The following is a 57671-nucleotide window of genomic DNA, read 5'->3' as shown; positions in this document are numbered from 1 at the left end:
CCGAACGACTCTATGCCGCGGCGTAGTTGACCGCTTCCGCTCCCGCTCTCACCGGCTCTAACAAAAGCGGTTGATCATGCGACCGTCGGCTTGATCGGTTGCTGATCTGGAGCTAAACGACAGTCGATTTCAGGATGTGGTTCCCGGGGCGGGCTGAGGCTCAGTCACCGGATCGTTCCAGGAAGCCGGCGAGGCTGCGGTTCGCCCCAGGCGGGAGGGCGTGCGGAAGCGCGTGATGGGAGACATTCGGCAGCACGGTCGTTGTGACGTGCGGCAGCAGCGCCTCGGCGCGGGCCGCCACCTTGGAGGGGTCATGGGTCCTGCTGCTTCCGGCGAGGAGCAGCAGGACCGGCAGGTTCAGGCCGCGGAGCGCGGCCGGCGCCGGGCGCGGCCCGGTTACGGGTCGGAGAGAGGGGAAACCGGCGGCTGCCTCTTGGAGGGCGAGCCAGTCGGGATCGAGGGCGGAGCCTTTGGTCTCCCACTCCAGGAAGGCGCGGACTCGGCGTGGGGTGTTCCGCAGCAGTATGGGCAGTGCGTGCAGCAGGTAGGCCGGGCTGAACCCGGCGAAGCACTGGGTCGGGTCCAGAAGGGTCAGGCGGCGTATCCGCTCGGGCGCGTGCATGGCGTGATGCAGCGCGATCCAGGCGCCGTACGAGTGTCCGCCCAGGTCGGTCTCAGCGACTCCGAGGCCGTCGAGGAGCGCGTCCAGCCAGGCCGACAGGTCGGCGACCGTACGGGGGCGGCGGTCGACGTCGGGAGTGCTGCGTCCGGGGGCGCCGATCAAGTCGACGGCGAACACCCGGTGAGTGCGGGACAGTTCGGCGGCCTGTGCGTACCAGGACGCGGAGGTTGCGCCCCCTCCGCCGGGCAGGAGGACGAGCGAGGGCCTGTCGGCCGGGCCGCATACGTTGACGTGCGTCGTGCCGAAGGGCGTGGGAACGGTCGCCGTCTCGCGAGCGGCAGGCCACTTGGCCATGACCTTGTCGTAGGCGATGAGGAAGGTGTCGGCGTCGTACGTATCGCGAGCGTTCATGAACGGCGACTCCTCTATTATCTCGCTCAGCAAGATACTTGTTGGGCGAGATACTACGTGGAGGTGGTCCGTGCCCGATCAGGAGGGTGAGGAAATCGTCGAACGAGCCGAGCCGGGGCCCGAGATGGAGATCGTCCACCTGCTGCGCGCGGTGGCCGTCGACCTGGGCAGGCACAGTGCCCGGTTCGCACAGCGCAACGGCATGCACCCCACCGACGTGCGTGCGCTGATCGCCCTGATGGACGCAGCCCGCGCCGGCGAGGAGACCACCGCAGGGCACCTCGGCGCCGCTCTCGGGCTCAACTCGGCAGGAACGACAGCACTGGTGGACCGCCTCGAACGGGCCGGGCATGTGCGGCGGGTGCGCGATGCGCGGGACCGGCGCAAGGTCACCATCGAAGTGGACGAGCGGGCGGTCGCCCTCGGGTGGTCCCACTTCGGGCCGCTCATCGACCGGGCGGTGGACCTGTTGCGGGGATACGACGAGCGGGAACTGGCTGCGGTCAGGGGCTTTCTGACGGGGATGCGGGAGGCAGCGGTTTAGGGCGACCTCGAATGTGCTGGTCACAGGCGCTCGTTGATGGCCGCGACTAGAGCGGTTGCCCCGTGACGAACCGTAAGTCTGTCGCATCTCGTGGCCGGTGCACCTGGCCGGGCACCCGGCTCCAGCCGTGGACCCACTACGGCGGCAGCAACCAGCAGGGGCAGCTGGTCAAGGCCGGCTGACGAGTCCTGGTGCACGAGCCAGGTCTCTGGGGTGGTGGCTACGGTGGGCCGTCGCCCGTGCCGGACGTCTTCATGACGTCTTTCAACTCGCGGCGGCCCGACAGGCCGAGCTTGCGGTACACCGAGGTCAGGTGTACTTCCACGGTCCGCTGGGTCACGAACAAGGTCTCGGCGATCAGAGCGTTCTTCTTGCCGTCCGCGGCGAGACGCGCGACCTGTGCCTCGCTCTGGGTGAGTGCGCCCAGCCCGTGGGAGACCGGGCGGCGAGGTCGTGCGCCGGTGGCGAGCAGAGCGCGGTGGGCGATGCCGTGCAGGGGCCAGGCGCCGATGGCGTAGGCCTCCTCCCAGCCCTGTCGGAGTACCTCGCGCGCGGCTTTCTGGTGGCCGAGCCGCTGGAGCATCTTTCCCCGGGCGACCCGCACCCGGGCGCGGACCAGGGCCGCCTGGGTGCCCATGAGGATCTGCTCGGCCTCTTCGAGGAGTGCCGGTCGCTCGTCGTTCTCCAACGCGTCGGCCCACAGGTCGAGTGCGGAACCCAGGGCGCACGGCAGGTCCGAGGCGCGGGCGCGTTCGGCGGCCTCCTCGGCCAGGGCGCGAGCGGCGTGGCGGTCACCCAGTGCGAGATGGGCGCGGCCGGTCCAGTACCACCACGGCGAGACGGCCGGGCTGATGCGCTGCCACTCCGCCTGCCGGCGGCCGCTCTCCTCAAGATGTTCGAGGGCGAGCTTAGGATCCCCCTTGGCCAGGTGCAGCCGCCCTCGGGCACACAGCACCTCGTTCCACTGCCAGGCGTAGTCCGCCACGGGGTCGGCAATCTCCGCCTCGAGCAGAGACGCTTCGGCCAGCTCGCCGCTGTCGAGGAGGGCGTGAATGCGTACCGCCAGGGGCACCGCTTCCTCCGGAGTGGCGCGCGAGACGACAACGTTTTCCAGAGCGGTGGCGGTGGTGTCGAGCGCCTCGCCGAGAGCTCCGAGGCGCTGATGGGCCTCGCCCTGGAGTCCGAGCAGGCTCGGAAACGCCTGGTCGAGCAACGCATCGGTGCCGTCGAGGAGTTGGCGGTAGACGCGTTCGGCCTCGTGCGGACGGTCCGAGTACAGGAGGGCCGAGCCGGCGATGGCGAGGAAGACCCCGTCGGTGGCCACCGCACCGCGGCTGACGACGGTACGGACGGCCGCGACCGCCTGGGCGACACGGTCCAGGCGGGCGACCGAGATGACGCTGCGGGCGGTCAGCAGCGCGCGTTCGTCCGGGGTGTCGCCGGGCAGCATGAGATCAAATGTGACGTTCTTGAGCAGTTCGGTGTACGCGGTCCGGTCGCACGTGGCCGCCATGAGCACCTGCGCCTCCATCAGCTGAGGGCGCGCGATGGCGGAGAAGGGGGCGGTGGTGTCGGAGTAGATCCGGCCCAGGAGGCCCACGGCGCTGACGACCTGCCCGTGCCGGGCGAGCGCCTCGGCCAGGACGCTCAGGGCCTGCAGGCGCAACTCGGGGTCGATCGGACGCTCCAGAGCGGTCGTCAGATGGCGGATGCTGGCCTCCGCGTCCACCCACCGTTCCGCCACGCCGAGTTCGACGAGCAGACTCGGCTCGCAGTCCTCCTCCGCGCCTTGGGGCACGCACGGTCGCAGCAGTTCCACCGCACGTCTCGGGGAGGCGCGCAGCATCGCTTCCCTGGCCGCCTCCCGCAGCACGGTCCGGGCCCAGGGCTGGGCCGCCGTTGCCGGAGAGCGGCAGAGGTGATCGGCCACGTCCGCGGCGCTCGCACCGCCGTCGTGCAGCAACCGGGCCGCCCGGCCGTGCGCGGTCGAGCGCTGTTCCTCGGACATGTCGCCGAGCACGGCGGCGCGCAGCAGGGAGTGGGCGAACGACCAGGTTCCGTCCTTGTCCGACGCGACCAGTCCGCCCGAGACCAGCGCGAGTATCGAGCGGGCGAAGACGGTGCCGTCCAGATGGGCCAGGCGGGCACACGTCTCCGAGGTGGCTCCGTCGCCGAGCACGGCCAGAGCCCGGGCGACCTCGACGGTGACCTTCTGCTGCCGGCGCAGCAGGCTCGTCGCCGGTGACCGGAAGGCCGCTCCATCGTGTCCGGAGACGGGAGAGGCGTGCGTGATGGTGTGGGGGAGGCCCTTCTCGTGCAACTCGGTGAGCAGGCGGGTCACCAGCAGGGGATTGCCATTGGTGGCGGCGAGACAGCACTCCTGGACGCTTGCGTCGCACTCGGTGCCTATGAGCCCTTGGATGAGCAGGTCGATCCCGGCCCGGGTCAGCGGCCGAGGCCGTAGGACCTGGCACAGGGGGAGGGCGGCCACCTCGTTCAGGGCCGGTGCGTGAGCGCCACTGCGGCGGGCGAGTGCCAGGAGCAGGGGCAGTCCTCCCATACGGCGCGCGGTGTGGGCGAAGAAGTGCAGCGACGCTTCGTCGGCTTCCTCCGCGTTGTCGACGACGATCATCAGCGGGCCGTTCGCGGTGGCGGACCGGACGACCTCCAGGAGTTCGGTGACCATGCAGAAGGAAATGCTTCCGTCATCGGTCTCGTGGAGGGGCAGCCCCTGTGGGCGCGTGGTGGTTCCGCCGTCCCAGGAGGCGTCCCGCCAGGCGGCCAGGGGGAGCCGGAGGGAGCCGTCGTCGAGATCGGCCAACAGGGCGTGCGCGGTGCCGAACGGGAGCCGCGGCCCCTGCTGCCCGGCACGGGTGTGCAGCACGCGCAGGTCGCGTGCCCGCCCCCGGGAGACCAGGGCCTCCAACAGCGTTGACTTGCCTATGCCGTCGGGGCCTTCGAGCATGACGAGGGCCGGTCGGCCCGCCGCGGTGCGTCGGGTCAGGTCGTCGAGGAGGGCGAGTTCGTACTCACGCTCCACCGGGTCCGGTCCGTCGGCTAGTCGGTCCACGTGACTGGCCCGGTGCGCAGAGGTCATCCTGTCCCTCTCTCCCGGAGAGCCACCAGAGCACCGGGGCGTGTGTACGCGCCCGAGGGCAGCCGACCGTACGGACCGCCCCCGTGGACGCGGAATCTCTTTCTGTGAATCATCTTTGCCTATTCGGTGCGGGGACAAGCACAAGATTGCCTTCCTCGCAGCCGCGAATTCACCGGCCCTCCTATATGTGGAGATTCTCCCCGCGGAGCCCGGCCCGTTCGCCTGAACAGGAAGAGTGGCGGGGCGTCAGGAGCCGACACGCGTGCTGCTCCGGGAGTGCAGGCGTTCCCGCCACGGCGGGGTGTCGGCGAGGACCGCGTCGGCCACGGGTAGGCAGAGGTAGACGTCCCGGCCGCCGTCCTCCTCGGGGGTGGGGGCGATGTGCACGGTCGGGACCGGCAGGTCGGGGAACTCGTACCAGAAGGGGCGTCCCGCGCCCAGGTCGATGCGGTACATCGGGAACCGCGACCAGTTGTTGACCGACAGGGACGTCGTCGACACGTCGGGTGCTCGCACCGACATCACGTGCCGGGAGACCCCTTTGCGGCGGTAGGAGTTGAGGAAGGCGATCTCGTCACGGATCTTGTCCTCGGTGTTGCTCTCCAGGCAGCGGCGCACCACGTGTGCCACGGACCCGAGAGGCGCCTCGCGCAGCTCGGCCGCGGCCAGGGACGTCCAGCTGTTGCTGACGCAGTTGCCCCAGTAGGTCGCCGGCAGTGAGTCGCCCAGCCCGTTCCGGGCGCCGGCGATCAGCCCGAGCCACTCCGGCGCTTCGGCCGGCCGGCCCCGCAACTGGCCCAGCGTTTGCCACAGATGGGCGGTCAGCGCGTCGTTCGTCGACACCCAGTCGTCGGGTGAGGTCAGGGTTCCCTGCGCCTCTGCCTTGAGGGCCGCGAGTTCCGACGGGCCGAACCGGGTCGTGACGGTGGCCAGTTTCTTGACGCCCACGCGAAGCGTGGTGGTCAGATGGCGGACCCGGCCCACGCCGATGAACGCGCGCGCGTCCCGCCGGGCGGGGTCCACGGCAGGCCGGCCGAGCGCGTCCAGGATCTCGCGGGCGTGACTGGGCGGCTCCCACTCCAGCCCGAGGTGCTCGCGCGACCAGCTCTCCAGGAAGGACAGGCTGCTGGCGCCGTCCGCGACGCTGTGGTTGATGAGCACGCCGAGGATCGATCCGCCGCCCCGCATCCGGGTCAGCCGGACCTTCAGCAGCGGGGTGTCCCGGCCCACGACACCGAAGGCGCTCACCTCGCGCAGCAGTTCCCCGATGACCGGCTCGGCCCGCAGACCGTGACCGTAATCGCGCATGGGCTCGGGGCAGGACGCCTCAGTGAACCTGACTCCGGCGTCGTTGCAGAGCACGCTCAGACCGCCGTCCGCGTCCCGCTCCAGTCGTCCGGCCAGCAGCGGGTAGCCGCGCAGTGTGCGCGCCAGGGAGTCGCGCAGGGCCGCGCCGTCGAGGGTCTCGCGGTAGAAGAAGGTGAGCGGCGTGTACCACGGACCGGTCAGCAGGTCGTAGCCCGTGAGCCGGATCCGGCGGCCGTCCGCCGTTCCGGCGCGGACGGTGTGCACCTGCTCGACGCGGCTGTCGACGACCGTGCGAAACGCGCGGACATCCTTCTTCGCCGCACGCCGCGTGGAGTTCTTGCTCGCCATGGCCGCCTCAGTCCCAGGCCACGAGCAGCTGATCCACGCCGTAGTGCACGGCGCGGTCGCGCAGCGGTACGTCCGCGGCCGGCGTCGCCAGCCGGAGCGTGGGGTAGTGGTCGAACAGGCGGCGCAGCCCGATCCGCATGCTGGCCCGGGCCAGGTGCTGGCCCAGGCACTGGTGCGCGCCGAAACCCAGCGCGAGGTGCTTGCGGGGGACCCGGGTGACGTCGAGCCGGTCGGGGTCGTCGAAGACCTCGGGGTCGCGGTTGGCCGCGGGCAGCGCCAGTACCACCGTCTGGCCGGCCTTGATCGTGACACCGCCGATCTCCACGTCCTCCAACGCGCAGCGGCTGGAACCCATCTGAGAGATCGTCAGGTAGCGCAGCAGCTCGTCCACCGCGCCTTCCTCGTACAACTCCGGGCGCTCACGCAGCAGCGCCAGCTGATCCGGGTGCTCCAGCAGGGCGAAAGCGCTCAGGGCCAGCATGTTCGGCGTGGTGTCGAGCGAGCCGCCGAGGGTGAGGACCGCCAGGTTGACCAGTTCGTCCTCGGTCAGCCGGCCGGTCGCGGAGAGACGTCCGAAGAAGTCCTCGCCCTGCTGCGCCATGCGCTCGCGCACCATCGGCCGGATGAGGGCGTCCATCGACTCCACGTGGTGGATGAACTCCTCCATCGTGTACAGGAGGGTCATGAGAACGGAGAAGTGCTCCTGGATGCCGTCCATCAGCTCCGGGGAGACATCCATCATCGAGCACACGGACCGCAGACTGACCTTCTCCGCGAAGTCCTTCACCAGGTCGGCGGGAGAGCCCTTGGCGGTCATCTCCGCCAGCGCCTCGTCGACGACCCGGGTCAGCTGAGGTTCGTACTGCTGGACCCGGCGCAGAGTGAAGTGGCCCGCCAGCAGCCGCCGGTACTTGGTGTGGTCGGGGGCGTCCATCTTCGCGAACGAGCCGGGCGGGGCGGGCTGCGGCGCGTACTCGGTCATGGGGAACGGCGGCGCGACCACGGCCGCCAGCAACTCGTTGCGGTGGCTGAAGCGGTCGTCGGCGAGGATCTGCCGGACCAGGTCGTGGCGGGTCACCAGCCAGCCCTCGGTGTCCTTGGGCGCCAGCTCGAAGGTGATGGGGCTGACCGGTTGCTCCGCGCGCAGCCGGGCGAACTCGGCGGGCGGGTCGAACGGGCACGTGCCCCGGTTCGAGGGGATCACGGGCGGCTCGGGCCTGGTCTTCATGGGATCACTCCGGCGAGAGGGGCAGGGTTCGGGAATGCGGTCGGGGACGAAGCCGAAGGGGCCTCACGCGCGCTGTACGCGCAGGGGCAGGTGCCGTGCTCCGAAGACGTTGGTGCCGTGCCAGCTGAGCCGCGCTGCGGGGTCGACGCCGATGCGCCCGTACCGGTCCAGCAGGGCCTCCAGTGCGATCCGGCCCTCCAGCCGGGCCAGCGGGGCCCCGATGCAGTAGTGGATGCCGTGGCCGAACGCGGCCTGCCGGGAGTTGGAGCGGTCCGGGCGGAACGTGTCCGGGTCCTCGAAGACCCGCTCGTCGCGGTTGGCCGACAGCAGCCACAGGTGGACGAGGGTGTCGGGGCCGATCTCCGTTCCGGCGAGCGTGGCCGTGGTCGTGGTGACCCGCTCGATCCGGGTGAACGGCGGGCGCAGGCGGAGCGTCTCCTCCAGCACCGCGGGCACCAGCGAGAGGTCGGCGCGGACCCGGTCCAGGAGTTTCGGATCGCCGTCCAGGCAGAGCAGCGCGTTGCCCACGAGCACCGAGGTGGTGATGTGGCCGGCGAGCAGCAGCAGGGTCGCGAAACTCGCGATGTCCTCGTCCTCCAGGCGCTCACCGTCGAGTTCGGCGTCGACCAGGGTGCTCAGCAGATCACCGGTGGGTTCCTTGCGCCGGGCCTCGATGAAGCCCTGGAGGTAGACGGTGATGGCGACCGCGGTCTCCTCCATCCTGCGCACGCTCTCGGGGTCCTCCGGGTCCGTGGACAGAAGCTGGTCCGCCCAGCCCTGGAACCGGTCGCGATCCTCGGTCGGGACGCCCAGCATGCGCGCGATGACCGTCACCGGCAGCGGGTTGGCCAGGGCGTCCACCAGGTCGAAGGACTCCTCCGGGGCGGCATCCAGCAACTGCCCGGTCAGTTCGGTGATCCACGGTTCGAGACCGGAGATCAGGCCCGGTGTGAACGCCCGGCTGACCAGACGGCGCATCTTGCCGTGCAGCGGCGGGTCCAGGAGCAGCAGCGTGCCGCGGGGACTCTGCTTCTCCCCGCCCGACAGCCGTCCCACCGTGTCCGAGGAGAACGTCGCCGGATCGGCGAGGATCTGCTGCACGTCCGCGTGCCGGAACACGTGCACGTTGCCGCTGCCGTCCCGCCACACCGGCCGCTCCTCCCGCATCCGCGCCAGCCAGGCCAGCAACGTGACGCCGCCGTCCGGCTCCACGGCCGGCGCGCGGTCGGACGGGAAGTCCGCCTCGGGTGTCGGGTCGAGCACGTCCGAAGTGCCTTGCTGCGCCACCCGGATTCCCCTTTCACAGCTGTCGTTCCTACGGCGGTCCCGGTCGAGTCGTTTCTTCGCCGGCGCGACCGCCGATGGTCCGGACACTCCAGCACGCCGTTCGCGAGCCGGGCCAGCGCGGGCGGCGCAGTCTAGGGATTCACCGCGTACTGGGCCGGATGATCAACCGCGCACCGGTTCCCTCGGCGCGTCCGGTGGCCGAAGTTCTGGAGGAAACCCCAGACAGAGGTCCGAGCGCGGCCGTTCTCCGGCACCGGCACCGCAGGATGGGCTCGCTCCGGTGTCCCACCGGGCGGCGGCGAGCGCACAGGAGACCCGCATGGACATCGCGATCGACCACGACAACTGCATCGGCTCCGGTCAGTGCGTCCTCAGCGCACCCGACGTCTTCGACCAGGACGACGACGGCTTCGTCCTGTTGCTGGTCGACCGACCCGGCGACGGCCACGCCGTCGCCCTACGCGAAGCCGCCGAATCCTGCCCGATGAGGGCCATCACCGTGACGGAGGACCGGGGACTCACGGCCTGAGCGCCGCCCTGTGCCACCGCACGGATCCGACGAGGAGAGGAACCCATGCGCGTCCTGTTCGCCGGCCTGCCGGAGAAGTCGCACGTCTTCACGATGGTGCCGCTGGCCTGGGCCCTGACGGCCGCCGGGCACGAGGTGCTGATGGCCAACGCGCCCTCACTGAACGAGGCCGTCACCGGCGCCGGACTGGTGGCGGCGCCGGTCGGCTCCGATCACGACGACGTCCACCGCGACATGTCCGCCGCACGCGACTCGCAGGACGCCGACGTGGCCAACTGGAGCCGCCTCGGCTACGGCGACGTCGATCACGCCAGCATGGTCGAGCGCTACCGGATCAGCGTGCCGTACGGGTTCGCCCGCTACAACGACCCCCTCCTCGACGACCTCGTCGCCCTCGCCCGCGACTGGAAGCCCGACCTCGTCGTCCGCGACCCGATCGCCTACGCGGGCGGCATCGCGGCGCGTGCCTGCGGCGCCGCGCATGCCCGACTGCTGTGGTGCGCGGACGTGTACGGCCAGGCCCGCGGCACGTTCGTCGAACTCGCCCACGACGTGTCCGACGAGCAGCGGGTGGATCCGCTCGCCGACTGGATCAGCGAGCGCGGACAGGCCTACGGTGTGCGCTGCGACGAGGAGCTGCTCAACGGGCAGTTCACCCTCGACACCCTGCCGCCGAGCCTGCGTCCGCCCAGCGACCTCCACCAGCTGTCGATGCGGTACGTGCCCTACAACGGCACCGCCGTGCAGTGGGACTGGCTGCGCGAGGAGCCCAAGCGGCCCCGCGTCTGCGTCACCCTGGGCCGCACCAACACCGAGGCGTACGGCGGCGATTACGTCGACGTCGCCGGTCTGCTGCGGAGCCTGTCCCGGCTCGACGCCGACATCGTCGCCGCCCTCACGCCCGAGCAGGCCGAACAGCTGGACAACCTGCCGGCCAACGTCCTCGCCGTCAGCGGAGTGGCGCTCGGCACCCTGCTGCCGAGCTGTTCCGCCGTGATTCACCACGGTGGCTGGGGCTCGTTCTCCACAGCCCTGGTCAACGCCGTGCCGCAACTCGCCGTGTCCACCTTCGTCGCCGACCAGGAACTGCGCGGCCGGTCCCTGGAGGACAGCGGCGCCGGACACTTCCTGCACCACACCGACGCCGACCCCGACCGCGTCCTGGACCTCACCCGGCAACTCCTGGAGGACGGCTCCTACCGCGCCGCCGCCCGCCGGCTGCGCGACGAGTCCGCCGCCATGCCGACCCCGCACGCCCTCGTCCCCGAACTCGAACGCCTCGTCGCGGACCGCTGAAACCCGGCCTCCCCGCGACGTACATCCATGAAAGGAGGACGGCGCGTCACCCGGCCCGCCCGGTGACGCGCCGCACTCAGATGAGCCAGACGCGCATCCTGGTGACCGGCGGAGCCGGCTTCATCGGCTCCCACTACGTCCGGACCATGCTCGGACCCCTCGGCCCCGACGACGTCACCGTCACCGTCCTCGACGCCTTCACCTACGCCGCGAACCTGTCCAACCTCGCCCCGGTGGCGGACTCCGACCGCTACCGGCTCGTCGTCGGCGACATCTGCGACCCAGAGCTGGTCGACGGCCTGATGGCGGAACACGACCACGTGGTGCACTTCGCCGCCGAGTCCCACGTGGACCGCTCCCTGGCGAGCGCCACCGAGTTCGTGCGCTCCAACATCCTCGGCACCCAGAACCTCATGGACGCCGCCCTGCGACGCGGCATCGACCGGTTCGTGCACATCTCCACGGACGAGGTCTACGGCTCCATCGCCACGGGCTCCTGCTCCGAGGAGCAGCCGCTCCACTCCAACTCGCCCTACGCCGCGTCCAAAGCATCCAGTGACCTGATCGCCCTGGCCTACCACCGCTCCCACGGACTGGACGTGAGCGTGACGCGGTGCTCCAACAACTACGGGCCCTACCAGTTCCCCGAGAAGATCATCCCGCTCTTCATCACGCGGCTGCTCGCCGGCGAGAAGGTCCCGCTCTACGGCGACGGACTGAACGTGCGCGACTGGCTGCACGTCGACGACCACATCCGCGCGGTCGAACTCGTCCGTACCCGGGGCCGGGCCGGTGAGGTCTACAACATCGGCGGCGGCACCGAACTGGACAACCGCAGCCTGACCGGGCTCCTCCTCGACGCCTGTGGCGCCGACTGGGACAGCGTGGACTACGTCACCGACCGCAAGGGCCACGACCGCCGCTACTCCGTGAACTGGCGGAAGGTCCATGTCGAACTCGGCTACAAGCCGCAGAAGGACTTCACCGACGGCCTCGCCGAGACCGTCGCCTGGTACCGCGACAACCCCGACCTGTGGGGCCGGGTCACCCGCCCCGAGGGGACGTCGGGAACCGGGTCGTGCTGACCTGGCACACTCTCGGCCCCCTGCGGGTCACGGCCGACGGCCGGGATGTCACCCCCACGCCGGCGAAGGTCCGCCAGGTGCTGGCGCTGCTGCTCGCCCGCCGCAACACGGTCGTCCCGCTGGAGGCGCTGACGAACGAGTTGTGGGCGGGGCATCCACCGCGCAGCGCCACCGCCACCGTGCGGACGTACGCCTATCAGCTGCGCAAGGCGCTGAACGGGGACCGGGATCCCGGTCCCGCCGAGTCCGGCCCGCTCGTCACCCACGCCCACGGCTACCTGCTGCGGGTCGGGACCGGAGCGTGTGACGCGGAGGATTTCGCACGGCTCACCGGCCGGGCCCGGACGGCACTCGCCGACGGTGACCCGGCCGGCGCCGTCGGACTGCTCGAACAGGCCATGCGGCTGTGGGACGGCCCGCCGTTCGCGGACGTCGCGCCGGGGCCCGCGCTGCACGGACACGCCCTGCGCCTGAACGAACTCCACCTCCAGGCCGAGGAGTTGCGGATCACCGCCACGCTACGGCTGGGCCTGCACCGCGATCTCGTCGGCGAGCTGAAGGAACTCGCCTGCGCGCACCCGCTGCACGAGTGGTTCCAGGGCGCCCTCATCATCGCCCTGGAACGGTGCGGCAGACGCAGCGAGGCACTGGAGGTCTACCAGCGGCTGAGCGCGCTGCTGCGGGACGAACTCGGCCTCGACCCCTCGCCGGGCCTGCAGCGGCTGCGCCAGCACGTGCTGACCGATCGTGTCGGCACGGCCGACCTCGATCTCCTGCCCAGCTGACCCCGCGGGCGGCCGAGGCCGTCGCTCACGCGTCGTCGGCGCTGTCCCGCTGCTCGGCCGCGGCACGCCACAAGTCCTCCACCATGTCCCGTGGCGTCCGTCGCGGCACCCACCCGAGGATCGAGCGGGCGGCCGACACGTCCACGGCCATCCAGTCCGTGTCCGCCAGCGAACGCGACGGCGTGGCGGGTCGCTCCACCAGCCGGGTGGAGCGACCGCTGACCGAGATCAGCAGATCCACCATGTCGCGTACCGGCTGCCAGGCACCGCTCGCGACGTTGATCACGTGCCCGCGGGCACCGGGGGAGCGCAGGGCCGCGACGACGGCTCGTGACACGTCCTGCGCGTCGACGAAGTCGCGGCTGCTGCGCAGCGGCGACACCCGCACCTCGGCGATCCGCCCCGGGACGGCCTCGTCGAGGAGCTGCGCGGCCACCTGGCCCAGCAGGCTCCCTCGCGGGGTACCGGCGCCGATCACGTTCGACAGCCGCAGCACCACCGCGTCCGTCGCGTCGTTCTCGACGGCCCGCAGGACCGCCCGCGTGCCGTGCAGCTTCGTCCGTCCGTAGTCGGTGGCCGGTTCCTCCGGGGAGGACTCGGTGAGCCACACCCCGTGCGGCTGCGGCGTGTATTCGTGCACCGAGCCCAGCTGCACCAGCCGGGGCCGGGAGTCGGCCGCCGACAGGGCCGCGAGGAGACGCTCCACCAGCAACTGGTTGCTGCTGCGCATCCGTTCGGCGGTCGGCGACCACACCTCTCCCGCGGCGTTCACGACGCCGACGGGCCTGGTCTCGTCGATCAGCTGGACCAGCGCACGAGGGTCGGCCTCGACGAGGTCCATCGGGTGGAAACGCCAGGACGCCGGCGTCTTGCGCGGGTGCCGGGCGACCGCGAGAACCTCGTAACCCGCCTGCTCCAGCTCGGCCCCCACATGGCGGCCGACGAATCCGGTCGCCCCAAGAACCAGCACACGGCCGGACCCCCTGTCCGGACCACTGGGCCGTCGCAGCGCACCGACATCCGGCATTCCGTCTCTCCTCCCGGGTCCGCGCGGTGCGCGCCCGTTCGCCTTCGCCGCCCCGCTCGATCGCGGGCCGGGCGGCACCACTGAAGCAGCCGCAGATGGAGAATCGCTCCAGTCCTCATCGACTGGAGCCGTCCACCGCCGTTCCTCGATCGATCCTTGATCGGGACGCCCTACGGTGTGGACACCATGAAGGTTCGAGAGATGGCTGTGCCGGACGCCTACCACATCACGCCGCACCTGCACCGCGACGAACGCGGCAGCTTCCACGAGTCGTTCCGACACGACAGGCTCGCCGAGGAGATCGGCCGCCCCGTGCCCGTGGCGCAGGTGAACTACTCGGTGTCGCGCCGCCGTACGCTGCGCGGGCTGCACGGCACGCTGCTGCCACCCGGGCAGGCCAAGGTGGTGTCCGTGGTGCGCGGCGCGGTCCTCGACATCGTCGTGGACCTCAGGGTCGGCTCCCCGACCTGGGGGGTGCACGAGGTGAACTGGCTGTCCGCCGAGTCCGGCGAGACCCTGTTCGTCGCCGAGGGCCTGGTGCACGGCTTCCTCGCCCTCACCGACGACACCTGCGTGTCGTACCTGTGCTCCACCGAGTTCGTGCCCGGCACACAGGTGGACATCGACCCCTTCGACCCTGATCTCGCCCTGCCCTGGGACCTGTCCGAGGCGCCCCTGATGTCGGAGAAGGACTCGTCGGCGGTCTCCGTCGCCACGGCCAGGGACTCAGGTCTCCTGGCCCGCTACGAGGACTGCCTCGCACACTACGAGGCGCTCCGGGCAGGCGCCCGCTGACCTGTTGGCCGCCCCGGCCCTTCCGGCCGCCGGACACCCCTCGGAGAGCCGATGCCGCCTGGCACCCGCACACCCAGAACCACCCGCCACTACGCCCTGATGCTGTTCGCCGACTTCGGCCACATCGCCCCCACGCTGGGAGTGGCCCGCGAACTCCTCGCACGCGGCCACCGGGTCACCTACGTCGTCGACGAGCGGTTCGCGTCCGTCGTCGAGGAGTGCGGCGCCCGGGCCGTGACCTACACCTCCGCGCGCGGCGACTTCTACCGTGCCGCCGACCCGAATCCGGACCGGCTCGCCCGTGACGGCTACGACCTGCTCGTCGACACCGTGCGGACCGTCTACCCCGCCGCCATGGCCGCACTGTCCGCCGATCCGCCGGACGTCGTGCTCTACGACTTCGAGACGGTCGCCGCCGGCCGCGTCTCCGCCCGCGTCCTCGGCGCGGTCCCGGTGCAGCTCTGCCCCAGCCACGCCGCCAACGAGACGTTCTCGATGCGGGCCCAGATGTGGGACGCCACGCATCCGCTCATGGCCGAGGGAGCCAAGGTGCTCATCGACTTCATGGGCGAACACGGAATAGGCCTGGACGAGATGGGCCGCTACGGCACCGAGTGGGACCTCCACAACCTGGTCTTCCTGCCCCGCGCCTTCCAGATCCAGGGGGACACCTTCGACGACCGGTTCGCCTTCGTGGGCCCCACCTTCAGCGAACCGGAGCCCGGCCTCTGGACACCGCCCGGCGACGGACGGCGGGTCGCCCTGATCTCCCTGGGCACCGAGTCGGGGGACCGCGGGGACTTCTTCCGGCTGTGCGCCGAGGCGTTCCCGGCGGCCGACTGGCATGTCGTCATGACACTCGGCCGGGGCAGCGATCCCGCACGCCTCGGCTCGCTGCCGGCACACGTCGAGGCACACCCCTGGCTCCCGCATCCCGCGGTCCTGCCGCACGCCGACGTGTTCGTGTGTCACGCGGGCATGGGCAGCCTGATGGAGTCCCTCTCCTACGGCACACCCGTGGTCGCCCTGCCGAGCACCCACGAACTGGAGCTGAGCGCACGGCGGTTGGAGGAATGCGGCGTCGGCCGCGCACTGCCCAGAGCCGGCCTCACCGCGCAGCGCCTCGCGGAGACGGTGAACGGGCTGCTCGCCGACCCCGACGGGAAAGAGGCTCTCGGCAGGATGCGGGACGCCATCCACGCGGCGGGCGGCGCCACCCGCGGTGCGGACCTGCTGGAGACATGGGCCGAGCGGGTCCCGGCGGCGGCCACCGGCTGAGCGACCGCCGACAGCGCACGAAACGGGGTGGGGCCCGGCACCACATGGTGCCGGGCCCCACCCCGTCGGCGCTCTCCCCGATCAGTGAGGCAGGGTCACGTACTCGGTCACCGTGTTGATGCTGTGGTCGATCATCTCGTCGGTCAGCCCCGGGTACACACCGATCCAGAACGTCCGCTCGGTGGTGATGTCACTGTTGGTGAGCGGCCCGCTGACCCGGAACTCCCGTCCCTCGTATGCCGGATGCCGGGTCAGGTTGCCCGCGAAGAAGCGGCGGGTGGCGACCATGCTGGACTCCAGGTGGTCGATGAGGGCACCCGTGGCGAACGGCGCTCCCGGCTGCACGGTGATGGCGAAACCGAACCAACTCGGGTCGGCACCCGGCGTCGCCTTCGGAAGCACCAGGTGCGGCAGTCCGTCCAGACCCTCCCGCAGCCGGTTCCAGTTGTGCCGACGGGCGGCACCGAACTCGTCGATCCGGCTGAGCTGTTGCAGTCCGAGAGCCGCGGAGACGTCCGTCGACTTCAGGTTGTAGCCCACGTGGGAGAAGATGTACTTGTGGTCGTACCCCTCAGGCAGCGACCCCATCTGGATCTCGAAGCGCTTGAAGCAGCGGTTGTCCTCGCCTGGCTCGCACCAGCAGTCCCGGCCCCAGTCGCGCATCGACTCGACTATCCGCGCGAGGATCATGTTGTCCGTCAGTACGCAGCCTCCCTCGCCCATGGTGATGTGGTGGGCGGGGTAGAAGCTCTCGGTGGCCAGGTCGCCGAAGGTGCCGGTCAACTGCCCCTGATAGGTGCTGCCGAAGGCGTCGCAGTTGTCCTCGATGAGGAACATGTCGCGTTCCTGTGCCAGTTGGGCGATCTCCGCCACCTCGAAGGGATTGCCCAGCGCGTGCGCCATCATGATCGCCCGGGTGCGCGGACCGATCGCCTGCTTCACCTTCTCGAACGACGCGTTGTACGTGCCCAGTTCGACGTCCACGAAGACCGGCACCATACCGGTCTGCAGGATCGGGTTGACCGTCGTGGGGAACCCCGCCGCGACCGTGATCACCTCGTCGCCGGGTTTCAGCCGGTCCTCGCCCAGCTGCGGTGAGGTGAGGCTGCTGAGGGCCAGCAGGTTGGCCGACGAGCCGGAGTTGGTCAGATGCGCCTTGCGCAGCTTGAAGTACTTGGCCAGTGCCCGTTCCAGCTTGCGCGAACTGGGACCGGCGGCGATGCGCATGTCGAGTGCCGCCTCCACCAGCGCCACCCGGTCGTCCTCGGTGAGCACCGCACCCGAGGCCTGCACCGGCGTGGTGCCCGCTACGAATCCCGATGAGACGGTGGAGCGGTGGTATTCCCGAACCAGGTCGAGGATCTCGCTCTTGTCGTTCCCCACGGCTGATGGCCTCCTGTATGTGCCGGTGGGGACGAGACGTACGGCCGGCTCGCAGTCGAAGCGGGTCCCCACGCCCGTATCGTTCGATCGGGGGAGCACCAGAGCAGCACGAGAGCCCGCTCGCGGGCCAGGTGTGCCGGTGGATTCTAGGGATCCACCAAAACCATCGGGCACTTATGAGCCCGTCTCTGACGGTCTAGGGATTTCATCACCCAGGGCACGGCACCCTGAAGTGCCGAGTCCCGAACCCCCGGCGGGCCCATCGCCTAACCCTGGAGACGCTCCCATGAAGTTCGGCCGCCCAGCGGGCGATTCCCAGCGCACTGTCGTCCTGCACGGGGGAGGGGCGTCCGGCGAACGGGTCCGGCTCAGCGTCTACGACCTGATGAACGGCACCTTCGCCACGCCGCGCGTCTTCTTCTACCGGCAGACGCTGGACACCGATGCCGTGATGGACTCCCTGCGCCGCACGCTGGCCCACTATCCGCTGCTCACCGGACGCCTCGAACGCGACGCGGACGGCGGCCTCAGCGTGCTGTGCAACGACGCCGGCGCGGCCTTCACGGTCGTCCACTCCGACCGGGCCATGCCCGACTACGGGCCCGACCACAGCGCCAAGGGCGACCTGCGCCGCTACATCTCCTGGGTCAACGCCTTCCGCGTCGTCGGCCACGACACTCCGCTGCTCTCGGTCAAGCTGACCCACATGAACGGCGGTGGATCCGTACTCGGCGTTTCCATCAGCCACAGTGTCGTCGACGGCGGCGGCTACCTCGACTTCCTCCAGCACTGGTCCCGAACACATGCGGGGCAGGACATCCCCGCCCCGCCGTACGATCGCGCACTCCTCGACGGTCTCGGCGACGACGTGCGTCCCGAGCCGGACGACCCGCAGTACAGCGTCGTCACCGGCCGGCAGAAGTTCGGGTTCATCTGGCGGGTCAACGCGCGCTCCCGGAAGGTCCGTACCGTCACCCTCCGGTTCAGCGCCGCGGAGGTGCTCGCCCTGCGGGAGGCCGCGCGCGTCGACGAGGACTGCCACCGGCCCCCCGTCTCCAGCGGCGACGCGCTCAGCGCGCACCTGTGGCGAATCCTCGGCGCGCTGCGCGACCGGGAACCCGGCGCCGAGGAGCGCCTGGGCATCGTGGTCGGACTGCGTACCGCCCTCAAGTCCCGTCTGCCGGAGGGCTACTCGGGCAACGCCGTCTCCAACACCACGGCAGTCGTGTCGGCCCGTGAGCTGCGCGAGGAGCCGCTCTCCCACACCGTCTCGGCGGTACGCGCCGCACTGGACCGGGTGACCTTCGAGCGAGTGCAGCGGGAAGCCGCCTTTCTTGAGGCCCAGCGGAGCGCGGGATCCTCGGGCCGTGTCCTCAGCCGTATGTCGCTGGACGCCTTCGACGGCACGGTCGCGCTGAACAACGTCAGCCGACTCCCCGTCTACGAAGTGGAGTTCGGAGCCGGCCGGCCGTTCTGGTTCGAGTACCCGGCGAGCCCCATCCCGTGGACGGTACTCATCACCCCCACCCCCGACGACGACCACAGCCGTGACGTCCACCTGAGCGTCCCCACAGAGGCCGCCGACGCGCTGCGCACTCCCCGGTGGACCTCGCGTCTGTACAGCTCCGTTTGACTCCAGGGCACCCCTTGGCACGTGAAGGGCCCGCTGAAACCGGCCGATGGGTTTCAGCGGGCCCTTCACGTACAACGGACCTACGCCTCAACCGCCTTGCGCAGGGCGTCCACGCGGTCGGTGCGCTCCCACGTGAAGTCGGGGATCTCACGGCCGAAGTGGCCGTAGGCGGCGGTCTGGGCGTAGATGGGGCGCAGCAGGTCGAGGTCGCGGATGATGGCGGCCGGGCGGAGGTCGAAGACCTCGTCGATGGCCTTCTCGATCCGGTCGATGTCGACCGTGTGGGTGCCGAAGGTCTCGACGAACAGGCCCACCGGCTCGGCCTTGCCGATCGCGTAGGCGACCTGCACCTCGCAGCGCGAGGCGAGGCCGGCGGCGACGACGTTCTTGGCAACCCAGCGCATCGCGTACGCCGCCGAACGGTCCACCTTCGAGGGGTCCTTGCCGGAGAACGCGCCGCCGCCGTGGCGGGCCATCCCGCCGTACGTGTCGATGATGATCTTCCGGCCGGTCAGGCCCGCGTCCCCCATCGGCCCGCCGATCTCGAACCGGCCGGTCGGATTCACCAGGAGCCGGTAGCCGTCGGTGTCGAGCTTGATGCCCTCCTCCACCAGCGCCTTCAGCTCGGCCTCCACCACGAACTCCCGGATGTCGGGGGCCAGCAGCGACTCCAGGTCGATGTCGGAGGCATGCTGCGAGGACACCACGACCGTGTCCAGACGGACCGCCTTGTCACCGTCGTACTCGATGGTGACCTGGGTCTTGCCGTCCGGACGCAGGTAGGGGATGGTCCCGTTCTTGCGGACCTCGGACAGCCGCTTCGACAGACGGTGCGCCAGGAAGATCGGCAGCGGCATCAGGGTGGGCGTCTCGTCGGTCGCGTAGCCGAACATCAGGCCCTGGTCGCCCGCACCCTGCTTGTCGAGCTCGTCCTCATCGCCCTCGACACGCTTCTCGTACGCCGTGTCGACACCCTGCGCGATGTCCGGGGACTGCGCGCCGATCGACACCGACACCCCGCAGGAGGCGCCGTCGAAGCCCTTCTCGGAGGAGTCGTAGCCGATCTCCAGGATCTTGTCGCGGACGAGCTGCGCGATGGGCGCGTAGGTCTTGGTGGTGACCTCGCCGGCCACGTGCACCTGGCCGGTGGTGATGAGGGTCTCGACGGCGACCCGGGAGGTCGGGTCCTCCCGCAGAAGCGCGTCGAGAATGGTGTCACTGATCTGGTCAGCGATCTTGTCGGGATGGCCCTCGGTCACGGACTCCGAGGTGAACAGGCGACGGGACATGATTCTCCAGTGGTTGCCGCGGTCCCGGGAGGGGGCACCGCGCTGACGGACACGTTCGGGTTCTGGAGCCGGCCGGCACGGTGCCTCAGACCAGGTGGCGGCCGATCCAGTCGGCCAGCACGCCCGAAGCCGTCGCGGCGGCTTCGGGCCAGGCCGTAGCGGCGGACTCGTCGGCCTGGTCGCTGACGTACTTCACGATCCGGACCGGGATCCCGAACCGCTGGGCCACGGAGGCGATCGCGTAGCCCTCCATGTCGACGAGGTCGGCCCGCTCGGCCAGCAGCGTGCGCGTGCGGCTGTCGGCGATGAAGGAGTCACCGGTGGCCAGCGTGAGGCCCGGCCCGGGACGCACGGTCAGCGGACTGCCGTAGTAGGCGCCGCTGAGCTGGTGGAGCACATCGTCGGGCAGGTCGTGCTGGATGACTCGGGCCACCTCCACGACAGCATTCGGTGAATCCTTCAGCGCCCCTGCGGTGCCGACATTGACGACCTCCCGTGGACGGGCCGACGACAGCGCCAACGTCAGCTCCATCGCGGCGCGCACCTTGCCCATTCCCGTGATCAACAGGGGAAAGGTGTCGTCGAAGCGGGCCGCCTCCGCTTCCGCGGCCACCACGAGCAACGGGCGGTCGGGGCGTATCTCACCACGGAGACGGCCTGTGAAGGATGTTTCGGGCAGGGGAGCCAGCAGCACGGAATGTCCTGTTCGTGAGGGGTGGCCGCCGCGGGCGGGCCGGTGTCAGAGGTTCTGGACGGTCGAGAGCGTCACCAGCAGCGTCAGCAGGGTGAGCGAGGCCGGCGCGATGAGTCCTTTGCGGTCGTGGGCGCGCAGGTGGAACACCACAGCTCCGCAGAAGAACAGGAACACCCCCACACCTGCGGCGATCCCCAAGGGCGGGTAGGCCAGCCCGCTGAGCAGCCCCACCGCTCCCGCGCATTCCAGCAGCGCGAGGCGGGGCAGCCAGGAGTCCGGCACGTCCGCCCGGCGCAGTGAACCGACCACGGCCTCGCGTCGCTTCAGTTTGGCCAACGCCGAGCCCACGAGGACCAGTGACAGGACGATGGTGAGGGACAACTGGTTCGCGGACACGATGCTCCCATGCGACAAGACGGTGAGACGGCGACGGACCGTCGGTGGACGGCTGTCCCCATGCTTGCCGCGAAGCCACCAGGAGATCCCTAGAGCATCCTCCCCTCAAGGCGGGGTAGAAGTCAGTGCTATTGGGCTGCTGAGAGGTAACACCCGATGGCATACTCGAACAGGACTCATGTTGACTCACACCGCTGCCGTGTTCTTCTCCCTCGACTGCATCCTGGTCCGGGGGAGCAGCCTGTCCCACTTGGTCGAGGAACGCCTCGGACTGAGTGGGACCTCCGGCGTGCACGGGACAGGTGAGACCGACGCGGCCCGCTGGACGGGCATTCTCGAGTCGGCCCTGCACACCCAGCTCGGACGTCTGCCCGTGTTCCCCGGCGTCGCGGAGACGACCCGATGGTGCTGGGGCAACGGCCTGGTACCCGTCATCTCCGGGCTCGCCTGGGCGCCGATGGGCGCGCACCTGGCCGAGCGATTCGGTTTCCACTCGTACTCGGGCCGCTTCCTGGAGTCGGCGAACGGCCGGTTCACCGGCAGGACGGACGGTTCGTCAGCGCCCGTGAACCATGCCGACTTCGTCCTGGAACGGGCCGACGATCTCGGGTTCGAACCCATGAACTGCGCCGCGGTGGGCGCCTGCCCGACCGACGGCCCGCTCTTCGACGCCGTCGGCCTGGGCGTGGCCTTCAACGCGTCGTGCGGTGTGCGCTCACTCGCCACGACGTCCGTCGACGGCGAAGATCTGAGCGCCGTGATTCCCGCCCTGGAACGGCTGAGCGTCATCAGGGTGTGAACACACCGTGGCTGGAGGCGGCCGGAAAGCAGCTTCCCGCCCGCCCTCCACTTGTCGCCCCGGTCACCCTCGCCGGTCGAGCAGTTCGAGCACGTTCAGTGCCGACTCGCTGATCGGAGTGCCGGACGAGAAGATCGCCGCGACCCCCGCCGAGTGCAGTTCCTCCACGTCCTGGGGCGGGATGACACCGCCCACCACCAGCAGGACGTGCGGGGCACCCTCCTCGTCCAGTGCCCGGCGCAGCGGCGGAACCAGGGTGCGGTGGCCGGCCGCCAAGGAACTGATGCCGACGATGTGGACATCGGCCTCGATCGCCTGCCGGGCCACCTCCTCGGGTGTGGAGAAGAGCGGGCCGACGTCCACATCGAAGCCGAGATCGGCGAAGCCCGTCGCCACCACCTTCTGTCCGCGGTCGTGGCCGTCCTGGCCCATCTTGGCGACCAGGATCCTCGGCCGACGGCCGTGCTCCTCCGCGAAGGCGTCCGTGGCCAGGCGCACTCGCACGGTGGCGTCCTGCTGATCGGTCTCCGCGCCGTACACACCGGTCGCGATGCGCACGGTCGCGGCATGGCGGCCGTAGACCTTCTCCAGGGCGCCGCTGATCTCGCCCACGGTTCCTCTGGCGTGCGCCGCGTCGACGGCGAGGGCCAGCAGGTTGCCGTCGCCGGTGGCCGCGGCGTGGGTCAGCGCGTCCAGTCTGGCCCGCAGCGCCTCCGGGTCCCGCTCCTCGCGCAGTCGCCGTAGTTTGGCCAGCTGCTGCTCGCGGACCTTGGCGTTGTCGATCCGCAGGACGTCGACGTCCTCCGCCTCGCCCGAGGGGTGCAGGTTGACGCCGATGACAGGCTGGAGACCGGCGTCGATCCTGGCCTGGGTGCGCGCGGCGGCCTCCTCGATGCGCAGCTTGGGCAGTCCCGCGGCGATGGCCTTGGTCATCCCGCCCAGGACCTCGACCTCCTGGATGTGCTGCCACGCGAGGGCGGCGAGATCGTGGGTGAGCTTCTCCACGTAGTAGGAGCCGCCCCACGGATCGATGACCTTGGTCGTGCCGGACTCCGCCTGGAGCAGGAGCTGGGTGTTGCGGGCGATCCGGGCGGAGGAGTCCGTCGGCAGGGCGAGCGCCTCGTCGAAGGCGTTGGTGTGCAGCGACTGGGTCTGACCCTGGGCGGCCGCCATGGCTTCCACGCAGGTGCGCACCACGTTGTTGGACACGTCCTTGGCGGTCAGCGACCAGCCCGAGGTCTGCGAATGAGCGCGCAGTGCCAGGGAGCGGCTGTCGCGCGGCCCGAAGTTCCTCATCAGCCGTGCCCACAGCAGGCGGCCCGCGCGGAGCTTGGCGATCTCGGTGAAGTAGTTCATGCCGACGGCCCAGAAGAACGACAGCCGGGGCGCGAAGCGGTCGATGTCCAGACCGGCGGCGAGCCCGGCCCGTACGTACTCCACGCCGTCGGCGAGTGTGTACGCGAGTTCGAGATCGCTGGTCGCTCCGGCCTCCTGGATGTGATAGCCGGAGATCGAGATGGAGTTGTAGCGGGGCATGCGTGCGCTGGTGTGGGCGAGGATGTCGCTCACGATCCGCATCGACGGTTCGGGCGGATAGATGTACGTGTTGCGGACCATGAACTCCTTGAGGATGTCGTTCTGCACGGTCCCCGTGAGCTGCTCCTGCTTGACGCCCTGTTCCTCCGCCGCCGCGATGTACAACGCCAGGATCGGGAGCACCGCTCCGTTCATGGTCATCGAGACGCTCATGCGGTCCAGCGGGATGCCTTCGAAGAGCTGCCGCATGTCGTAGATCGAGTCGATCGCGACGCCCGCCATGCCGACGTCGCCGACGACCCGGGGGTTGTCACTGTCGTAGCCCCGGTGGGTGGGCAGGTCGAAGGCGACCGACAGACCCTTCTGCCCCAGGGCCAGGTTGCGCCGGTAGAAGGCGTTCGACTCCTCGGCCGTGGAGAAGCCCGCGTACTGGCGAATGGTCCAGGGCCGTGTGCTGTACATCGTCGGATACGGCCCGCGGACGTACGGCGCGAAGCCCGGCAGGGTGTCGAGGAAGCCGACACCGTCGAGGTCGGCCGGTTCGAGGAGAGGAGGGACCTCAAGACCCTCGGCAGTCGTCCACCACTCGCTCGCCGCACCCTGAGGGGTGGGCGGGACGCGGTGACCGCGCAGGGACGCGGTCGAGAAGTCGGGCAGGGACGTCATCGCACCTCCAGATCGTCGAGAACCCGCGCCAGCAGCGCGGGCATGTCCCCGTCGGACGGCAGGAACGCGGTGACGCCCGCAGACGCTGTCCGCTCCCGCTCCTCGGACGGGAACGCTGCCGCGAGGGCGTACACGACCGAGGCACCGGTCTCCCGTGCCGCGGTGACCAGCGCGCTCAGTCCCTCGGCGTCACCGGCGCAGACGCACACCGCCCGGGGCGCGCGCTCGCGCAGCACCGATGCCAGCTCGTCGGGATCGCCGACAGCCTGGTCGGTGGCCACACCGCCCGAGGCGAACAGGTTCCGGGCGCGGTCCAGGACACGGCTGTTGCGGGCCAGCGTGCCCGGAGCGACGAGAAGGACACTCGGACGTGCACCGGTCCGGTGGACATGGGCGTCGCTGCGGTCGCGCAGCGCCTCGAACTCCTCGGCGTACCTCACATCGGGCAGGGCGCCCGGCGGCAGCGGCGCGGCAGCGCCGTGCGGAGGGAGGGGCTCGTCGAGCACGGCGTAGGAGGAGATGCCCGTGAGGGGGCGCTCTCCCAGCGCGATGGCCCGACGCCGCTCGCGGGTCCTCTCGGCCAGATCCTTGAACGCCTGCCCACTGGCCAGGTGGTGTTGCATCCCGCCCGCCTTCTCGACGGCGGTGAAGTGCTCCCAGGCAGCCTCAGCCAGCCGGTCGGTGAGGCTTTCCACGTACGGCGATCCCCCCGCGGGATCGGACACCCGCCCCAGGTGGGCCTCATGGCGCAGGACGGCGTGCGTCGCACGGGCCACCCGCTGTCCGAGGGCGCCGGGTTCGGCACCGGCCGCGTCGAAGGGCAGGACCGTGATCGCCCGGGCGCCGCCGGTCACGGCCGCGACGCACGCCACGGTCGCCCGCAACATGTTGGTGCGGGCGTCGTGGCGGGTGAGCATGGCGTGCGAGGTCACCGCGTGCTGACGCTGCGCGCCGGCCTCCGGGACACCGCACAGGTCCGCGACACGGGACCACACCAGGCGGGCCGCGCGCAGCTTCGCGAGTGACCCGAACTGGTCGGCCGTCACCGCAAGCCGGAACTCGACGCGTGCGAAGAAGTCCTCGATCGGCACGCCCGCGTCCGTGAGCGTTCTGAGGTAGGCGACCGCGGTGGCCGTCGCGAGCCCGAGTTCCTCCGCCGGAGAGGCGCCGGCCCGGTGGTAGACGGTGCCGTCGACGGTGACGACCTCCATCGCGGGCAGTTCCTGGGCGAGCACGAACAGCGGGACCAGCTCGCCGAGTTCGGCCTGCACTCCGGTTCGGGCCTGCCGGCCGAGAGGATCGACGCCGAGGCTGCCGGTGACTGCGGCCGGGTCGATGCCGCGCTCCCGCACCTTGGCCAGCAGCGTGTGTGCCAGCGCATCGCTCGCGGGCGTGTCGTCCAGCACCAGCCCCACCCGAGCGAGGTCGACGGCGGCGAGGACCTGGGACAGGCCGCCGGAACGCAGCCAGTCGTCGTCGGTCGGCAGCCACAAGGTGTCGACGCCGCCCGCCAGTTCGGCACGGACCGACGACTCCGCGAGCGACCCGGGGCCGGTTACCGTGAGCCGCTGCCGAACCTCCCACCCGGTACTGACGTCCGGCGCGTCGGCGCCCCGCACGAAGGGCCACTGTCCGGGGCGCCCCCGGGGCGCGAGGCCCTGGAGATCGGCCTCGGTGTAAAGGGGTTTGAGCCGCAGACCGTCCTCGGTCCAGGTGGAGAGGGCGGTCTCCGGATCGTCGCCGGCGAGGTCCGCCGCGACGGTGGCGGCGGACAGCTCACGCCATTTCTCGAAGGTGGCCCCGGGGAATTCCCCGGCGAGGGCCAGCACTTGGCCGGGCATTGTCATCGCGTACGTCAACTTCCTCACGCGGGGGCCGTCCGGCCCGAAGCAGAGAACAGATCAATTTCACTGGGCATGGCGAACAAGCACCGTGCGAACAAGCCCTGTGCGAACAGGCCTTGTTCGCACAGGAGGTCAGGCTCCGGAGCGTTGGTGCCCTGCCGTCTACGCGCCGCTGGCTCCGAGCATGTTCTCGCGCTCGACGATCTTCACGCGCTCGCGGCCCTGCGGTTCGCCCAGTGCCTTCTCGGCGGCGTCGAGTTTGTACCAGCCGTCCCAGGTGGTGAAGCGGACGTTCCGTTCGGTGAGGAAGGCGTTGACGGATTCGGGTTGGGGTGAAGTGGGTGTGTGCAGGCGGCCGTTGGTGTGGTCGTCGAGGAGGTTGGTGACGGTTTCGTTGGCGTCGCCTTTGGTGTGTCCGATGAGGCCGACGGGGCCGCGGCGGATCCAGCCGGTGACGTACGTCGACTGGAGGTGCTCGCCGGTCTCCTGGATGACCCGGCCGCCTTCGTCGGGGACGGTGCCCGAGTCGATGTCCCAGGGCAGTTTGGGGAGCTTGTCGGAGAGGTAGCCGACGGCGCGGTAGACCGCGGTGACGTCCCAGTCCTTGAACTCGCCGGTGCCCTTGACGTTGCCGGTGCCGTCCAGGGCGGTGCGTTCGGTGCGCAGGCCGGTGACTGTGCCGTCCTGGCCGAGGATTTCGGAGGGGGACTCGAAGAAGTGCAGGAACAGCTTGTGCGGGCGGTCGCCGACGTCGCGGATCGCCCAGTTCTCCAGGGTCTTGGCCACCATGTCGGCCTGCTTGTTGCCGCGCCGGGTGGTGATCGAGCCCTCGTCGTAGTCGATGTCCTCGGGGTCGACGATGACCTCGATGTTCGGCGAGTGGTCCAGCTCGCGCAGCTCCATCGGGGAGAACTTCGCCTGCGCCGGGCCACGCCGCCCGAACACGTGCACCTCCAGGGCCTTGTTGGCCCTCAGGCCCGCGTGGACGTTCGGCGGGATCTCGGTCGGGAGGAGTTCGTCGCCGGTCTTGGCGAGGATGCGGGCCACGTCGAGCGCTACGTTGCCGACGCCCAGGACGGCGACCTTCTCCGCCTCCAGGGGCCAGGTGCGGGGGACGTCGGGGTGGCCGTCGTACCAGGAGACGAAGTCGGCTGCGCCGTAGGAGCCGTTGAGGTCGGTGCCGGGTATGGACATTTCGCGGTCGGCGGTGGCGCCGGTGGAGAAGATGACGGCGTCGTAGAAGCTGTGGAGGTCGTCGAGGCTGATGTCGGTGGGGTAGTCGACGTTGCCGAAGAGGCGGATCTGTGGTTTGTCCAGGACCTGGTGGAGGGCGGTGATGATGCCCTTGATGCGGGGGTGGTCGGGGGCGACGCCGTAGCGGATCAGGCCGAAGGGCGCGGGCATGCGCTCGAAGAGGTCGATGGAGACGCCGGGTTCGGTGGCGACCTCGGACTTGAGCAGGGCGTCGGCGGCGTAGATCCCGGCGGGGCCGGCTCCGACGATGGCTACCCGCAGGGGGCGCGGCATGATCAGGTTCCCTTCGAGCGATGACAGTGATGTGACCGGACGGCCTCGTGCGGGGAGGCCGACGTGATCTGACCGGCCGGGGAAGCCCCTGGAGCCGAACACGTCGGTCCGCGGTGATGGATGGCTTCCCGGCAGGTGCGATGCCTTTCGATGACGTTGCCGAACCCGGGCACGTCCTGGTGTGCGCGCGTCACACCGCCCAGGCAGGCAGATCGAGAATCGTGACGACGCAGGCCGTGGACATCCATCCCGGCCCTTGGGGACATCGGCAGCACATAGTCGCCGGGCGCCGCCTCATGGGTGGCGATCAGATGCTCCAGCGTGAGGAACACGTCGGTACCGCCGACGTGTTCGATGCCCCTGCCGTAGTTCCGAGTTGACCGGTCCATCGAGGCGCCCGGTGGTGCCCGAGGTGCAGAGGGCCCAGGCCGTCTCGTCGAGGCCGAGGTCGTCCCGGGCGGGGGTGAGCGGCGGGGTGACCGCGAGCTGCTCGACGTCGTCGACACCGGGTACGGATTCGGTGGCGCCGACAACGATCGGACCGCAGTCGAGCGTGCCGCCCCGGAGCGTCCGCTCCACCTGGGGCAGCTGGGTCGCGCCGGTGATCACCGTCCGGGCGCCGCTGTCGAGCAGGTGGTGGGTGAGTTCGGCGTCGGAGGATTCCGGGTCGACGGGCACGCCGACCGCTCCCGCGCGCGTGACGGCGAGACAACTCTCCACAGGGGGCTTCTCAGTCACGACATCGGAACCTTCCATCGCCTTGGCAACGGGGATGCCCGACTCTGATGGACCGGGCTGCCGGGCACAGCGGACGGCAGGGAGATCCCTTGCCCCCACCTACGAGGCCAGTATGTGCGGGGTCCGGTTAGGTCATTCCCTAGATCCGACCGGGCCGTGTGATCGGCCGGAACGCTCCCTGAGCAGGGCCGACACGCGAGACCAGGGGTATCGGCGCGTCGGCCTCAAGGCGGTCGGCGATGTTCGTCGCGGTGCCGCGGCGGCTACGTGCGTGAGCGTCGTGCACGAGGTCAGTCGTGTGTTTCGCTCTCCTCAGGTGCCGCTCCGAAGGCCAGGCGCCCCGGGTTACGGTCGGCGAAGATCTTGGCCAGGGTGTGGGTGCGGAACAGGATGATCTGCGTGATGATCTGGAGGAGGATCCACGACACCGCGTACAGAACGGCGTCCAGTGCGGGCACCGTGTCGATGGGCAGTGTGTAGGCCATGATGAGCCGGATCAGCGCGTCACACAGCAGACCGACACCCCACAGTACTGTCAGGGCTCGCCACACCCGACGGAACGCGGCGTCGGACTCCCACAACTGGTCCAGTTTCGCCGACCGGTCGGCCAGCAGGGTGCGCAGGGCCTGGTAGGTGAAGGGACGGCCGACGAACAGGGTGACCAGCAGCCAGACTCCGGCCAACGCGGTGAACAGGCTGTTGCGGGCCAGAGCGATGCGCGGGTCCGCGGTCACCAGCGAGGCCACCACGCTCACCATCAGCAGCGCGATGGTGAAGGCTCCGATCGCGTCCAGCTTCCGGTGGCGTATCGCCGAATGGACCGTGTGCAGCGCCGGCGCTGATCCGCTGACCAGCAGGGCGGTTATCTCTGCCGCTCCGGCGGCGCGCAGTACGTAATAGAGACCGACGGGCAGCACGATGTCGCAGACGACGGTGATCGCGAAGCTCCAGCGCGAGGAGGAGCTCTTGGACCGGGTGGGGGGTGTCGTCCCGTCGTGAGCTGACGAGGGTGCCGTTGACTCAGAGCGAGGTGTGGGGGAGGCCATGAGAAGTGCTCCTGAGGGTGACCTTGATGCATCCTGCCGGTCTTGGGGTCAGACGGACTTGACGCAGCGGTCGACCATGGTTGTCAGTTCGCGGGCGCATCGGTTCAGGTCCATCGTCGTCCGGGACAGATGATGCCTGAGGATCTCGTCGATGGCGCCGCGAATGGCCAGCGCCGTGGTCAAGGAGTCCGTGATGCCGAACTCTCCGGCGTCTCGGCCCTGTTGGAGCAGATCGGTCAGTTGGTCCACCGACGTGATGCTGCGTTCGACGGAGTCCAGGCCGCTGATCTGCCGGTCACGGATCATGGTCACGATCTCGATGAGTGCCCGGGTGTGGACGGGGTGGGTGGTGATGAAGTCGAAGGCCGATGTGATGTAAGCGCTCAGTTTGCCGTGATGTGTCCGCTCGTCACTCATGCGCGAAGTCGTCAATTTCTGCGCTGTGTCGAGGATGGTGCGGGCGACTTCAGAGAAAAGCTCGGGCTTTCCCGAGAAGTGATACGAGATCATGCCCGTACTGCTGAGCTCGGCCTGTTGCGAGATTCTGCTGAACGAAGCCTTCCTGTAGCCGGATTCGGCGAGTGTTTCGATAGCGGCCTCGACTATCTGAGCTCGCCGCGCAGTTTGCGTGAATGTTCTGATCTGCGCCTTGCCTTGTCTGCCCATCATGGGCCTCAGATTAGCCGGATCATGATCGTGAAATTCCTAGAGTTCGGCTCGGTTGGTCGGAACGGTGGGGCGGTCAGCCCACCGGGATTCGTCGTGCCGTCGCACGGACCGCGTCCACGAGGTCCATCATGGCGATCGAGTCCGTGTGCTGTCGGACGTCCCCGCCGCCCGCGCGGGCCGCCGAGGCGAACTCCCGCAGCAGGAGCATCAGTTGGTCGGAGGCGGAAAGGTCGAGCGGTTCCCGGCGGCCCTCCTCCTCGATGACGACGAGCGGCTGATGGGTGGCCGGCGGGGTGAACGCCCGCGACACGGTCAGCCGCGCCCGGTCGCCCCACACGGTGTACGTCGACGAGTAGGCGTGCTCGAAGCCGAACGCCAGCTCGGCCAGGACACCCGACGGCGACGCCAGCAGCACCTGCCCCGAGAGGTCGAGACCGTCCGAGACCCGGGTGCGCAGCGTGGCACCGGTCACCTCTAGTCCCGGCCCGAGGAGCAGGGTCGCGGCCCGCAGCGGGTACACGCCGACATCGAGCAGCGCGCCGCCGCCCAGCCCGGCGTCGTAGCGGATGTCGTCCTCCGGCAGCGGCGGAATGCAGAACGCGGACTGAAAGGAGACGACCCCGCCCAGCCGGCCCTCGTCCATCAGCTGACGCACACGGGTGTGCTGGGGGTGGTGGAGGAACATGAAGCCCTCGCGCAGCGCCAGGCCTCGTGCCTCCGCCAGTGCGCACAGGGAACGCGCTTCGGAGCCGTCGAGCCCGATGGGCTTCTCCACCAGCACGTGCTTGCCCGCGAGCAGTGCCCGCTCCGCCCACTCGTGATGCAGGGCCGTCGGCGTCGACACGTACACCGCGTCCACGTCGGGACGTTCGAGCAGTGCCTCGGGCTCCTCCTCGGCGGCGCAGCCGAACTGTTCCGCGAAGAGGGCCGCCTTCTTCGGCGTACGGCCGGCGACGGCCACCAGATCCCACTCCGGCATACCGACCACCGTGGGCAGGACCCGGCGCCACGCGATGGACGAGGTACCGATCGCCCCCAGGCGCAGCGGCCTCGCCGCCGGGGCCGTCACAGCGACCTCAGAGCGGTGATCAGCGTCCGGGCCTGGACGTTCACGTGGTGGCTGTAGCGCAGGAGTTCGTCGATCTGGCTCAGGGAGATCCACCGGAACTCGTCCGAGACCGGCTGGATCTCGTCCTCGACCTCGATGATCACATAGCGGCTCTCGGCGTTGAGGAACCGCCCGCCCTCCTCGGACAGCAGCACGTCGTACACGGCCGTGCCGGTCCGCGCCCGGGCCTCTTCCAGGTACGGCGGCCACGACTCGGACGGCAGGTGCGCGTAGTTCTCGGTGGTGCACTGCACCGTCGGGCCCAGCTCGACGACCGACAGGAACCCGGCCTCGGCGCGCGCCCGGAGCAGCACGTGCGGCACGCCGTCGATCCGGTGCACGAACAGGACCGCGAGGCCCGTGCCGTGCGGCTCGATGAGCGGCTGGGACCACGCGGCCACCTCGCGGCGACCCGACACGACGTCCACCGCGACGACGCTGAAGTGGAGTCCGCGCACATGGGAGACCGTGTGTGCGTCGCGACGCCAGCCCTTGGTCTCCGAGAGCGGGATCGGCACCACGTTCACCTCGTGTTCGGCCCGGCGCCGGGTGATCCAGCTGCGGACCTCGGCGTCCGAGTGCAGCGATCCGCCCACCCCGATGGCGTCCGTGCGCCAGTCCGGGAGGCACGACAGCACCGTGCGGGCGTCCATGTTCACGACGTTGTCCTGACGAAGCAGCATGTTCACCTGGCGAAGCGTCAGCCAGGCGAAGTCCTCACCTGCCTCCACCTCGGCACCGACCCGCACGATCATGTTCCGGTTCCGCTTGCGCAGGAACCACGAACCCTGCTCCGACTGCAGGACGTCGGCGATCACCGCACCCGGCTCGGGGCTGCGGAAACAGTCCAGGTACTTGACGGCCGAACCGCCGTGCACCTGAAGGTAGTTGCTCTTCGTCGCCTGGACGGTGGGCGACAGCTGCATCCCGTTGAGGTTGCCCGGCTCCGACTTCGCCTGCATCAGCAGGTGGGGTATGCCGTCGAAGTCCCGTACGGCGATCCCCAGGATGCCGATCTCGGACTGGTTGATGATCGGCTGCTCCCACTGGCTCACCGGCCCGAAGTCCGAACTGACCCGCAACCCGTGGACGGAGAAGAAGCGGCCACTGGCGTGCCGCAGATCACCGGTGAGCTGGTCGAACCGCCAGCCCTTCAGCTCCGCGAACGGCACCCGCTCCACCTGCTGCGGCTGCGAGCGACGCTGTTCCTCCAGCCATGAGGCGAGTTCCACGTCGTCCAGCACACCGCCGTCGACCGTCGCGGCGGAGGCGGCCAGTGCCGCCAGAGTTCCGGCCCTGTCGTCATGCGACGGCGCAGGCGCGATTGTCGAGCTCATCGATCCGCCCTTCTCTCGATACGGGAGTGCGACCGTGCGCGTGACTGATCGGGCCGAGAGGGCCACCGCGCATACCAGCGCCGCAAGATGTGCGGCCGACTGCCGCCCCCACAGCGTGCCCGCTCGAATTCGAGCATTCGCCTAGAAGCCGCCCCTTGCGGTCGGCCCCCGCACTGGCTATGCCCCGCCACCGGGCCCACGGCACCGGCCGGAACCGCCCCTGGTGACTACCCCCGCAAAGCCCCCGACGTGCCTAGAGATTCCCCTAGAGCGTTTCCCCGGATCGCCGGTCGGCCCCTGTCCGCGTGCGAATGTGTGAGTCGTCCCCAGCCTCCCGCCCCCGGTATTTGGAGTGCCATCGATGAACGAGCCGGTGCCCAACGCCGTCCGGAACACCGCTCCGGACCACGAGCCCGTCGCCGTGGTCGGCCTCTCGTGCCGGTTCCCGGGCGCCGACGATCCGGCCGCCTACTGGGAGCTCCTCACCGCGGGCCGCAGCGCTGTCACCGACCTCCCCGCGGACCGGCGCGCGGGCGTCCCCGCCGACGGCTGGCCCACCCCGCACGGCGGCACCGCGCCCCTGCGCGGCGGGTACATCTCCGCACCCGCCGACTTCGACGCCGCGTTCTTCGGCATCTCGCCACGCGAGGCCGACGCCATGGACCCGCAGGCCCGACTCGCCCTCGAACTGGGCTGGGAGGCCCTGGAACAGGCCGGGATCCCCGTCGCCGCCGCGCCCCGCTCCACCGCCGTCTACCTCGGCGCCGACGTCTGCGACTACGCCGACGTGGTCCGCGACGCCGGGCAAGGGGCCGGACACCACACCCTCACCGGTCTCAACAGGTCCCTCATCGCCAACCGGCTGTCCTACGCGCTCGGTGCCGGCGGCACCAGCATGACCGTCGACAGCGCCCAGTCCTCGTCCTTGGTGGCCGTCCAGCTGGCATGCGACAGCCTCCGGCGCGGCGACTGCGAACTGGCCCTCGCCGGCGGGGTGCACCTCAACCTCAGCCCCCAAAGCTCCCTGGCCGCCGCCCAGTTCGGCGCCCTCTCACCGGACGGCGCCTGCCATACCTTCGACGCACGCGCCAACGGCTACGTACGCGGCGAGGGCGGTGGCGTCGTCGTCCTGAAGCTGCTCTCCCGAGCCATCGTCGACGGCGACCACATCCACGCCGTGATCCGCGGCGGCGCCCTCAACAACGACGGCACCGGTACCAGCATCACCACCCCGGACGCCGACGCGCAGGCGGCCGTCCTGCGCACGGCCTGCCTGCGCGCGGGCGTCGACCCCGGCGACATCGGCTACGTCGAACTGCACGGCACCGGGACCCGCGTCGGCGACCCCGTCGAGGCCGCCGCACTCGGCGCGGTCCTCGGCACCGCCAAGGGCCGGCGCGCCCCGCTCGCCGTCGGCTCGGTGAAGACCAACATCGGTCATCTCGAAGGCGCCGCAGGCATCGCCGGACTGCTCAAGACGGTGCTCTGCCTCTCCCACCGCCACTTGGTGCCCACCCTCAACCACGACGAGCCGAACCCCGCCATCGACCTCGACGGCCTGGGCCTGCGCGTCCACCGCGAAACCGCCGCCTGGACGCCCGACGTACCGGGCACCCCGCTGCGCGCCGGAGTCTCCTCCTTCGGCATGGGCGGCACCAACGCCCACCTCGTGCTCGAAGAGGCACCCCCGGTCGAGAAGGCCTCGCGACAGCCAGGGACCGACCGCGCCACCGTGCCCTGGACACTGTCCGCCGCCACCCCCGACGCACTCCGCGCTCAGGCCGACCGCCTCTCCGCACATGTCCACGACACCGACGCCGACCCCGTCGACGTCGCCTGGTCCCTGCTCTCCGGGCGCACGCCCCTGGCGTACCGGGCCCTCGCCGTGGGCGGCGACACCGCGGAGCTGGTCGGCGGCATCACCACGGCGGCCCCGGCCGGCCCGCTGGAGGGCGACGTCCACCGACCGGTGTTCGTCTTCCCCGGCCAAGGAAGCCAGTGGCCCGGCATGGCCGCGGAACTCCTCACCACCTCACCCGTGTTCGCCGAGCGGCTCGCCGAGTGCGGCACCGCGCTCGCCCCGCACGTCGACTGGGATCTCGCCGCCGTCCTGCGCGGCGACACCGACGCCCCACCGCTGGACCGCTCCGACGTCGTACAGCCCGTCCTGTGGGCCGTCATGGTGTCCCTGGCCGCCCTGTGGCAGTCACACGGCATCCGGCCCGCCGCCGTGGTCGGCCACTCCCAGGGCGAGATAGCGGCCGCCTGCGTCGCCGGGGCCCTCAGCCTGGAGGACGCCGCCCTCGTCGTCGCACTCCGCAGCAAGATCCTGGTACCGCTGGAAGGCCGCAGCGGCATGGTCTCCCTCGCCCTCCCCGAGGACAGTGCCCGGCGCTTCGTCGCGTCGTGGGGCGACCGCGTCGTCGTAGCCGCCCTCAACGGCCCTTCGTCCACGGTGGTTTCCGCCGACATCGACACCGTCACGGACATCCTCGCCACCGCCGAACGACAGAACGTCCGCGCTCGCCGCGTAGGAATCGACTACGCCTCCCACTCCCCGCACGTGGAACCGGTCCGCGACGAGATGCTCGCCCTCCTCGCCGGCATCACCCCGCGCCACCCCGAGATCCCCTTCCTCTCCACCGTCACCGGCGACTGGATCGACGGCCCGCTCACCGACGCCCGCTACTGGTACGACAACCTCCGCAACCCCGTCCTCCTGGAGCCCTCCGTACGCGCTCTGGCCGGCGCAGGCCACGGCGCCTTCATCGAGGTCAGCCCGCACCCCGTCCTCATCGCCCCGGTGCAGGAGACCGTCGAGGCCGCGGCAGGCCCGGCGCAGGCGGTCGTCACCGGCACCCTCCGCCGCGACCAAGGCGGCGCCACCCGCTTCCAGACCTCCCTCGGCACCTTGTGGACCCGGGGCGCCGACGTCGACTGGACCCCCGTCTTCGAAGGCCTCGCCCCCCGGCGGATCGACCTGCCGACCTACGCCTTCCAGCGCAGGCGCCACTGGATCACCGGCACACCCGAAGCCGCCGTGGCCACCCCCGCACTCACCGCACAGCCCTCCACCGACACCGTCCCGGTCCCCTCCGGCACTCCGGTCACCGGACTCGACGGCGACACGGCGCTGCGCCTCGTCCGTGAGTCCACCGCGGTCGTCCTCGGCTACGCGGGTCAGACCCTCGTGGACCCCCAACGGACCTTCAAAGAACTCGGCATCGACTCCGTCACCGCCGTCGAACTGCGCGACCGGATCAACACCGTCGCCGGTCTAACCCTCCCGGCGACCGCCGTCTACGAGTACCCGACTCCCGCGCGGCTCGCCGAGAGCATGGGGACTTCCGCACCCTCCGACGACAGCGCAGGCGCCCCTCGTGCGGCCGCCGACGAACCGATCGCGATCGTGTCGATGGGCTGCCGCTTCCCGGGCGGAGTCCGTGCGCCCGAGGACCTTTGGCGCCTGGTCCACGACGAGACCGACGCCATCTCGGCCTTCCCCGCCGACCGCGGATGGGACCTCGACGCCCTCTACGACACCGACCCCGACAGCACCGGCACGACCTATGTCCGAGAGGGCGGATTCCTGCATGACGCCGGGGAGTTCGACGCTTCCTTCTTCGGGATCTCGCCGCGTGAGGCGACCGCGATGGACCCGCAGCAGCGGCTGCTCCTGGAGACCACCTGGGAGACGGTCGAACGTGCGGGGCTCGACCCCCGCACCCTCCACGCCACCCCCACCGGCGTCTTCGTGGGAGCCACCGCACCCGAATACGGCCCCCGCCTCCACGAGGCCGGCGAAGCCGTCGAGGGCCACGTCCTCACCGGCACGACGACCAGTGTCGCGTCCGGGCGCATCGCCTACGCGCTGGGTCTGGAGGGTCCGGCGGTCACGGTCGACACGGCGTGTTCCTCGTCTCTGGTCGCACTCCATCTGGCAGTGCGCGCCCTGCGCTCCGGCGAGTGCTCACTCGCCGTCGCCGCCGGCGCCACCGTCATGTCCAGTCCCGGCATGTTCGTCGAGTTCAGCCGTCAGCGCGGCCTGGCCGCCGACGGCCGCTGCAAGCCCTTCGCCGCCGCCGCCGACGGCACCAACTGGGCCGAAGGCGTAGGGGTGTTGTTGCTGGAGCGCCTTTCGGACGCTGTGGCGCGGGGACACCAGGTGTTGGCGGTGGTGCGGGGTTCGGCGATCAACCAGGACGGTGCGTCGAACGGTCTGACGGCGCCGAACGGTCCTTCGCAGCAGCGGGTGATCCGAGCCGCGCTCGCTGATGCCGGTCTGTCGACCGCCGAGGTCGATGTAGTGGAGGCGCACGGTACGGGGACCCGGCTGGGTGACCCGATCGAGGCGCAGGCACTTCTCGCCACCTACGGCCAAGGGCGCGACGAGGAACGGCCGTTGTGGATCGGCTCCCTCAAGTCGAACATCGGCCATGCCCAGGCGGCGGCCGGCGTCGGTGGAGTCATCAAGATGGTGCAGGCGATGCGGGCCGGCCTCATGCCGAGGTCCTTGCACACCGATGCGTCCTCTCCGCTGGTCGATTGGTCGGCGGGCGCGGTGGAGTTGCTGGCGCAGGCGCGTGAGTGGGAGGCGGACGGTCGGCCGCGTCGGGCGGCGGTGTCGTCGTTCGGTATCAGCGGTACCAACGCCCACGTCATCCTCGAAGCCGCACCCGAAACGGTCGCACCTCAACTCCCCGAGCCGAGCACGGAAACCCCTCGCACTGACATCTCCCTCCCTTGGCTCGTCTCGGCCCGCACCCCGGCCGCGCTCGCCGAACAGGAGTCCCGGCTCGCACGGTTCGCCGCCGAGTCCCCCTCTCTGGACAGGACGGACGTGGCGTGGTCGTTGTGGCGGTCGCGGTCGGTGTTCGAGTGCCGGTCGGTGGTGGTGGCGGGTGAGTCGGTGTCGTCGGGTGCGGTGGTGGCGGCTTCTTCTTCTCCGGTGTTTGTGTTTCCGGGGCAGGGTGCGCAGTGGGTGGGGATGGCGGTGGAGCTTCTGGATTCCTCGCCGGTGTTCGCTGCGCGGTTCGCTGAGTGTGCTGCTGCGTTGGGTGAGTTCGCGGACTGGTCTCTCCTGGACGTCGTGCGCGGGGTGGAGGGTGCGCCGGGGTTCGACCGGGTGGATGTGGTGCAGCCGGTGTTGTGGGCGGTGATGGTGTCGCTTGCTGCCTTGTGGGAGTCGTTCGGTGTGAAGCCTGCCGCCGTGGTGGGTCATTCGCAGGGTGAGATTGCTGCTGCGGTGGTGGCGGGTGCGTTGAGTTTGCGTGATGGTGCGCGGGTTGTGGTGTTGCGGTCGCGGGCGATCGTGGCACTCGCTGGTCGTGGCGGCATGGTGTCCGTGGCCTTGAGTGCTGAAGGCACTGCCGAGTTGGTGGATCGCTGGGCGGGTCGTGTGTCGGTGGCCGCGGTGAACGGTCCGACGTCGACGGTTGTTTCTGGTGACGCCGATGCTTTGGATGAACTCGTCGTGCATGCCGAGGAGGTGGGTGTGCGGGTGCGGCGGATCGAGGTGGACTACGCCTCGCACTCCGCTCATGTCGAGGCGATCGAGGGCGAGTTGGCGGACGTGTTGGCTCCCGTCACGGCTCTGGAGCCCTCGGTCCCGTTCTTCTCTACGGTGACGGGCGAGTGGATCGGCGGTGCGGAGACGGATGCCGGTTACTGGTATCGCAACCTGCGCCAGACCGTGCAACTTCAGCCTGCCGTGGCCGCGTTGGTCGGGGCTGGGCATGGTGCGTTCCTGGAGATGAGTCCGCATCCGGTGTTGACCGTGCCGGTGGCGGAGACGGTCGAGGCGGCCGGTGCGGAAGCCCCTGTCGTCGGCTCGCTGCGTCGGGGTGAAGGTGGTCTGGAGCGGTTCTACCTCTCCCTCGGTGAGGCCTGGACGCGCGGTGTCGCTGTGGATTGGTCGCCGGTGTTCGACGGGCTGTCGCCGACTCGGGTCGAGTTGCCGACGTATGCCTTCCAGCGCAGTCGTTATTGGCTGGAGGTGCCGAAGGCGCAGGTGGTTGCTGATCCGGTGGAGGAGCGGTTCTGGCGGACGGTTGAGGAGGGTGATCTCGCGGGGTTGGCGGACACGCTCGGTGTCGAGGCGGGGCTGGAGAGTGTGGTGCCGGCCCTCGCCGCCTGGCGCACCGCACGCCGTGAACGCGGAGTGGTCGACGGCTGGCGGTACCGCGTGGAATGGCGGGCCCTGCCTGTCGCTGCCTCCGGTGCCGTCGAGGGAACGTGGCTGATCGTCGTACCCGCGCCGATGGAGGGCGATCGACTCGTCGTCGAAACGCTGGCGGAGTTCACGGCCCGCGGGGCTCGTGCCGTCGTCGTAGCCGCCGACTGCGGGTCCCTGGACCGAGAAGCTCTCGGCACCCTGCTCGGAGTCGACGAGGACTTCGCCGGGGTGCTGTCGCTGCTGGCCCTCGACGAGCGACCGCATCCGCGCCAGCCGGCCGTGCCGGTCGGGCTCGTCGGCACCCTCATGCTGCTGCAGGCCCTCGGCGACCGGGGAATCGACGCGCCTCTCTGGTGTGTGACCGAGGGCGCCGTGGCCGCAGGCGACGACGACGCACCGAGCGCACCCGCGCAGGCCGGTGTCTGGGGGATCGGCAGGACCGCGGCCCTTGAGCACCCCAAGCGGTGGGGCGGCCTCGTCGACCTCCCGGCGACCGGGACACAGGACGCTCTCGGCTCGCTGCTGGACGCCGTCACGGCCGGTACCACGGAAGACCAGGTCGCTCTCCGCGACGGCAGGATCTATGGCCGTCGGCTTGTCCACGCCGCCACCGGCGGTCGGTCGGCACCGCGTGACTGGCGCCCGCGTGGCACCGTGCTCGTCACCGGCGGGACCGGCGCCCTGGGTGCCCATGTCGCACGCTGGCTGGCCACGCGCGGAGCCGAACACGTCGTACTCACCGGCCGACGCGGCGACGGACCGCAGTTCGACGCGTTGCGCGACGAACTCACCCGGCAGGGCACCAGGATCACCGTCGCCGCCTGCGACACCGCAGATGGCGCGGCACTCACCAGCCTGGTCGACGGTCTCGCCGACGCCGGTGACCGAGTGCGTGCCGTGGTGCACGCGGCCGGCGTCAGCGTCCTCGGCCCGATCACGGAGACCGACGTCGACGACCTCGCCACCGTCCTCTCCGGCAAGGTCCTCGGTGCCGCTCACCTTGACGAGGCGCTTGACGCCGACCAACTCGACGCCGTCGTCTACTTCTCCTCGATCTCCGGCACGTGGGGCGTCGCCGACCACGCCGCCTACGGTGCCTCCAACGCGATCCTCGACGCCCTGGCCGCACGGCGCCGTGCCGATGGTGCGCCGGTGCTGTCCGTGGCCTGGGGTCCCTGGGCAGGCGGAGGCATGATCGCCGAGTCCGTCCAGGACGACCTGCGGCGCCGCGGAGTTCCCGTCATCGAGCCGGCCGCCGCGATCAGCGGACTCCAGCAGGCGCTGGACCAGGACGACACGGTCGTCGCGGTCGCCGATGTCGACTGGCGCCGGTTCGCGGAAGTCTTCACCTCGGTACGTGGCAGCGCCCTCCTCGCCGAACTGTCCGGCGTACGAGCCGAGTTGACGGACGCCGCGGTCGAGAGCGCGTCAAGCGACGAGACTCCCGCCGTGCTGCGCGAGATCGCCGTCCTGGAACCCGCACGGCGGACCACGGCACTGCGCACCCTGGTCGGCACCCACGTCGCATCGGTACTCGGGCACGCCGAAGGGGAGGCCATCAGCGTCGAGTCCGCCTTCAAGGAACTGGGCTTCGACTCCCTCACGGCCGTGGCACTCCGCGACCGACTGCACCGCGCCACGGGCCTGAAACTCCCCACCACCGTCGTCTTCGACCATCCCAGCATCTCCGCACTCGCCGCCTACCTCGACGAACTCGCCTTCGGTGGACGGGCCGTGGACGCGTCCCCCAGCACGGACATCGTGAGCGTGGAGGGCACGGCCGGCGGCTCCGAGGACGACGCCATCGCGATCGTGTCGATGGCCTGCCGCTTCCCGGGCGGTGTACGTGCCCCTGAGGACCTGTGGCGGCTCGTCGCCGACGGCGTGGACGCCATGACCCCGCTGCCCGCCGACCGCGGCTGGGACCTCGACGCCCTCTACGACGCCGACCCCGACCACCTCGGCACCAGTTACGTACTGGAAAGCGGATTCCTGGACGGGGCAGGGGAGTTCGACGCTTCCTTCTTCGGGATCTCGCCGCGTGAGGCGACCGCGATGGACCCGCAGCAGCGGCTGCTCCTGGAGACCACCTGGGAGACCCTGGAACGCGCGGGCATCGACCCGAAGACGCTGCGCGGCAGCTCGACCGGCGTCTACATCGGCCTCACCGACCAGGAGTACGCCACCCGGCTGCGCGTCGCGTCCGGAGACAACGAGGGCTACCTGGCCACCGGCGCGGCAGCCAGTGTCGCGTCCGGGCGTATCGCCTACGCGCTGGGTCTGGAGGGTCCGGCGGTCACGGTCGACACGGCGTGTTCCTCGTCTCTGGTCGCACTCCATCTGGCAGTGCGCGCCCTGCGCTCCGGCGAGTGCCGGCTTGCAGTGGCCGGCGCCGCCACCGTGATGTCGGGACCTGGCGCGTTTGTCGCCTTCAGCCGTCAGCGCGCCCTCGCTCCCGACGGCCGCTGCAAGCCCTTCGCCGCCGACGCGGATGGCTTCGCCCTGTCCGAGGGTGTGGGTGTTCTGCTGTTGGAGCGTCTGTCGGATGCTGTGGCGCGGGGGCATCAGGTGTTGGCGGTGGTGCGGGGTTCGGCGATCAATCAGGACGGTGCGTCGAATGGTCTGACGGCGCCGAACGGTCCTTCGCAGCAGCGGGTGATCCGAGCCGCGCTCGCTGATGCCGGTCTGTCGGCCGCCGAGGTCGATGTGGTGGAGGCGCACGGTACGGGGACCAAGCTGGGTGACCCGATCGAGGCGCAGGCGCTGCTTGCCACCTACGGTCAGGGGCGGGACGAGGAACGGCCGTTGTGGCTGGGTTCCGTGAAGTCCAACATCGGTCACACGCAGGCTGCTTCGGGTATGGCCGGGATCATCAAGATGGTGCAGGCCATGCGGCACGGCACCCTGCCACGGTCCCTCCGCGGCGACCAGCCCTCTCCGCTGGTTGATTGGTCGGCGGGTGCGGTGGAGTTGCTGGCGCAGGCGCGTGAGTGGGAGGCGGATGGCCGGCCGCGTCGGGCGGCGGTGTCGTCGTTCGGTATCAGCGGTACCAACGCCCACGTCATCCTCGAAGCGCCGCAGCACGAAGCCGATGACTCAGCGCCCTCCGAACGGAGTCCGGAGCGTGACGGAGCCGTCGTACCTCTCCTGACCTCCGCGCGCACTGAGGCGGCACTGGCCGCCCAGGTCCAGCAGTTGACCGCACACCTGGAGACCACTTCGGCCCATGCGGTCGACGTGGCGTGGTCGTTGTGGCGGTCGCGGTCGGTGTTCGAGTGCCGGTCGGTGATGGTGGCGGGTGCGTCGGTGTCGTCGGGTGCGGTGGTGGCGGCGGCTTCTTCTCCGGTGTTTGTGTTTCCGGGTCAGGGTGCGCAGTGGGTGGGGATGGCGGTGGAGCTGCTGGATTCTTCGCCGGTGTTTGCTGCGCGGTTCGCTGAGTGTGCTGCTGCGTTGGGTGAGTTCGCGGACTGGTCTCTCGTGGACGTCGTGCGGGGGGTGGAGGGTGCGCCGGGGTTCGACCGGGTGGATGTGGTCCAGCCGGTGCTGTGGGCGGTGATGGTGTCGCTCGCTGCCTTGTGGGAGTCGTTCGGTGTGAAGCCTGCTGCTGTGGTGGGTCATTCGCAGGGTGAGATCGCTGCTGCTGTGGTGGCGGGTGCGTTGAGTCTGCGCGATGGCGCGCGGGTGGTGGTGTTGCGGTCACGGGCGATCGTGGCACTCGCGGGCCGTGGCGGCATGGTGTCCGTGGCCCTGAGTGCTGAAGGCACTGCCGAGTTGGTGAACCGCTGGGCGGGTCGGGTCTCGGTGGCGGCCGTCAACGGTCCGACGTCGACCGTGGTGTCCGGTGACGCCGATGCCCTGGATGAACTCGTCGCGTATGCCGGGGAGTCGGGTATTCGAGCGCGACGGATCGAGGTGGACTACGCCTCGCACTCCGCTCATGTTGAGTCGATTGAGGGTGAGTTGGCGGATGTACTGGCTCCTGTTACGGCTCTGGAGCCGTCGGTCCCGTTCTTCTCGACGGTGACAGGTAAGTGGATCGGTGGTGCGGAGACGGATGCCGGTTACTGGTATCGCAACCTGCGCCAGACGGTCCAACTTCAGCCCGCCGTGGCCGCGTTGGTCGGGGCTGGACATGGTGCGTTCCTGGAGATGAGTCCGCATCCGGTGCTGACCGTCCCGATCGCCGAGACCGTCGAAGACGCGGGCGTGGATGCGGTGGTGGTTGGGTCGCTGCGCCGGGGTGAGGGTGGTCTGGGGCGGTTCTACCTCTCTCTCGGTGAGGCCTGGACGCGTGGTGTGTCGGTGGATTGGGCGCCGGTGTTCGAGGGATTGTCGCCGCGGCGTGTGGAGTTGCCGACGTATGCCTTCCAGCGCAGTCACTACTGGCTGGAGATGCCCAAGGCCCACGCTGTTGCCGACCCGGTGGAGGAGCGGTTCTGGCGGACAGTTGAGGAGGGTGATCTCGCGGGGTTGGCGGACACGCTCGGTGTCGAGGCGGGGTTGGAGAGCGTCGTGCCGGCCCTCGCCGCCTGGCGCACCGCACGCCGTGAACGAGGCGTCCTCGACAACTGGCGGTACCGCGTGACGTGGCAGCCCTACGCCACCTCGGACAGCGTTGCTCTCGACGGCACCTGGCTGCTCGTCGTGCCCGAGGGGAGCGCGGAGAGCGAGGTCGCCTTGCGGACGCGACGTGTTGTGGAGGAGTCGGGCGGGACGGTCGTACCGGTTGTCGTGCCCGAGCGGGCGGGGCGAGCGGTTCTCGGTGAACTGCTGAAGGCCGCCGTGGCCGCCGGTGATGCGCCTGTAGGTGTGCTGTCGTTGCTGGCGCTGGACGACCGGCCGGGCGCGCGTGGTCCGGGTGTCTCCAACGAGGTACTCCGTGCGATGGCGCTGAGTCAGGCCCTCGCCGACACCGCGATCCGTGCCGGTCTGTGGACGCTGACGCGCGGGGCCGTCGCCGTGGACGCCGAGGAGGTGCCGAGCACCGGTCAGGCCGCTGTGTGGGGTCTGCTCCGTGTGGCCGCGCTGGATGATCCCGAGCGGTCCGGTGGGCTGGTGGACCTGCCCGCGGACGGTGACAGTGATCCGCTGGCGCAGTTGCCCGCGCTGCTCGCGACGGGTGAAGTGCCGGGCGGCGAGACCGAGTTCGCGCTCCGTGCCGGGACGGTGGGTGCGCGGGTCCGGCGGATGGTGCGCTCGCCGCTGGCCGGCGGCGGCGATGTCCCCGCGTGGAAGCCGCGTGGCACCGTCCTCGTCACCGGCGGCACCGGCGCACTCGGCGCTCATGTGGCCAGGGACCTCGCCCGCGAGGGTGTGGAGCACCTGCTGCTGGTCAGTCGCCGCGGTCCCGGCGCGCCCGGCGCATCCGAGCTTGAGCGCGAACTCATCGAGCTGGGCTCCCGGGTGACCATCTCCGCCTGTGATGTCGCCGACCGGCAGGCGCTCACCGCGCTGTTGGACGTCGTACCCGCCGAGACTCCGCTCACGGCGGTCGTGCACACCGCGGGCGCCGTCGACCGGGCTCGACCGCTCACGGAGGTGGACACCGACGAGGCCGTCGACCTGATGCACGCCAAGGTCGTCGGCGCCCAGAACCTCCACGACCTGCTGGAATCACGGGAGTTGGACGCCTTCGTGCTCTTCTCCTCCGGCGCGGGAGTGTGGGGCAACGGCGGCCAGGGACCGTACGCGGCGGCCAACGCCCACCTCGACGCGCTCGCCGAACGACGCCGTGCCGCGGGACTCCCCGCCACCTCGATCGCCTGGGGCGCATGGGCCGGCGGCGGCATGGTCGACGCCGAAGTGGGAGAGCAGCTGTCCCGGCGCGGGGTGCCCGCGATGGAGCCGCGGCTCGCCGCGCGCGCCCTGCGGGAGTCGGTGGCCGCCGACGAGACGGCTGTCGTCGTGGCGGACATCCGCTGGGACAGGTTCGTCCCCGCCTACTGGGTCCACGGACAGCGGCCGCTCATCGAGCACATCCCGGACGTCCAGGCCCTGTTGGCCGTGCGAGAGGCCGAGGAGACGGCTGCGCGGGCGGCTGCTCCGACGACCGCGGCCGACGGGCTGCGCGGCGAACTGGGCGCGCTGTCCGCGGCCAAACGCAGGCGCAGGCTGGCCGAACTCGTCCGTACGCACGTGGAAGCCGTCCTCGGATCCGGGGCCGGTGACGGCGTCAAACCCGGCAGGTCCTTCCGCGACATGGGTTTCGACTCCCTGACCGCCGTGGAACTGCGCAACCGTCTCGGCGCCGCGCTCGGCACCAGGCTCTCCGCGACGCTCGTGTTCGACCATCCGACGCCGAACGCCCTCGCCGACCACCTGGGAGCGGAACTCTTCCCCCCGGACGACGCCGACCCCGTCGTGGACCCCCGGCTGCGCGAGATCGAGACGGCCTACCGCGCCACCGCCGATCCGATCGGTAGGAAGGAACTGGCCGACGCCCTGCGTGGCCTGCTCGACTCCTGGGCGACGACACCCCAGGACGAATCGGGCTCCCCGGACGTCGACGAGGAACTGGTCGGCGCCTCCGACGAGGACATGTTCGACCTGATCGACAAGGAACTCGGGATCTCCTGAGCGGACCCCACCGACACGACTTCCCGATTCTCGAAGGGCTGACTGGCATGGGCAACACGGACAACACCGAGGACAAGCTGCGGGACTACCTCAAGCGTGTCACCACGGACCTGCGGCAGACCCGCCGCAAGCTGACCGACCTGGAGACACGGGCGAGCGAGCCCATCGCCATCGTGGCCACCGCCTGCCACATGCCCGGCGGCGTGCGCGGCCCCGAAGACCTGTGGCGGATCGTCGCGGACGGTGTCGACACCGTCTCCGACCTGCCGACCGACCGCGGCTGGGACATCGAGGCGCTGTACGACCCCGATCCGGAGCGCATCGGCACCAGCTATGTCCGCCAGGGCTCCTTCCTGCACGACGCGGCCGAGTTCGACGCCCCCTTCTTCGAGATTTCGCCGCGTGAGGCGACCGCGATGGACCCGCAGCAGCGGCTGCTCCTCGAAACGACCTGGGAGGCGTTCGAGCGGGCCGGCATCGACCCCACGACCCTGCGCGGCAGTTCCACCGGCGTGTTCGTCGGCGCCAGCAACCAGGCCTACGCGCCCGACGGCACCAGCGCGCCCGAAGGCATCGAGGGTCACCTGCTGACCGGCGGGTCCGCCGCAGTCCTGTCGGGCCGCATCGCCTACAGCTTCGGCTTCGAGGGACCTGCCGTAAGCCTCGACACCATGTGCTCCTCCTCGCTGGTCGCCCTGCACCTGGCCATCCGGGCCCTGCGCTCCGGCGAGTGCTCCATGGCCGTCGCGGGCGGTGTCACCGTCATGGCCAGCATGCGCAACTTCGTCGAGTTCAGCCGTCAGCGCGGCCTGGCCGTCGACGGCCGCTGCAAGCCCTTCGCCGCCGGTGCCGACGGCACCGGCTGGGGCGAGGGCGTGGGTGTCCTGCTGCTGGAGCGTCTGTCGGATGCTGTGGCGCAGGGACATCAGGTGTTGGCGGTCGTGCGGGGTTCGGCGATCAACCAGGACGGTGCGTCGAACGGTCTGACCGCGCCGAACGGTCCCTCGCAGCAGCGGGTGATCCGTGCCGCGCTCGCCGACGCCGGACTCACGGCCGCGGACGTCGATGTGGTGGAGGCGCACGGTACCGGTACCAAGCTCGGTGACCCGATCGAGGCGCAGGCACTCCTCGCCACCTACGGCCGCGAGCGGGACGCCGAGAACCCGCTGCTGATCGGCTCTCTCAAGTCCAACATCGGCCACACACAGGCCGCTTCAGGTGTCGCGGGCATCATCAAGATGGTCGAGTCGCTGCGGCATGGCGTCGCCCCCAAGTCCCTCCACGGCGAAGAACTCACCCCGCACGTCGACTGGTCCTCCGGCACCCTGCGCCTTCTCACCGACGCCGTCGACTGGCCCGAGACGGGACGGCCCCGCCGCGCGGGCGTCTCCTCCTTCGGCGGCAGCGGCACCAACGCTCACGTCCTCCTCGAAGAGGCGCCGACCCTTGAAGCCGTTGAGGAAGCCTCTGCCGAAACAGGGACCGGGACCGGGACAGGGACAAAGGCAGGGACAGAGACGGCGTCGGCCGAAGCCGTTCTGCCCTGGCTGCTGTCGGCCCGCTCGGAAGCTGCGCTGAAGGAGCAGGCCCAACGCCTCCTGGACCGCGTCGAGTCCGCCGATCTGTCCGCCGCGGACGTCGCCCACATGCTCACGACTGGCCGCGCCGCCCTTGAAGAGCGCGCCGCCGTCATCGGCGCGGACCGCACGGACCTGGTGAACGGCCTGCGCGCTCTCGCCGCCGGCCAGCAGCCCACGACCACAGCCCGCGGCCTCACTGACAACCCCGGCACGAGCCTCGACCCGGTGTTCGTGTTTCCGGGTCAGGGTGCGCAGTGGGTGGGGATGGCGGTGGAGCTGCTGGATTCTTCGCCGGTGTTCGCTGCGCGGTTCGCTGAGTGTGCTGCTGCGTTGGGTGAGTTCGCGGACTGGTCTCTCCTGGACGTGGTGCGTGGGGTGGAGGGTGCGCCGGGGTTTGACCGGGTGGATGTGGTGCAGCCGGTGCTGTGGGCGGTGATGGTGTCGCTCGCTGCCTTGTGGGAGTCCTTTGGCGTGAAGCCCGCTGCTGTGGTGGGTCATTCGCAGGGTGAGATTGCTGCCGCGGTGGTGGCGGGTGCGTTGAGTCTGCGTGATGGTGCGCGGGTGGTGGTGTTGCGGTCGCGGGCGATCGTGGCGCTGGCCGGCCGTGGCGGGATGGTGTCCGTGGCCCTGAGTGCTGAAGGCACTGCCGGGTTGGTGGATCGCTGGGCGGGTCGGGTCTCGGTGGCTGCCGTCAACGGCCCGACATCGACGGTTGTTTCCGGTGACGCCGATGCCCTGGATGAACTCGTCGCCTATGCCGGGGAGTCGGGCGTTCGAGCGCGACGGATCGAGGTGGACTACGCCTCGCATTCAGCTCATGTCGAGTTGATCGAGGGTGAGTTGGCGGACGTGCTGGCTCCCGTCACGGCCCTTGAGCCCTCGGTTCCGTTCTTCTCGACGGTGACGGGCGAGTGGATCGACGGCCCGGATACGGATGCGGGCTACTGGTATCGCAACCTGCGTCAGACCGTTCAACTCCAGCCCGCCGTAGCCGCGTTGCTCGCGGAGGGGCATGGTGCGTTCCTGGAGATGAGTCCGCACCCGGTGCTGACCGTCCCGGTGGCGGAGACCGTCGAGGCGGCTGGTGCGGAGGCCCCTGTCGTCGGCTCGCTGCGCCGTGGCGAGGGTGGTCTGGAGCGGTTCTACCTCTCCCTCGGTGAGGCCTGGACGCGTGGTGTCGCTGTGGACTGGGCGCCGGTGTTCGACGGGTTGTCGCCGCGTCGGGTCGAGTTGCCGACGTATGCCTTCCAGCGCAGTCGTTACTGGCTGGAGATGCCCAAGGCTCACGCTGTCGCCGACCCGGCCGAGGAGCGGTTCTGGCGGACGGTCGAAGAAGGCGACGCGGAGGAACTCGCGCGGACGCTCGGGCTGGACGCCACCGACGGCCTCGGCGAGCTCATCCCGGCGCTCTCTTCCTGGCACCGCGGTCGGCAGGGCCGGGCCCGGCTGGACAACTGGCGGTACCGGGTCGTGTGGCGCCCGCATCACCTTCCCGACGATGCCACGCTCGAAGGCACCTGGCTGCTCGTCGTACCCGAAGAGCATGCGCTGTCACCGCTGGTCGAGGGCGTCACCGACATCCTGAGCCGGGCGGGCGCGACCACCGTCACCTTCGCCATGGCCGCCGACGACCTGGACCGCGAACAGATCGCCGCCCGGCTCACCGAGGCCGTTGCAGGCGCCGACCCCGCTTCCTCCGTGCGGGGAGTCGTGTCCCTGCTGGCCCTTGACGAGCGCCTGGCCGAGTCCCACCCGGGCGCCACCGTGGGCATGGTCTCCTCGCTGCTCCTGGTGCAGGGCCTGCTGGACGCCGGTGTCGAGGCCAGGACGTGGTTCCTGACCAACGGTGCCGTCACCACCGGCACAGACGGCGACCTCGTGAACCACCCGGTGCAGGGCGCTCTGTGGGGACTCGGACGCGTCGTCGCCCTGGAGCAGCCGCGCCGCTGGGGCGGGCTCGTCGATCTCTCCTCGGTGTCCGACCCCGACCTCGCACGCGCGCTGGTCGCAGTACTCGCGTCCGAGGGTGAGGAGGATCAGGTCGCTCTGCGCGGAGACAGCGCCTACGTCCGGCGGCTCATCCGTACGCCTCTCGCCGGTCGCCGTGCCTCCCGTCCGTGGAGCACCAGCGGCGCCGCACTGATCACCGGAGGGACCGGCGGGCTGGGCGCTCACACCGCCCGGCTGCTCGCCCGCAAGGGCGCCGAGCACCTCGTGCTGACCAGTCGCCACGGTGCCGAGGCACCCGGCGCGGAGGAACTGCGCGCGGAACTGACCGGGCTGGGCTGCCGGGTGACCATCGCCGCCTGCGACGTTGCCGACCGTGACGCGCTGCGCCGACTCGTCGAAGAGGTCGAGGCCGAAGGCCCCGCGATCCGTACCGTCGTGCACACCGCCGGCGTCGGCATGCTCGCCCCCCTCGCCGACACCGACCTCGACTTCTTCGCCGAGGGCGCCCGCGCCAAGCTGCTCGGTGCCCTCAACCTCGATGAGCTCTTCGACCACGACCGGCTGGACGCCTTCGTCCTGTACTCCTCCGTGGCCGGTACCTGGGGCAGCGGCGACCACGGCGCCTACTCCGCCTCGAACGCGTACGTCGACGCCCTCGCCGACCACCGCAGGGCCCGCGGGCTGACCGGTCTGTCCCTGGCATGGGGCATCTGGAGCCCGGAAGGCGGCGGCATGGCCGTCAACGTCGTACGGGAACAACTGCGCTGGCGTGGCATCCCGTTCATGGACGCCGACCTGGCCGTCGCGGGTCTTGAGCAGGCACTCGACCACGACGAGTCCTTCCTCGCCGTCGCCGACATCGACTGGGAGCGGTTCGTTCCGGTCTTCACCGCCGCGCACCCCCGGCCGCTGCTGCACGAGGTCCCCGAGGTCGCCGAGGCGATGCGGGCGGACGAGGCGGTCCTCGACCAGTCCGCCGAGCGAGCCGGCGGACTGCGCGCGGAACTCGCCGGCCTCAACGCCGCCGAACGCGACCGCGCCCTGACCGACGTCGTGCGCACCCAGGTCGCCGCCGTCCTCGGCTATGCCGACGGCACCGATGTCGCCGCCACCCGTGCGTTCCGCGAGCTCGGCTTCGACTCGCTGACCGCCGTCGAACTGCGCAACCGCCTCAACAAGGCGACCGGGCTCGCGCTGCCCGCCACCATCGTCTTCGACCACCCCAACGTCCGCGACCTCGTGCGTCATCTGCGCGGCCACCTCGTCGACGACACCGCCGAGGACCGGCCCTCCGCTCTTCCGGCCGTTCCGGCGGCAGCCCGCGTGACCCACGAGGACGAGCCGATCGCCATCGTCTCCATGGGCTGCCGCTTCCCTGGTGGAGTCCACTCGCCCGACGACTTCTGGCGGCTCGTGCTCGACGAGACCGACGCGATATCGGCGCTGCCCGCCGACCGCGGCTGGGACGTGGACAACCTGTACGACCCCGATCCGGACCGGGCGGGAACCACCTACGCCCGAGACGGCGGATTCCTGCACGACGCGGGGGAGTTCGACGCTTCCTTCTTCGGGATCTCGCCGCGTGAGGCGACCGCGATGGACCCGCAGCAGCGGCTGCTCCTGGAGACCACCTGGGAGACCCTGGAGCGGGCCGGCATCGCCCCCGACAGCCTGCGCGGCAGCGACACCGGCGTCTTCGTCGGAGTCTCCCACCAGGGGTATGGAGCGAGCGGGGAGGTGCCTGAGGGACTCGAAGGCCACCTCATCACCGGCACCGTGACCAGCATCGCCTCCGGCCGTATCTCCTACACGCTCGGCCTGGAGGGACCGGCCGTGACCATGGACACCGGCTGCTCCTCCGCACTTGTCGCCATGCACCTGGCCATGCGTTCCCTACGGTCGGGCGAGTGCTCCCTCGCACTGACCGGCGGTGCGGCCGTCATGGGCGAGCCCATCGGCCTGGTCGGCTTCAGCCGCCAGCGCGGTCTCGCCGTCGACGGCCGCTGCAAGGCCTTCGGCGCGGAGGCCGACGGCATGGGCATGGCCGAGGGTGTGGGTGTCGTGCTGCTGGAGCGTCTTTCGGATGCTGTGGCGCGGGGGCATCAGGTGTTGGCGGTGGTGCGTGGTTCGGCGATCAATCAGGACGGTGCGTCGAACGGTCTGACCGCGCCGAACGGGCTGTCACAACAGCGGGTGATCCGGGCGGCGTTGGCCGATGCCGGGTTGTCGGTGGCCGACGTCGATGTGGTGGAGGCGCACGGTACGGGAACCAAGCTGGGTGACCCGATCGAGGCGCAGGCGCTGCTTGCCACGTACGGTCAGGGGCGGGACGAGGAACGGCCGTTGTGGCTGGGTTCCGTGAAGTCCAACATCGGTCACACGCAGGCTGCTTCGGGTATGGCCGGGATCATCAAGATGGTGCAGGCCATGCGGCACGGCACCCTGCCGAAGTCCCTGCACACCGAGCAGCTCTCCCCGATCGTCGACTGGTCCACGGGACAGGTCGAGATCCTCACCGAGACGCGGCCCTGGGAACGCGACGACCGTCCCCGCCGCGCCGGCGTCTCCTCCTTCGGAGTCAGCGGCACCAACGCGCACATCATCCTCGAAGAACCCGAGCCGCTCCCTCCGCGGGACTCGACAGCCGACCGTGCCGACACGGTCGTACCGTGGCTCCTGTCCGCCCGTTCGGCCAAGGCGCTGCGGGCCCAGGCCGAGCAACTCCTCGACCACCTGGAGAACGCGACCGGCGATCCCGTCGACATCGCCCACTCCCTGCTGACCGGCCGCGCGGCCCTTGAGGAGCGCGCCCTCGTCGTCGGCGCCGACCGCGACAGTCTCGTCGACTCACTGCGCGGCCTCGCCACCAGTACTTCCGACACACGGCTCGCACGCGGAACGGCCCACCGCATCGGCGACACCGTCGACCCGGTGTTCGTGTTTCCGGGTCAGGGTGCGCAGTGGGTGGGGATGGCGGTGGAGCTTCTGGATTCCTCGCCGGTGTTCGCCGCGCGGTTCGCTGAGTGTGCTGCTGCGTTGGGTGAGTTCGCGGACTGGTCTCTCCTGGACGTCGTGCGCGGGGTGGAGGGTGCGCCGGGGTTCGACCGGGTGGATGTGGTCCAGCCGGTGCTGTGGGCGGTGATGGTGTCGCTTGCAGCCTTGTGGGAGTCCTTCGGCGTGAAGCCCGCCGCCGTGGTGGGTCATTCGCAGGGTGAGATCGCTGCTGCGGTGGTGGCGGGTGCGTTGAGTTTGCGTGATGGTGCGCGGGTTGTGGTGTTGCGGTCGCGGGCGATCGTGGCACTCGCGGGCCGTGGCGGCATGGTGTCCGTGGCCCTGCGTGCTGAAGGCACTGCCGAGTTGGTGGAACGCTGGGCGGGTCGTGTGTCGGTGGCCGCGGTCAACGGTCCGACGTCGACCGTTGTTTCCGGTGACGCCGATGCCCTGGATGAACTGGTCGCGTATGCCGGGGAGTCGGGCATCAGGGCACGGCGGATCGAGGTGGACTACGCCTCGCACTCCGCTCATGTCGAGGCGATCGAGGAGGAGTTGGCGGACGTGCTGGCTCCCGTCACGGCTCTGGAGCCCTCGGTCCCGTTCTTCTCGACCGTGACAGGCAAGTGGATCGGCGGTGCGGAGACGGACGCCGGTTACTGGTATCGCAACCTGCGCCAGACGGTCCAACTTCAGCCTGCCGTGGCCGCGTTGGTCGAAGCCGGGCATGGCGCGTTCCTGGAGATGAGCCCGCATCCGGTGCTGACCGTCCCGGTGGCGGAGACGGTCGAGGCGGCCGGTGCGGAAGCCCCTGTCGTCGGCTCGCTGCGCCGGGGTGAAGGTGGTCTGGAGCGGTTCTACCTCTCCCTCGGTGAGGCCTGGGCACATGGTGTCTCGGTGGATTGGTCGCCGGTGTTCGAGGGACTGTCGCCGACTCGGGTCGAGTTGCCGACGTACGCCTTCCAGCGCAGTCACTACTGGCTGGAGCCGGCAGCCGCGCCGGTTGTGTCCGGCGGTGACGGGTTCGGTGGCGGTCTTCTTGACGAGGGGTTCTGGAACAGCGTCGAGAGTCATGACCTGGATTCCCTGGCCGACAGCCTGGGGCTTGAGGACGTGCGTTCGCTCGCCGAGGTGGTGCCCGCGCTGTCCTCGTGGCGGCGCGACCGGCTCAACCACTCGACCCTCGACGGCTGGCGCTACCGGATCGCCTGGCGCCCCCGCAGCGATCAGCCCTCGCGCGACCAGGAGCTCGCGGGCACCTGGTTGGTGGTCGTGCCGGCCGGGCACGAGAACGAGTCCCTGGTGCGGGAGGTGTCGGCCGCTGTCGGTGAGCGGTCCGCCGACGTCCGCGTCCTCGTCGTCGACGGTCGGGCCGCGGAACGCGACCGTATGGCCGAACTCCTCCGCGAGCGGATCGACGGCGCCGAGATCGGTGGCGTGCTGTCGCTGCTCGCGCTGGACGAGTCCCCGTGGTCGGAGGAGGGCGTGCAGCCCACCGGCCTGGTGCTGACCGCGAGCCTGCTCCAGGCGCTCGGTGACGTCCGGCTCGACGCCCCGGTGTGGTGCGCGACCCGCGGCGCGGTCTCCGTGCACCGGGGTGACCGTCTCAACAGTCCGTTGCAGGCGATGAGTTGGGGTCTCGGCCGGATCGCCGCCCTGGAATACCCGCAGCGCTGGGGCGGTCTCGTCGACCTGCCCGCCGCGCTCGACGCCCGGTCGGCGCGCAGGCTGGTCGGTGCGCTGACCGGGACGCTGGAGGAGGACCACTTGGCGGTGCGGGCCTCCGGGCTCTTCGCCCGGCGGCTGGTCCGGGCCGGCGACGGACCGCGGCCCGAAGGGAGGTGGCGTCCGTCGGGCACCGTCCTGGTCACCGGCGGCACCGGCGGCCTCGGTCGGCACGTGTCCCGCTGGCTCGCCCGCGGTGGCGCCGAGCATCTGGTGCTGGCCTCGCGACGCGGCCCGGACGTGCCGGATGCCGTCGAACTCGTCGCCGAACTGGCGGAGTTGGGCAGCACGGCGACCGTCGTCGCCTGCGATGTCGCCGACGCCGAGGCGGTCCGGCGGCTCGTCGACGACCTGCCCGGAGGCGGCACTCTCTCGGCGGTGGTGCACACCGCGGGCGTCATCGACGACGGGCTCATCGACACCCTCACCCCGCAGCGTGCCCACGGCGTCCTGCGGCCCAAGGCCGACGCCGCACTCGCTCTCGACGCCGCGACCCGGCACCTCGACCTCGACGCGTTCGTCCTGTTCTCCTCCATGGCGGGCACCCTCGGCGGCCCCGGACAGGGGAGTTACGCCGCGGCCAACGCCTTCCTCGACGCCCTGGCCGCGCGCCGCAGGGCAGAGGGGTTGCCCGCCACGTCCATCGGCTGGGGAACCTGGGCCGGCGGAGGCATGGTCGGGGAGGAGGTCGCGGAGCGGCTCCGCCGGGACGGAGTACCCCCGATGGACCCCGAACTGGCCATCGCCTCCCTGCAGAAGGCGCTCGAACAGGACGAGGAGTTCCTGATCGTCGCCGATGTCGACTGGAGGATGATCACCGCGCGGGCGTTCGCCGCGCTGCGGGAGTTCCCGGAGGCCCAGGCGGCGCTCGCCCGGAAGCCCGTGGAGAAGGAGGCCGACTCCGTCGACGGCCCGCCGCTCGTCAAGCGGCTCGCGGGTCTGGCCCCGGCGGAGCGCCGTGCCGCACTGGTCGCCGAGATCCGCGCGCAGGCCTCCGCGGTGCTCGGTCACTCGGATCCCGAGGCCGTTCCGGACGGGCGTGCCTTCCGTGACGTGGGCTTCGACTCGCTGACCGCCGTAGAACTGCGCAACAGGTTCGCGGAGGCCACCGGGCTGCGGCTGCCGGTCACGCTCGCGTTCGACCACCCCTCCGCCGGCGCTCTCGCCGCCTACCTGGACGCGGAGTTGTTCGGTACCGACGCGGGTGCCGACTCCGTAGCCGCGCTGCCGACGGCCGCCGTGGACGACGACCCGATCGTCATCGTGGGCATGAGCTGCCGCTTCCCGGGCGGAGTGACCTCGCCGGAGGAGTTGTGGCAGCTGGTCGCGGACGGCACCGACGCGATCACGCCGTTCCCCGCCGACCGGGGCTGGGACGTCGAGAACCTCTACGACCCCGACCCCGACCGCATCGGGCACTCGTACGCCCGGCACGGCGGCTTCCTGCACGACGCCGACCGCTTCGATCCCGCCTTCTTCGGGATCGCGCCCCGCGAGGCCGTCGCCATCGACCCGCAGCACCGGCTGCTCCTCGAAACGTCATGGGAGGCGTTCGAACGCGCCGGGATCGACCCGGACAGTGTCCGCGGCGCCCGGGCCGGCGTGTTCGTCGGATCGAACTACAACGACTACGGCAGCCGCGCCCGCACGGCACCGGAGGAACTGGAGGGTTACCTCGCCACCGGCAGCGCCGGCAGTGTCGCCTCGGGCCGCATCGCCTACACCTTCGGCCTGGAGGGGCCCGCGGTCACCGTCGACACCGCCTGCTCCTCCTCCCTGGTCGCCCTGCACCTCGCCGTACAGGCGCTCCGGTCAGGGGAGTGCGAACTCGCCCTGGCCGGCGGTGTCACCGTGATCTCCACCCCGGACACCTTCGTCGAGTTCAGCCGGCAGCGCGCCCTGTCCCCGGACGGACGCTGCAAGCCGTTCTCCGCCGACGCGGACGGCGCCGGCTGGGCCGAGGGCGTCGGTCTGCTCCTGCTGGAGCGGCTGTCCGACGCCCGCCGCCTCGGGCACCCCGTGCTCGCCTCCGTCGCCGGTACGGCCGTCAACCAGGACGGCGCCTCCAACGGCCTCACCGCGCCCAGCGGTCCAGCCCAGCAGCGGGTCATCCGGCAGGCGCTGGCCTCCGCCGGACTCTCTCCGGCCGATGTCGACGCGGTGGAGGCGCACGGCACCGGCACCACCCTCGGCGACCCCATCGAGGCGCAGGCCCTGATGGCCGTCTACGGCCAGGAGCGGCCGGCCGAACGGCCGCTGTGGCTCGGCGCGCTGAAGTCCAACATCGGTCACACGCAGGCCGCGTCCGGTGTCGCGGGCATCATCAAGATGGTGATGGCGATGCGGCACCGCGTCCTGCCGCGCACGCTGCACGCCGATCGTCCGTCCCCGCACGTCGACTGGTCGTCCGGAGCCGTACGCCTGCTGCACGAAGAGCGCGACTGGGCGCCCGGTGACGCCCCGCGCCGGGCCGGCGTCTCCTCCTTCGGCGTCTCCGGCACCAACGCGCACGTCATCCTCCAGGAGCCGGACCTGCCCGCGACACCGGACTCCCAGCCGGCCGAGAACGGTTCCCGCGCCCTGCCGTGGCTGCTGTCCGCCCGGGGCACCGGCGCGCTGCGCGCCCAGGCCCGACGGCTCCTCGACCACATCGCCGCCCGCCCGGACACGGCCCCGGCGGACCTGGCCCTCTCCCTGGCCACCACCCGCTCCCACCACGGGGACAGGGCCGCCGTCACCACCGACGACACCGCCGTCCTCACCGAGGCACTCACCGCGCTCGCGGAGGGCCGGGAGCACCCGCTGCTGACCACCGACCGGGCGCGCGGCGGCAGGGTCGCCTTCCTGTTCTCCGGCCAGGGCAGCCAGCAGGCCGCCACCGGCCGCGCCCTCTACAGCCGCTACGACGTCTTCGCCGACGCCCTCGACGATGTCTGCGCCCATCTCGACGCCGACCTCGAACTGCCCCTGCGCGACGTCCTGTTCGCCGAGAAGGACACCCCCGAGGCGGCCCACCTGGACCGCACCGCCTACACGCAGGCCGCACTCTTCGCTGTCCAAGTCGCCCTGTACCGGCTGCTGGAGAGCCTGGGCGTACGGCCCGACGTGCTGCTCGGCCACTCCGTCGGCGAGATCGCCGCGGCCCATGTCGCTGGAGTCCTCTCGCTGGAGGACGCCTGCCGACTCGTCGCCGTACGCGGGAAACTCATGGAGAACCTGCCCACGGGCGGCGTCATGATCTCCGTGCAGGCCGGTGCCGACGAGGTGGCGCCACTCGTCTCGGCCCACGAGGGCCGGGTGACCGTCGCGGCGTTCAACGGCCCGCTCGGGACCGTCCTGTCCGGCGACGAGGAAGCCGTCACCGCGGTGGCGGCCGGTCTCGCCGCCCAGGGCCGCAAGACCCACCGCCTCAACGTCGGCCACGCCTTCCACTCGCACCACATGGACGGCATGCTCGACGAGTTCGCCGCGCACACCGCGCTCATGGGCCACTCCGGACCCGCCCTGCCCATGGTCTCCACGGTCACCGGACGCGCCGTCACCAGCGACGAACCCCTCGACGGCGCCTACTGGGTACGCCAGGTGCGTGAGCCGGTCCGCTTCCGCGACGGGATCCGCACCCTGGAGGAACAAGGCGTCACCACCTACGTCGAGATCGGTCCCGGCGGTGTCCTCACCGCGCTCGCCGGGGACTGCGTCGACGGCGACGCCACCCTCGTGGCCACGCTGCGACGCGACGAGGAAGAGGACGGATCGCTCACCTCGGCCCTCACCCGGCTGCACAGCCACGGCCACCGGGTGGACTGGGCCGCCTGGTTCGCCGCCACCGGAGCCGGCCGCACCGATCTGCCCACCTACGCCTTCCAACGGCGCAGCTACTGGCTGGAGGCGACCGGCTCCGACAGCACCCGCACCGATCTGGACCCGGTACGCCACCACCTGCTCACCGCGGCCGTACCCCTCGCCGACGGCTCCGGCGTCGTGCTGACGGGAACCGTCTCCGTGGACGACAGGCCCTGGCTCGCCGACCACGCGCTGGAGGGCCGGATCCTCTTCCCCGGTACCGCCTTCCTCGACCTCGCCATGGAGGCATGCGCCCACGTCGGCGCCGTCCGGATCGGCGACCTGACCCTCCAGACACCGCTGGTGCTCCCCGAACACGGCAGCGTCCGCATCCAGGTGTCCGTCGGCACTCCCGACGGCAACGGAGACCGCACCCTCGCGGTGCACTCCCGTCCCGGCACCGGGGACACCTGGACCCGGCACGCCGACGGCACGCTCAGCGACACGCCCGCGGCCACCGCTCCCGTGCCGCCGTCCGCTTCCTGGCCGCCCCCGGGCGCCGTTCCGCTGGAGGTGAGCGACCTGT

The 57671-nt window shown here is 70.6% G+C and carries 29 protein-coding genes and 1 pseudogene (2 of these 30 cut by a window edge); 12 read left to right on the top strand and 18 right to left on the bottom strand.

From position 1 onward, the window contains the following. Positions 1-23 (top strand): annotated as a pseudogene (locus ACIPTO_RS15900) (hypothetical protein) (its annotated part extends 202 nt beyond the left edge of the window); the annotation flags it as partial. A 137-nt stretch (positions 24-160) separates the two neighbouring features. Here ACIPTO_RS15900 and ACIPTO_RS15895 read toward each other — a convergent pair. Next, a complete protein-coding gene (locus ACIPTO_RS15895) occupies positions 161-1033 on the bottom strand; it encodes an alpha/beta fold hydrolase (RefSeq protein WP_401192221.1) in 873 nt (290 codons plus the stop codon). A gap of 124 nt (positions 1034-1157) precedes the next feature. On the opposite strand from ACIPTO_RS15895, the gene ACIPTO_RS15890 reads away from it, so the two are divergent. Continuing rightward, positions 1158-1577: a MarR family transcriptional regulator gene (locus ACIPTO_RS15890; RefSeq protein ID WP_366325767.1), complete on the top strand. Its 420-nt coding sequence runs from the start codon at positions 1158-1160 to the stop codon at positions 1575-1577. Between the two features lie 220 nt (positions 1578-1797). On the opposite strand, the gene ACIPTO_RS15885 is transcribed toward ACIPTO_RS15890, so the two are convergent. The 4 genes from ACIPTO_RS15885 to ACIPTO_RS15870 form a co-directional block, all read right to left on the bottom strand. Further along, positions 1798-4674 carry an AAA family ATPase gene (locus ACIPTO_RS15885; RefSeq protein WP_401192219.1) on the bottom strand — a complete coding sequence of 959 codons (2877 nt, stop codon included), beginning with the start codon at positions 4672-4674 and terminating at the stop codon, positions 1798-1800. A gap of 246 nt (positions 4675-4920) precedes the next feature. Next, positions 4921-6330: an acyltransferase gene (locus tag ACIPTO_RS15880; protein ID WP_401192217.1), complete on the bottom strand. Its 1410-nt coding sequence runs from the start codon at positions 6328-6330 to the stop codon at positions 4921-4923. A 7-nt stretch (positions 6331-6337) separates the two neighbouring features. Next, positions 6338-7558 carry a cytochrome P450 gene (locus ACIPTO_RS15875; protein WP_366325745.1) on the bottom strand — a complete coding sequence of 407 codons (1221 nt, stop codon included), beginning with the start codon at positions 7556-7558 and terminating at the stop codon, positions 6338-6340. A gap of 63 nt (positions 7559-7621) precedes the next feature. Continuing rightward, complete coding sequence (locus ACIPTO_RS15870; RefSeq protein WP_401192214.1) at positions 7622-8845, bottom strand: cytochrome P450; 1224 nt, start codon at positions 8843-8845, stop codon at positions 7622-7624. A 319-nt stretch (positions 8846-9164) separates the two neighbouring features. Here ACIPTO_RS15870 and ACIPTO_RS15865 point away from each other — a divergent pair, with 319 nt between their 5' ends. From ACIPTO_RS15865 to ACIPTO_RS15850, 4 genes are all read left to right on the top strand, one after another. Further along, positions 9165-9374 carry a ferredoxin gene (locus ACIPTO_RS15865; protein WP_366325741.1) on the top strand — a complete coding sequence of 70 codons (210 nt, stop codon included), beginning with the start codon at positions 9165-9167 and terminating at the stop codon, positions 9372-9374. 45 nt (positions 9375-9419) lie between these two features. Then, positions 9420-10670: an activator-dependent family glycosyltransferase gene (locus ACIPTO_RS15860; protein WP_401192211.1), complete on the top strand. Its 1251-nt coding sequence runs from the start codon at positions 9420-9422 to the stop codon at positions 10668-10670. A gap of 80 nt (positions 10671-10750) precedes the next feature. Beyond that, on the top strand, positions 10751-11755 hold the full coding sequence (gene rfbB / locus ACIPTO_RS15855; RefSeq protein ID WP_401192209.1) for a dTDP-glucose 4,6-dehydratase: 1005 nt from the start codon (positions 10751-10753) through the stop codon (positions 11753-11755). Next, positions 11749-12540 (top strand): BTAD domain-containing putative transcriptional regulator, encoded by a 792-nt coding sequence (locus tag ACIPTO_RS15850; protein ID WP_401192206.1) that lies wholly within the window; start codon positions 11749-11751, stop codon positions 12538-12540. The genes rfbB and ACIPTO_RS15850 overlap by 7 nt, the downstream gene beginning before the upstream one ends. 25 nt (positions 12541-12565) lie before the next feature. On the opposite strand, the gene ACIPTO_RS15845 is transcribed toward ACIPTO_RS15850, so the two are convergent. Next, complete coding sequence (locus ACIPTO_RS15845; RefSeq protein WP_366325733.1) at positions 12566-13510, bottom strand: NAD(P)-dependent oxidoreductase; 945 nt, start codon at positions 13508-13510, stop codon at positions 12566-12568. A gap of 258 nt (positions 13511-13768) precedes the next feature. On the opposite strand from ACIPTO_RS15845, the gene ACIPTO_RS15840 reads away from it, so the two are divergent. After that, positions 13769-14362: a dTDP-4-dehydrorhamnose 3,5-epimerase family protein gene (locus ACIPTO_RS15840; RefSeq protein ID WP_401192203.1), complete on the top strand. Its 594-nt coding sequence runs from the start codon at positions 13769-13771 to the stop codon at positions 14360-14362. A 51-nt stretch (positions 14363-14413) separates the two neighbouring features. Further along, positions 14414-15640, top strand: a complete 1227-nt coding sequence (locus ACIPTO_RS15835) for a macrolide family glycosyltransferase (RefSeq protein ID WP_401192201.1) — start codon at positions 14414-14416, stop codon at positions 15638-15640. An 81-nt stretch (positions 15641-15721) separates the two neighbouring features. On the opposite strand, the gene rfbH is transcribed toward ACIPTO_RS15835, so the two are convergent. Continuing rightward, complete coding sequence (rfbH, locus tag ACIPTO_RS15830) at positions 15722-17023, bottom strand: lipopolysaccharide biosynthesis protein RfbH (RefSeq protein ID WP_366325728.1); 1302 nt, start codon at positions 17021-17023, stop codon at positions 15722-15724. A 286-nt stretch (positions 17024-17309) separates the two neighbouring features. On the opposite strand from rfbH, the gene ACIPTO_RS15825 reads away from it, so the two are divergent. Further along, a complete protein-coding gene (locus ACIPTO_RS15825) occupies positions 17310-18656 on the top strand; it encodes an acyltransferase (RefSeq protein ID WP_401192197.1) in 1347 nt (448 codons plus the stop codon). Between the two features lie 80 nt (positions 18657-18736). On the opposite strand, the gene metK is transcribed toward ACIPTO_RS15825, so the two are convergent. The 3 genes from metK to ACIPTO_RS15810 form a co-directional block, all read right to left on the bottom strand. After that, positions 18737-19945, bottom strand: coding sequence for a methionine adenosyltransferase (metK, locus tag ACIPTO_RS15820; protein ID WP_401192195.1), 1209 nt, complete (start codon positions 19943-19945; stop codon positions 18737-18739). A gap of 85 nt (positions 19946-20030) precedes the next feature. Further along, a complete protein-coding gene (locus ACIPTO_RS15815) occupies positions 20031-20639 on the bottom strand; it encodes a nucleosidase (protein WP_401192192.1) in 609 nt (202 codons plus the stop codon). 45 nt (positions 20640-20684) lie between these two features. Beyond that, positions 20685-21035 carry a DoxX family protein gene (locus ACIPTO_RS15810; RefSeq protein WP_401192190.1) on the bottom strand — a complete coding sequence of 117 codons (351 nt, stop codon included), beginning with the start codon at positions 21033-21035 and terminating at the stop codon, positions 20685-20687. Positions 21036-21213: 178 nt separating this feature from the next. On the opposite strand from ACIPTO_RS15810, the gene ACIPTO_RS15805 reads away from it, so the two are divergent. Further along, positions 21214-21834, top strand: a complete 621-nt coding sequence (locus ACIPTO_RS15805) for a haloacid dehalogenase (RefSeq protein WP_366325718.1) — start codon at positions 21214-21216, stop codon at positions 21832-21834. Positions 21835-21897: 63 nt separating this feature from the next. Here the strand turns inward: ACIPTO_RS15805 and scpA are convergent, their stop codons facing one another. The 8 genes from scpA to ACIPTO_RS15765 form a co-directional block, all read right to left on the bottom strand. Beyond that, positions 21898-24036: a methylmalonyl-CoA mutase gene (gene scpA, locus ACIPTO_RS15800; protein WP_401192187.1), complete on the bottom strand. Its 2139-nt coding sequence runs from the start codon at positions 24034-24036 to the stop codon at positions 21898-21900. Beyond that, positions 24033-25904 (bottom strand): methylmalonyl-CoA mutase family protein, encoded by a 1872-nt coding sequence (locus ACIPTO_RS15795; RefSeq protein WP_401192184.1) that lies wholly within the window; start codon positions 25902-25904, stop codon positions 24033-24035. The genes scpA and ACIPTO_RS15795 overlap by 4 nt, the downstream gene beginning before the upstream one ends. 138 nt (positions 25905-26042) lie before the next feature. Further along, on the bottom strand, positions 26043-27407 hold the full coding sequence (locus ACIPTO_RS15790; RefSeq protein WP_401192181.1) for an FAD-dependent oxidoreductase: 1365 nt from the start codon (positions 27405-27407) through the stop codon (positions 26043-26045). Positions 27408-27701: 294 nt separating this feature from the next. Next, a complete protein-coding gene (locus tag ACIPTO_RS15785) occupies positions 27702-28145 on the bottom strand; it encodes an AMP-binding protein (RefSeq protein WP_401192179.1) in 444 nt (147 codons plus the stop codon). 290 nt (positions 28146-28435) lie between these two features. Beyond that, positions 28436-29191, bottom strand: coding sequence for a VC0807 family protein (locus tag ACIPTO_RS15780; protein ID WP_366325708.1), 756 nt, complete (start codon positions 29189-29191; stop codon positions 28436-28438). A 48-nt stretch (positions 29192-29239) separates the two neighbouring features. Beyond that, positions 29240-29860, bottom strand: a complete 621-nt coding sequence (locus ACIPTO_RS15775; protein WP_401192176.1) for a TetR/AcrR family transcriptional regulator — start codon at positions 29858-29860, stop codon at positions 29240-29242. Positions 29861-29933: 73 nt separating this feature from the next. Further along, positions 29934-30929, bottom strand: coding sequence for a Gfo/Idh/MocA family protein (locus tag ACIPTO_RS15770; protein WP_401192173.1), 996 nt, complete (start codon positions 30927-30929; stop codon positions 29934-29936). Next, positions 30926-32305, bottom strand: coding sequence for an NDP-hexose 2,3-dehydratase family protein (locus ACIPTO_RS15765; RefSeq protein WP_401192171.1), 1380 nt, complete (start codon positions 32303-32305; stop codon positions 30926-30928). The genes ACIPTO_RS15770 and ACIPTO_RS15765 overlap by 4 nt, the downstream gene beginning before the upstream one ends. A 361-nt stretch (positions 32306-32666) precedes the next feature. Here ACIPTO_RS15765 and ACIPTO_RS15760 point away from each other — a divergent pair, with 361 nt between their 5' ends. Together ACIPTO_RS15760 and ACIPTO_RS15755 are read left to right on the top strand one after the other, a co-directional pair. Then, positions 32667-45056 (top strand): type I polyketide synthase, encoded by a 12390-nt coding sequence (locus tag ACIPTO_RS15760; RefSeq protein ID WP_401192168.1) that lies wholly within the window; start codon positions 32667-32669, stop codon positions 45054-45056. Continuing rightward, on the top strand, positions 45053-57671 hold the 5' portion of the coding sequence (locus ACIPTO_RS15755; protein ID WP_401193611.1) for a type I polyketide synthase. It continues 2309 nt past the right edge of the window; only the first 12619 of its 14928 coding nucleotides appear in the window; its start codon is at positions 45053-45055; the stop codon falls past the right edge of the window. Before ACIPTO_RS15760 ends, ACIPTO_RS15755 begins: the two co-directional genes overlap by 4 nt.

The organism is Streptomyces sp. NPDC090083, assembly GCF_044747445.1.
Lineage (GTDB): Bacteria > Actinomycetota > Actinomycetes > Streptomycetales > Streptomycetaceae > Streptomyces.
This window is presented reverse-complemented; position numbering and strand designations above follow the sequence as displayed.

Bases quoted from the DNA above. Each gene is read 5' to 3' on its own strand.
- ACIPTO_RS15895 (WP_401192221.1), bottom strand. From the start codon at position 1,033: ATGAACGCTCGCGATACGTACGACGCCGACACCTTCCTCATCGCCTAC.
- ACIPTO_RS15890 (WP_366325767.1), top strand. From the start codon at position 1,158: ATGGAGATCGTCCACCTGCTGCGCGCGGTGGCCGTCGACCTGGGCAGG.
- ACIPTO_RS15885 (WP_401192219.1), bottom strand. From the start codon at position 4,674: ATGACCTCTGCGCACCGGGCCAGTCACGTGGACCGACTAGCCGACGGA.
- ACIPTO_RS15880 (WP_401192217.1), bottom strand. From the start codon at position 6,330: ATGGCGAGCAAGAACTCCACGCGGCGTGCGGCGAAGAAGGATGTCCGC.
- ACIPTO_RS15875 (WP_366325745.1), bottom strand. From the start codon at position 7,558: ATGAAGACCAGGCCCGAGCCGCCCGTGATCCCCTCGAACCGGGGCACG.
- ACIPTO_RS15865 (WP_366325741.1), top strand. From the start codon at position 9,165: ATGGACATCGCGATCGACCACGACAACTGCATCGGCTCCGGTCAGTGC.
- ACIPTO_RS15860 (WP_401192211.1), top strand. From the start codon at position 9,420: ATGCGCGTCCTGTTCGCCGGCCTGCCGGAGAAGTCGCACGTCTTCACG.
- rfbB (WP_401192209.1), top strand. From the start codon at position 10,751: ATGAGCCAGACGCGCATCCTGGTGACCGGCGGAGCCGGCTTCATCGGC.
- ACIPTO_RS15840 (WP_401192203.1), top strand. From the start codon at position 13,769: ATGGCTGTGCCGGACGCCTACCACATCACGCCGCACCTGCACCGCGAC.
- ACIPTO_RS15835 (WP_401192201.1), top strand. From the start codon at position 14,414: ATGCCGCCTGGCACCCGCACACCCAGAACCACCCGCCACTACGCCCTG.
- ACIPTO_RS15825 (WP_401192197.1), top strand. From the start codon at position 17,310: ATGAAGTTCGGCCGCCCAGCGGGCGATTCCCAGCGCACTGTCGTCCTG.
- metK (WP_401192195.1), bottom strand. From the start codon at position 19,945: ATGTCCCGTCGCCTGTTCACCTCGGAGTCCGTGACCGAGGGCCATCCC.
- ACIPTO_RS15805 (WP_366325718.1), top strand. From the start codon at position 21,214: ATGTTGACTCACACCGCTGCCGTGTTCTTCTCCCTCGACTGCATCCTG.
- scpA (WP_401192187.1), bottom strand. From the start codon at position 24,036: ATGACGTCCCTGCCCGACTTCTCGACCGCGTCCCTGCGCGGTCACCGC.
- ACIPTO_RS15790 (WP_401192181.1), bottom strand. From the start codon at position 27,407: ATGCCGCGCCCCCTGCGGGTAGCCATCGTCGGAGCCGGCCCCGCCGGG.
- ACIPTO_RS15780 (WP_366325708.1), bottom strand. From the start codon at position 29,191: ATGGCCTCCCCCACACCTCGCTCTGAGTCAACGGCACCCTCGTCAGCT.
- ACIPTO_RS15775 (WP_401192176.1), bottom strand. From the start codon at position 29,860: ATGATGGGCAGACAAGGCAAGGCGCAGATCAGAACATTCACGCAAACT.
- ACIPTO_RS15765 (WP_401192171.1), bottom strand. From the start codon at position 32,305: ATGAGCTCGACAATCGCGCCTGCGCCGTCGCATGACGACAGGGCCGGA.
- ACIPTO_RS15760 (WP_401192168.1), top strand. From the start codon at position 32,667: ATGAACGAGCCGGTGCCCAACGCCGTCCGGAACACCGCTCCGGACCAC.